Here is a 55801-nt window from a genome sequence, read left to right on the forward strand (position 1 = left end):
TAAATCGCTATGGATGGTGACCTTCCTACAGAGGACTTTCACCTCATTAGTTCATGCCCATGCTGGGCGTACACAAATCAATCAACTTCGCGCCTACGGCGCCGGACGCAGCAAAGCTGCGCCGGTTATTGAGGCGTTGGTATGACTCCCACTGTCAAGTTTAAACACAGTTGTACCTGCTTTTTCGTTCAAAGCCTTTTTGTCTAACTAAATAGAGTTAATGCATCGAATGAGGCCGGTAATTTCGTCGGTTTTCATGCTGGTATCCGTGGATTACTCATTCTTAAATGAGCAGCGCCTACCTTACTTATTCCGTCGTGGCACCGATCTTCAGTCTATGCTCGTGGATCAACTTGATTCCCCTCATGACTAACGTGGTTAAAAATTACACTATCCCGCCATTTACACGCAGCACTTGACCGTTTATCCATTCTCCGTCGCTACTGGCTAGGAAAGATACGGTTTTCGCAATATCATCAGGATCACCTAAGCGCTCCAATGGGGGCATCTTGGATAGTTTTTCAATTATATGAGAAGGTTTCCCTTCTAGGAAAAGGTCTGTCGCTGTTGGTCCAGGGGCGACGGCATTGACAGTTATTTTTCGACCGCGCAGCTCTTTCGATAATATGGCTGTAAGAGACTCTACAGCGGATTTTGTTGCGGCATAAACACCATAAGTTTCTAGTTTTAGGCCAACTACGCTGCTGGAAAGGTTAACAATTCGCCCACCTTCACGCAGTCGATTCGCGGCAAGCCGCAGTGTGTTGAATGTTCCTTTCAGATTGATCGCTATCTGCTTATCGAAGCTTGAGTCATCCATGTCAGCGATAGGTGATAACTGCATGATGCCAGCGTTGTTTATGAGTATGTCCACACCACCAAATAAGGCTGCAGCTTGATCAAAGAGTGCAGATGCTTCAGCAGTTACAGATACGTTAGCCCTGATAGCAACAGCTTGACCACCCTTACGCTCAATTTTAGAAACCACATGATTCGCTTCTATCTCATTGTTTATATAATTAACAACCACTCGGAATCCAGTAGTTGCAAGTGATGTTGCAATAGCAGCGCCAATACCTCGAGACGAACCAGTGACAACGGCGACTTTACTGGCTGATTGAATACTCATATATACACCTCATACTTGTTTTATTTGCGACAATGAAAACTATTGCATGTATCAGAAATATTCAGAAGATGCATAAATAAAATAATTGATATACGATATTCGAATGAGTGTATTCGATGATGTTTCACTATTACGTACTTTTGTTCTTGTGGTTGAGTGCGGTAGTTTGTCGGCTGCTGCACGTAGGCTGAAGACGACTCAACCTACGGTTAGTCGGCACCTCAGAGCACTGGAAAGTAAAGCGGGTACAACACTGCTCCAACGAGATACACGTCGAATGAGCCTGACTCAGGCAGGTCATCAAGTACTTGCTGATGCCAAATCTATAATTGGACTTGTCGAAGAATCAGACACTAGATTGCATGCAGAGCAGGCACAATTAAAAGGTCACATAAGCTTTTTTGCGACCATAGATTTTGGGCAGTCTGTTGTAAGTCGAATGATTACTAGTTTTATTGCAGAAAACCCTTGTATTACCATTGATCTGTCTTATTCAAATCGGCCGATTCGTATGATTGAGGAAGGTTATGATATCGGAATCATCGCGGGAAATATTACTGACGACAGTATCATCGCAAAACAGATAGGGAGTATCCAGCGGCTTATTGTTTGTTCTCCTAAGCTTTTGCAGGGTCGGGAGGTTAAATCACCTGCAGATATAGAATCATGGCCTTGGGTCACGTTAAAAGGGAGCCAATTCAGTAATACCAATAATATGGTGTTGTACGATAGAAAAGGCGAAAAACAGTCAATTTCGGTATCATCCGTACTTGCAACGGAAGGCGTTACGAGTATTCGGGAAGCTGTTCGAATGGGGTTGGGCATTGCGTTATTGCCAACTTGGTTGATCCAGGAAGATCTTATTTCTAAACGACTTATTTCTGTACTTCCCAGTTGGAGGCCTCAAGCTATTCCCGCCCATGTGGTCTATCCATCAACACGAAATTTACCCAGTCGTTTGCGTCATTTAATTAACTACTCTTCCGAATACATGGTGCCGATTTTGAGCTCAGACAGTTAAATAATTATATATTTTTGATCCAGTCATAATGTTGAGACTTATAGTAAGTCAAAGCATTCGGACGCAGTAAGGTTACGTTGGTGTTTAGGGGGAAGGTGACAGAGTGCCCCACGATTTGTAGATACTTTCGAGAGTTGTATGAATATTAATAAATTTTCTGAAATAACAGAGATGTCGCCTTATACGATTAGATATTACGAAAAAATTGGTTTGTTACGGGGTGTTTCTCGGAACGCTAGTGGCCATCGTTGGTTTACAGAAAAAGATATTATTTGGGTAAATTTCATTAAACGTCTTAAAGACACAGGCATGCCCCTTGAAGAGATTAAAAAATATGCCTCTTTAAGAGAGTTGGGTGCTCAAACAGTAAAAGAGCGGCAAGAGCTTCTAGAAAAACATCAAGAAAATCTAATAAAGCATATCAGGCAGCAAAATGAGCACCTGAAAGCATTGAACACGAAAATTGATTTATACAAAAGTGGTGAAGTAGGTTGACTTAGAGTTAACTCTAACTAGTAGAGTGTGCTCGTATTCATAAAAAGGAGCACACAAAATGGAAAATTCACGTTTTGACAAAGGGTTAGAGCTATTATCAGAAATTGATGGTGAAGCTGGGCAAAAAGTTATCGATAGTCTACAAGATATTTGTCCTGATTTGGGCAAATACACAATTGAATATCCGTTTGGAGATATTTATTCCCGTCCAGGGTTAGATTTGAGATCAAGAGAATTAGCTACTGTTTCAGCATTAACTGCAATGGGTAATTGCATGCAGCAACTAAAAGTTCATTTACATGCAGCTCTTAATGTCGGCTGTTCAGAGATAGAGCTGAAAGAAGTGATTATACAAATGTCAGTCTATGCAGGTTTCCCCGCAGCACTAAATGGTATGTTTGCATTCAAAGAAGTGCTCTCTGAACGACGGGGATAACACGGTGGGGTCAGGTCTTGCTTGTTGCAACAGTTGAGAGTTCTTTGAATATAAGATCTGACTCTATGGTTTTATATGTCTGTGAAGCAAGGCTATTTATTTTTAAAGAGGTGTTAGGTGAAAAAAATCATGCTAACTACAGTGCTATCGGTAGTCTTTCTATCTATTGGTTTTATCGGTGGTTGGTGGGCAAATTCGCCCAGCTTTGATTTATTATGTTCAAAGCCATATGTGCATACTCTGGGTAAAGCTATTGAGGCTCAAGGTATGAGTATAGATGCAGGCACAGAAATTGATTTAAGGTCTTGCGAATATGCTAATCGTTTTACTGTTAGTTTGACGTACGATAAAGGTACGCATAGAGAGCTATTTATTCCCAAAAATAGTGCGCCAACTATTGGCAATCATGGCGCAAGACAATATAGCATTTCAGATATTAAATAATTCACAATGCGTTAGCGCTTGCTTTGTTTATTTAGTAATAACAGCAGGAAAGTCTAGGGCTTAGGACATGTATAGCTACTGGGTTAGCTGCTCCAAATTTTTTGTACGTTATATATTTAATAAGGAACAATATGAGTAACGATATTACTAATAAAGTACGTTTTGTTATGGCGAAGCTATTTACATTCATTTTCTTGGGAATGGCTTTAGCAATGATTTTCTCGCTAGCGCAATCGGTGATTTCTAGCATTCTTATCGGTGAGGAGATAACTCAAATTTTCTTGAGCGGAATTAATACAGGGATTATTGCTTTAGCTGTTTTTGAGTTGGCGTTAGTAATAAATCGAGAATATTCAGAAGCGGAAGAAGATGGTGATGCAGTTGAAAGTTTAAGAAGAACGATTCCTAGGTTTATTGGTACCGTATGTATCGCATTATCTTTAGAGGGGTTGATTATGGTCATTAAATACAGTCAGTTAGATCTCGCTGGTAACTTGTATTACCCCGTAGCCATCATATCAAGTACGGCTCTGTTATTGGCATCACTCGGTGCTTTTCTATTTTTAACGCGTAAGCATGGATAACAGCGGCATTCTTTATTCCTTTTTCGGTTAAGCTAGGATAAACAGGTTTTAAAAATAGCTGCGTTCTCCAACGAATAAGCGGTTTTTTGTTGTCTGGTGGTAGAGTAAGTAAAGGTTAGACCGCTTGCCTTGAACGTCGTTTCTGGGCAGGCATTTTAGTGTAGGCGTTTTCCAATTGAGTGATATCATCACCCTGTTCCTATTATTTAACCCCAGTCTTGCTCGCATTTAAGAGTGCCTAGCCCACCTAAACGCGGTATATTTTTCTTACTTTTGAATAATTAGGATGCCCGTCATGTTTTTTGGTAAAAAAGAGAAAAAGCTTTTTACGTTAACGCGGACCGATCCTGATAATCCTTTGGCTTCATACTCGAAACATCCCTTTGAGTTAGAGGGCTGTGAATGGCCGTCGGTGGAGCATTACTATCAGGCGATGAAGTTTGGGGATGCGGAGTACCGTGAACAGATCCGCCTAGCGCCGACCCCAAAGGATGCGGCGAGCTTAGGTAAAAGTAAAAAACATCAAAAGCGCAAAGACTGGGATAAGGTTAAAGTGATCTTTATGACCCGCGGTACTTACATAAAGTGCCGTACCTATCCAGACATTGCTCAAACCTTGTTGGATACCGGTGAGATTGATATAGCGGATGTGAGCCAATATGACTATTTCTGGGGCAGTGGCCGTGATATGCGGGCGACGAATGCCTTTGGTCAGATGTTGATGGATATTAGAGAAAAGCTTCGAGCAGAGCTTAACTAGCTTTTCACCCTATTATTACGAGTGACAACCTAGATGAATCAACAACCTTATTACGTGGGTGCCCACGTGAGCGCGTCGGGCGGTGTACAGAATGCGCCGTTAAATGCTCAAAAACTAGGTGCTAATGCATTTGCTCTGTTTACTAAAAACCAACGTCGTTGGATGGCTAAGGAGCTTGAGCCGAAGACGATTGAAGCGTTTAAACAGCAGTGTAAAGCAGCGGGTTTTAAACCTGAACAGATCCTTCCACATGACTCCTATTTAATCAATTTAGGTCATCCAGAGGCGGAAGCTTTACAAAAGTCCCGTGAGGCTTTTCTGGATGAATTGAAACGTTGTGAACAACTGGGATTGGTTTATCTTAACTTCCATCCCGGTAGCCATCTTCGCACGATCTCTGAAGCTGAGTGTATAGCTAAAATCGCCGATTCAATTAATTGGGCATTGGCACAAAGCCACGGTGTTACGGCGGTTATCGAAAATACCGCAGGGCAGGGCAGTAACTTAGGCTATAGCTTCGAACAATTAGCTGCGATCATTGATCAGGTAGAGGATAAGTCTCGCGTGGGAGTCTGTATTGATACCTGCCATATGTTTGCTGCGGGCTACGATATTCGCTCCTTAGATAGCTGTGCTGATGTTTTTGAGCAGTTTGAAAAGATCGTTGGTTTTCAGTATTTAAAAGGGATGCATCTTAATGATTCGAAGGGGAAATTAGGCTCTCGTCTTGATCGCCATCATAGTCTTGGCCAAGGTGAAATTGGTTTAGATGTGTTTCGTTTTATTATGCAAGATGACCGTTTTCGCGGTATCCCATTAGTGTTAGAAACAATTGATGAAACGATCTGGCAAGATGAAATTCAACTTTTAAGGCAGTTTTCGATAGATACTTAGTGTAAAAGGAATTAAACATTTTCACTCAAATGTAATAAAGAGGGGGTAGCCTAGGCGCTTCATTTTTACTATGTGATTGACCTATGTTATGTGCAACTGATGAAGTCGGCGCAGATATGCGCCAGAAGTTGTTGTTAGAGATTTTGGAGACCGAGTCTTTATATCCACATTTTCAGCCTATAGTCGATTTAAAAAAGGGTGAAGTGATTGGGCATGAGGCTTTAATACGAGGCCCTTCCGGCAGTGCAATGGCTTCTCCTGGTGCTCTTTTCCAAACAGCGATTGAAAATAATTTATTACATACCTTAGAACTCTTGTCCCGTCGTTGCTCTTTAGAGCGTTTTGCCGAGCTAAAACCGGGCGGGAAGTTATTTCTGAATATAAGCGCTTCATTGTTGGGTACGCCAGAACATACGGAAGGTTTTACGTCGGAACTTTTGCAAAAGTTGGGTATATCTATCTCTGATATAGTGATCGAGCTGTCAGAACAACATCCGTTTGATAAACAAGGGCTGACACATAATGCGGTTGAGTACTACCGCAATATGGGGTTTCAAGTGGCTGTGGATGATTTAGGGACCGGCTACTCTGGCTTAAAACTCTGGTCCGAATTAAATCCTGAATATGTGAAGATTGATCGTCATTTTGTGTCCCATATTGATACTGATCCAGTGAAGCGGGAGTTTGTGCGGGCTATTTATAATATAAGTACTGCAACTGGCTGTAAGGTTATTGCCGAAGGGATAGAACGCAAGGAAGAGGTCGCAACCCTTATGGAATTAGGGATTAATATAGGCCAAGGTTTTTATCTGGGTTACCCCAGTCCAGAGCCTCAACCTACATGGAGTGCTGAAGGTATTAGCGATCCGATTTGTTGCGATGCTATGGTTAATATGGCTCAAGACGAAACAGCGATCTCTCTTTTACGTCAAACTCCAGCGGTGGCACCCGAAGATACAGTGCTATTTGTGAGTGAGCAATTTAGATTGCATCCAGAAGTCGGCGCGCTGCCTGTTATAAGGGATGGAACCCCTTTAGGTGTAGTGAAAAAATCCGACCTATTGGAGCTGTTTTCCACCCAGTATGGCCGTGCGTTATATGAGAAAAAGCCGGCCTCACGTATTTTGAGTGAAGATGTTCTGCTTGTTGATAGCCAATTAAGTTTAGTGGAAGTCTCGCGCTTAGTGACAGATCAGGAAAGTAGCGCTTTACAGCAAGATATTATTATTACTGAAAGTGATTGTTACTTAGGTATGGGCAATCTTCGTGATTTATTAAAACGTTTAACCGCTTTGAAGATCCAAAATGCTCAGTATGCGAACCCTTTAACTTTGCTACCTGGGAATGTGCCGATTAATAATGAGGTGGATTCTCTGTTAAAAAGCACCGCAGATTTTCATGTTGCTTATTTTGATCTCAATAACTTTAAACCCTTTAATGATTGCTATGGTTATTCAAAAGGTGATCAAGTGATCCGTTTTCTGGGTGATCTGCTTACCCGTTTTATTAATAGCGATAAGAATTTTATTGGTCATGTAGGTGGCGATGATTTTGTTGTGATTTTCCGCTCACCGGGTTGGCAATTAAGCTGTGAACGTATTATTCGGGAGTTTGATCAAGAGGTAAGAGGGTTTTATCTACCTAAAGATCTTCAGACGGAAGGGATCTGGTCCACTGATCGAAAAGGTGTGCGTTCTTTCTTTCCATTGTTGGGTTTAGCTATCGGAGTGGTGCATCCAGACCCTTACAAATGTGATAGTTATCATGAAGTTGCTGAGTTGGCGGCTATGGCTAAAAAAGAGGCGAAACGGGGAGTGGATAGTACTTTATTTGTTTCCCAACGCCGCTCTACCGGTGGCGATCTTAAAAAGTTACCAGTTGCAGCATGTAGTATCTAGATGCCTGCAATCTCGCGCATAGCGTGGTCGGTTGTAAAATAGATGTTTCCAGATGATAACAGTACCGACAGATACGCTTTCTAAAAATCCAATTAAGGCGATCAGTAGGGCGGGTGTAATCAACTGTTTCCATAACTCTATATCAATATGAATCGCTTGGAAGTGGGAGGCTGTGGAATCGTCCCTACGGTTTGCACCGCTGATGCTTGATCAAGGTGAAAATATCAAACGACAATTGAGCCCATCAGTAACGCAAACATGGGGCCTGCTTTACTGATTGGTTGGGCTAAGTCTTGGGGAATATTAAGTTTGATAAGTTGATCTCGGCATTGAGGTATTCAACTCCTCCTTGGGGAGCGATTTGGCTAACTGAGGTATTTACCATAAGTGAGGCTATAGCGACTGGCCCTACAGCAAGGGAGCGACTATTGCCTAAGAGCGAGTATATAAGCAGCGGTAGAATGCTGGCATTAAGGCCGTATCCAAGCGGAAGCCCAGCCAGAATAGCGTAAGCCATGGATTGGGGGATCAGCAGTATAGAAACGATAATACTGGCTATTAAATCGCTGATAAAGGTTTGGCGTTGATAGTTCTTTAACCAGCCCAAAATAGGGAATAGCTCGGCCCAGAATTGCATCTTATAATCTAAGTGACAACGGTTATAGCAATTATATCAATATAGGTATAAGTATATATCAAGTGGTTATATGGATTGATCTAGCTATGAGGCTAGTGATTGCTATAGTTGATTTTTCTATTAGTCATGACAGGGATTAAGATATGTCTAAACATTCCGTACCGGATGGTTGGCAATCCACCTATAACCAACAAGATTTCCGCATTGATAAGCAAGAATCACTTTACGATGGTTTTTTTAAAATGCTGAAGCTTCATCTAACCCATAAAACATTTGCTGGTGATTCGATTAGTATCCAACGGGAGTTGTTTTATCGTGACGATGCTGTTTGTGTTTTACTTTATGATGCGAATGAACAGGTGGTCGTATTAGTTGAGCAGTTTCGAGTAGGGGTCTTTGATAATCCAGAAGGGCCTTGGCTTTTAGAGCTGGTGGCAGGGATTGTTGAACAGGGTGAAAGCGCCGAAGATGTAGCGCGGCGTGAGTCTGAGGAGGAGGCCGGAGCTCAGTTGGGAGAGGTTGTGAGTATTAGCCGTTTTGTCCCAAGCTCTGGGGGTACGCGTGAGTATATTGATCTGCTTTGTGCTAGTGTGGATTCGAGGGATGTAGAAGGAATCCATGGTCTTCCTCATGAAGGTGAAGATATCAAGGTACATAAGATCCCGGTTGATAAAGCGTTTGAATTAGTGAAGAGTGGTAAGATTAATAACGCACCGGCAATGATCGCGTTACAGTGGTTACAGTTAAATAAAGCTGATGTCGATAAACGCTGGTCTAGCTAAACAAGTGATCTTATAGTCCAGTTGCCGTTGTGAACATTCTAATAAGACAGTTGAGATGTATGAAACGTAAATATATTCCAGATCTAACAAGGCAGATGTCACAATGTGAAGCTAACTATGCGCGCATTATGAAACTTCTGCCTGATCTGGATAGTTGTGATGAGCGGGAGTTCCAGGTCAGCTGGCCGGAGCATTGCGCTTACCTGCGTCTCAGAGTGGATGAGCGTTTTAAATATACGTCTACAGTTCTGGTTAGCCACCGTTATGAAACCAGTTCTCCATGGTTAGAGTCCCCAGGGTTGGTGGTGCGCCTTTATCATGATGCCTCAATGGCAGAAGTAATCTGTATGCAGCGTCGTAAACAGTTAGAGGGCGTTTATCCCTATCCTAATCGTAATATGCACCTGCCCGATGAAAAACTTCAGCTCAATGAATATCTAGGCGAGTGGTTAAACGAGTGCCTAAGCTATGGTCACTCTATGGAGACAGTGTACAGTGGCTAGTGATCGTTCCATTAGGTTACTGCAAGTAACTGATATGCATCTACAACAGGAGCCCTCTTGTTTAATGCGGGGCGCTAATGTAGAAGCTAGGTTTCAACAGGTTATCCATCAAATAGAGCAAGAAAGTGCAGATTTCCTCCTATTAACAGGGGATCTAACTCATCATGCTCCAGCCGCTTATGATCGTTTATCGTCATGTTTACAGGGTTTGCCTTTCCCTGCCCATTGGATTCCCGGTAATCACGATTTATTAGATGAAATGGTCCGTTTTTCTGATCTTGGTTACAACCAGAAAGTGATTGTGCGTGGTGATTGGCGCATTATTCTACTCGATAGTACATCGCAGCCTGATGGCCGAGGCGGGGGTGCACTCAGTCCAGAGGAACTCGATTTCTTAAATACCCAGCTTGCAATACTGACCGAGCAACAGCATGTTTTACTGGTGTTACATCACCATCCTGTAACGGTGCAAAGTGAGTGGATGGATAGAATTGGTTTGGCAAATCACAAGGCGTTCTGGGCTTTGCTTGATACTTATTCACAAGTCAAAGGGGTTGTTTTTGGCCATGTACATCAAGAGTTTCAGCAACATCGGGGCAATGTGAAGTTATTGGCTTGCCCTGCTACTGCGCCACAATTCAAACCATTCTCTGCATCTGCAATTACAGAAGATGACCCCCGTTTTATGGGGCCTGCTTACCGTCGTATCCAGCTTTATGATGATGGTAAGATTCAATCAGAAGTGGTTCGGTTAATATCCTAATTTAGATGGGTATTGCACCAACCTTCCCCCTCCGGTAAGTTCTTGTTCAGAGGACGAAAATGAATAAACCAATCTTTATTTACGTACATGGTTTTAATAGCTCGCCAAAGTCGATGAAAGCGCAGTTGTTTTTGCAGTATATGCAAAATAAGGGCTGTGCTGATCAGGTGCTTGTGCCAACCTTATCGCACTGGCCTGCTGAGGCTATGGAGACGTTGAAATCCCTAGTAGAGCAGCATCAGCAGCGTCTGGTTATATTATTGGGCAGTTCATTGGGCGGATACTACAGCACATGGTTAACTGAGCATTATGCTCATGTTCGTACTGTGCTAATTAACCCCTCCATTAGACCGTTTGAGCTGCTACCCCAGTATTTAGGGGCGAATGAAAACCTTTATAGTGGCGAAAAGTATGAGCTGACAGAGCAGCATTTAGAGCAATTGTTAGCGATTAACTGTGAACAGGTTAAGAAACCTGATTCATATCTATTGCTTGTTCAGACCGGGGATGAAACATTAGATTATCGCGAAGCTGTGGATAAGTTCTCTGAAACACCGCAGTTTGTACAAGCGGGTGGTTGCCACGGTTTTGAACAGTTTGAAAGCATGATCCCTAGTATTTTAGCTTTTGCTAAAGGAAGGATCGAGTTGCCAGACCTTAAGTTAGTATGAATTTAATCATCGTGAGTAAAGCTTAGTTTTGGTTATATGAGCTTTAGAGTGATACATAGCAAGCATAGCAACAGGAAATACGATTGATGTCCAAGCAATATGATGCTGGTTCCATTGAGGTTTTAAGTGGGTTAGATCCGGTAAGACGTCGTCCAGGGATGTATACCGAGACAGATCGTCCTAACCATCTAGCGCAAGAAGTCATCGATAACTCGGTGGATGAGGCGTTGGCTGGCCATGCCAAGCAGATCGATGTCGTTCTCAATAAGGACAACTCGTTAAGTGTGACTGATGATGGTCGTGGTATGCCTGTCGATATTCACCCGGAAGAGGGGGTGAGTGGTGTGGAGCTGATTCTTTGTAAACTCCATGCGGGGGGTAAATTCAACAACGATAACTACAACTATTCCGGTGGTCTTCATGGGGTAGGTGTTTCAGTTGTTAATGCCCTGTCAAAATTGCTAGAAGTGCAGGTGCGTCGTGATGGGCAGGTCTATCGCATTGGTTTTGCTGACGGTGAAAAAGTATCAGATCTTGAGATCATTGATACCTGTGGTAAACGTAATACCGGTACAACCGTTCGTTTTCTAGCGGATCCTCAGTATTTTGATTCACCTAAATATAGCATTACCCGTTTAAAGCATAATTTACGCGCTAAAGCGGTACTTTGTCCCGGCTTAAAAGTAACCTTTACTGATTTGACTGGCGCTAAGCGCGAGAAAGAGGAGTGGTATTACGAAGATGGTTTGATCGATTACCTAAAAGGTACCACGCAAGTTTTTGAATCTTTGCCTGTCGAACCGTTTTCTGGATCGCTACAAGGTGAAGAAGACGCTGTGGAATGGGCTGTGCAGTGGCTACCTGAAGGTGGCGAAATGACCTGCGAAAGCTATGTGAACCTCATACCTACGGCTCAAGGTGGTACTCATGTTAATGGGCTTCGTACCGGCTTGTTGGAGGCGATGCGCGAGTTCTGTGAGTTCCGTAGCTTACTGCCACGGGGCGTTAAGCTCACCGCTGATGATGTCTGGGATAAGTGCTGTTATGTGCTATCTGCGAAAATGCAGGATCCGCAGTTCGCAGGGCAAACAAAAGAGCGTCTTTCTACCCGTCAAATTGCTGCTTTTATCTCGGGCGCGATTAAAGATGCGTTCTCTTTGTGGCTTAATCGCCATGTAGAGGAGGGCGAGCAGCTAGCTGAAGTTATCATCGCCAATGCGCAAAAACGAATGCGCTCTAATAAAAAAGTTATCCGTAAAAAGGTTACCCAAGGACCCGCACTGCCCGGTAAATTAGCGGATTGTTCGGGTGCGGATACTATGCAGTCGGAGCTATTTCTCGTGGAGGGTGATTCTGCGGGCGGTTCTGCAAAGCAAGCCCGTGAACGTGAGTTTCAGGCTATTATGCCCTTGCGTGGTAAGATTCTTAACTCGTGGGAAGTTGATCCCAGCGAAGTCCTTGGTTCCCAAGAAATTCACGACATATCGGTTGCTATTGGTGTTGAGCCCGGCTCGGATAATTTAGAAGGGCTACGCTACGGTAAAGTCTGTATTTTAGCCGATGCCGACTCTGATGGTTTGCATATCGCGACACTTCTCTGTGCGCTTTTTGTTAGGCATTTTAAGCATCTTGTTAGTGAAGGGCATGTCTTTGTGGCCATGCCGCCGCTCTACCGTATTGATGTGGCGAAAGAGGTTTATTACGCGCTAGATGATGCGGAACGTGATGGCATTATGGAGCGTATTCGTGCCGAACGTAAAAACGCTAAAATCGGGGTGCAGCGTTTCAAAGGTCTAGGTGAGATGAACCCCTTACAATTGCGTGAGACCACTATGTCACCAGATACCCGCCGTTTAGTTCAATTGACGGTTGCCCCAGGTGATGGCACCAACGAGATGATGGATATGTTGCTGGCTAAGAAGCGTTCAAGTGATCGTAAAGAGTGGCTGCAGAGTAAAGGTAACTTGGCGGATATTTAAGCCTAAAAATTTAGGTTTAATAGTGACTGTCAGTGGGGTGATTTAAAACAGTGGTGTTTCAGTTTTAAGCCCTCACTCATTAATGAAACAGATATTGATAAGCGGTAACACGTAGATATGACGGTAAAAACAACGTTCGAAGATGGTCATGAGCGCTTAGCACTTAGAGATTTTACGGAGAAAGCGTATTTGGATTACTCCATGTACGTTATCCTTGATCGTGCTTTGCCTCATATTGGTGACGGCATGAAACCGGTACAGCGCCGAATAGTTTATGCAATGTCGGAGCTGGGTTTAAAAGCGACGGCGAAGTATAAAAAATCTGCCCGTACAGTGGGTGACGTGCTTGGTAAATTCCATCCCCATGGTGACTCTGCTTGTTATGAGGCGATGGTTTTGATGGCGCAGCCGTTTAGTTACCGCTATCCCTTAGTTGATGGTCAGGGGAACTGGGGCTCACAGGATGATCCTAAATCATTCGCGGCCATGCGTTATACCGAATCACGTTTGTCTCCTTATTCGGAAGTTCTCTTGGCTGAAGTGGCACAAGGAACAGTGGAGTGGGCGCCTAACTTCGATGGCACAATGCAGGAGCCAATGATTCTACCGGCCCGTCTACCTAATGTGCTGCTTAATGGTACAACAGGTATTGCTGTTGGTATGGCGACCGATATTCTTCCCCATAACTTAAATGAAGTGACCCGTGCGTGTATTCATCTGCTAGATAATCCTCGTGCAGACCTTGATGAGCTTTGTGAGTTTGTTCCCGGCCCTGATATGCCAACGGATGCTGAAATTATCACCTCGCGCCGCGATCTTCGACAGATCTATGAGACTGGCCGTGGTTCTGTACGTATGCGTGCAGTTTATATGAAGGAGCAGGGTGAAATTGTTATTACCGCACTGCCTCATCAGGTATCTGGTGCTAAAGTACTGGAGCAGATCGCGGCTCAGATGCAGCAGAAAAAACTGCCGATGGTGAGTGATCTACGGGATGAGTCAGATCATGAAAACCCGACTCGGTTAGTGATTATTCCTCGTTCTAATCGTGTTGATATAGAACAGCTGATGGCGCATTTATTTGCCTCCACTGATTTAGAACGCACCTATCGCGTTAATATGAATATGATCGGTGTTGATGGTAACCCTCAAGTTAAGAATTTGCGCCAGATTTTGGTCGAGTGGTTGGAATGGCGAACAACAATAGTACGTAAGCGCTTACAATATCGTTTGGAAAAAGTTCTTGATAGGTTGCATATTCTTGAAGGTTTAATGGTCGCTTACCTCAATATCGATGAGGTTATTGCCATTATTCGTCATGAAGATAACCCTAAGGCCGAGCTTGTGAAGCGCTTTGGCTTAACAGAGATTCAAGCCGATGCGATTCTTGACTTAAAACTGCGCCATTTAGCAAAACTAGAAGAGTTTAAAATTCAGTCTGAGCAAAATGAGCTGGATGAAGAGCGTAAGAAGTTAGAAGCGATACTGGGTTCTGACAGTAAAATGCGTAAGTTAATCAAGCAGGAACTAAAAGAAGCGGCTGAGGTTTATGGTGATGATCGTCGCTCGCCAATTGTTGAACGGGAAGAAGCGCAAGCGTTCAGTGAGAAAGATCTATTAACTTCAGATCCTGTTACTGTGGTGATATCTAAACAAGGCTGGGTGCGTGCTGCGAAAGGTCATGATATTGATGGTGCGGGTTTAAATTATAAGTCAGGTGACGCTTTTAAACTTGAATGTAAAGGTCGAACGAATCAGCCAACGATTCTTTTTGATACAACGGGGCGAAGTTTTACGATTGATACACATAACCTACCCTCTGCGCGAGGGCAAGGAGAGCCTATTACTGGCCGTATTACCTTGCCGAAGGGCTCTACGGTTGATGCGGCAATCGCGGGTAAAGACAGCGATAAGGTCTTAATGGCTTCGGATGCAGGTTATGGCTTTATTACTAAGATTAGTGACCTCACCAGTAAAACCAAAAATGGTAAAGCGGCATTGACGCTGCCTAAAAATGCTCAGATCTTAGCACCCGCACTTGTGAGTGATACTTCAAATCTATTGGCTGCAGTAACCAATGAGGGACGTCTCTTGGTCTTCCCTGTGGCAGAGTTACCGGAGTTGGTGAAAGGTAAAGGGAATAAGGTTATCAATATACCTTCTGCTCGTGCAGCAAGTAGAGAGGAGCTGGTGGTAGCTATTGCTATTTTATCGGCAGATGACACCTTATTGGTTCATGCAGGTCGACAGCATCTGAAATTGAAACCTTCAGATATAGAACATTATCGTGGTGAACGTGGTCGACGGGGCAATAAGCTCCCGCGTGGTTATCAACGGGTGGATAGCTTGGATGTGGAGCGTTCACAGACGGAAGCGGTAGAAGGTGAGGAATAGTAACAATTGATGAAGCTGCTTATTTGCTGTTGGTTGGTTCTTGTTGCGAATAGTGCAATGGCCATGAATTTTTATATGGTTATAGTTGACTCGCTAAATGTACGACAAGGTCCAGATTTTACATGGGATGTGATTACCAAAGCAGAAAGAAATCAGCTTGTGCTTGAAACCCAGCGCGACGGTGTGTGGTCAGAAATTTTTTATCTCGATCCTAATAAGCAAAAAGTAAAAGGTTGGGTGCATAACAACTATATTAAGCCTCAAACATTGACCCCTAATGAGGGTGGCAATTCTAAGTTTAATATTAAGGTTTCGGCAGAACAGCCGGTTTGTGATGGTCAGTCTATGATTACAGGGGAATCTCTCTGCTATTTGGATGTAAACTTTAGTGTACGCAGTAGAGCGGCGTCTGAGGGGAGTATTCTCGTTAGTTGTTGGGCTGATTTTGTGGCCTCTGGTCAGGAGCATATACAGCCCGTTCAAGCGAAGGTTAGCCAAAACTATGTTTTGCAAAATGGTAGGGTTGCGGACACTGTGCGTTTAAGAGCAGGGCTTAAGCAGCAATTGGGTTCGAAGGGATTGAATGTGGCTTATTATAATTGCACGGTTAATTAGCCTGTAGGCAAGGGAACCAGTACAGGCTGCTTTAACTGTAGCGCCGGTTAGTAGCACCGGCGCTCGTTGATTAATTAATCAGGTACATTACTGATAGCAGGAACAACTGCTGATGGTAGGTCTGAAAGTGCTGCCAGTGCTGCTTCTTGGATTTGAGCCGCTGGAACATCCTTTCCTGTTACTTTTGAAGGTAGGGCTCTTGTCGCCGTTGCTGATGCGACGACTGTAGGGTTATAGCCTAATGTGAATGCAGCACGAGCGGTTGAATTCACGCACATGTGAGACATAAATCCGACCAATATCAGATTTTTAACCCCAGTCTTTTCAAGTAATTCATTGAGCTCTGTTTGTGCAAATGAATTAGGGTAGTTTTTGGTGATTACTGCTTCACCCTCTATAGGCGCTACGACTTCAGTAATTTGACCAATATGTTCGTTTACATCGTAAGGTGTTCCAGGGCCTGCATCGTGTCTAATGTGGAAGATAGGTCGGCCCGCTTTACGGAAACGCTCTAGAAGCTTTCTACATTCTACTAAGGCTTCTTCTACACCTTCCAGTTTCATTATCCCTTCGCAATAGGTGTTTTGCGCATCAATAATAATCAAAGCGGATTCTTGTACTGAGCTTGCTTCATGTCCTAGACCAGCAAGGTCGCGAATGGTGCTTAAGCTTGTCATATAAAATACCTTATGAATTGTTATGGCTGATTTAGTTTTATGTATGGAATAATCATTGGTTTATCGCTGTCTATTATTCGATGATTTTAAATCATATACTGGGGGCATAATTGGCATAAAAGAGGTTGTATATGACAATAAAGCAGATTGAAATAGGCATAGTGCATTATCCTGGTGCTTTATTGTCGGCGGTTCAAGGTATCGCTGAGCAGTTCTATCTAGCCAATCAGATCTGTCAGCAGCATGACTTGGGTGAAGTGTTTAGTACTTCAATTTGCGTGAGTCAGCAGCTTGATGATGCTGATCATCATGGGGCATTTAAACCGCTTAATATTATTGTTTTACCGCCTTGTTTAGATGACAGTTACTATCTTAAGCCACAGCCATCTTTACTGGCTTGGTTAAAGCAGCAGCATAAAAATGGGGCAATAATTTGTTCGGTGTGTGCAGGGGCTTTTGTCTTAGCTGAAACGGGCTTATTGGATGGCCGTAAAGTGACGACTCATTGGGCTTTAGCGGATGATTTTGCTAAGCGCTTTCCTAACGTTATGCTTGAGACGAACAAGCTACTAATAAACGATACCGATATTATTACAGCGGGTGGTTTGATGAGCTGGATCGATTTGGGACTGGAGTTGGTTGCCCAATTCACAAACTCAAAAGTGATGCGCCAGTTAGGAAAGTTTCTGATCGTTGATACGGGACCGCGAGAGCAAAGTTATTATCAGAGCTTTTCGCCAAAATTAGATCATGGTGATGAGGCTATTATTAAAGCTCAACATCAGTTGCAGCGTAATTTTAAAAATACGATTGTTATTCAGCAGCTTGCGGAGCATTCCCATTTAACTGGGCGGACATTTTTACGGCGTTTTGTCAAAGCTACGGGACTGAAACCTACTCAATATTTGCAGCGTCTTCGTATTCAAAAAGCGTGTGAAATTATTGAGACAAGCACTACCTCTTTTGAGAACGTTGCAGCAGAAGTCGGTTATGAAGATTTAAGCGCTTTTAGGAAAACCTTTACTAAAATTACCGGCCAGACACCTAAAGAGTTTAAGAAGCGCTTTGTAAAATAACGCGTTTTTCAGTAGTTATCAGGGCTTCTTGAAGATTTTTGTTAGCAGGTGGTTTGCTTGTTTTTGCAAGAGCGCCTGATGCTTTGGTGTGACTTTAAGCAGCAGTACTTTATCTTCATCTTCTCGGCGAATATCCGCTTGTTCCAGCAAAGCACGTTTTAGTAAAGGTGCTTCAGTTAGCGCTGTATGGCTAATTAGTTCGTTGCTGTTTGTAGTGCGGGTGAGGAAGTGAGCTTCCTCTTTGACTAAGGAGTGCTTGTCATAATGCCCACGTGATAGGGACATTTGTAAGCTTAGGACAGGCTGAAAGCCTTTAATTCTTGCTTGGTTGAAGCCTTTATATAAGAGACTAAAAAGTATGGCCGCGCATAGTGCGTTTATGCCATGGCTATCGTTACTGTCTCGTAATTCAAAACGTAGCAGTATATCGTTATTTTCTAGTTGTTCGGACTCGCCGTTATAAATTCGCGCGACCTGTTTAGCTAAATGAAGGTAGACATTGAGCAAGGTCGCTTTTTCATCAGGATGCATGTTATCTGAACTGGCCGTATTGCTATCTATGTAAAACAGGTAAATGGCATCTTGTGGTGCTAGAAATAACTCTAATTCGTCTTCAAATGAGTAGAGTCCAAGCTGTACCTCTTTTCGTTCGCGCATTTCATCCGGCATTGTTTCTTTAAAGAGCGGATTTTTAGTTTTTGTCGGGCTTTCGTCAGTATTATCCTGTTTTTCATCTATAAGCTCCTCTTCAATTGAGAACTCATCTGGGCTTGCAGTAGCTTGAGCGTGCTCTAAATCTTGCGGATGATGTTCGAATTTTGGCATCTGCGGAGCATTGCTATGTTCTGGTTTGAGTAGATCAACAAGAGATTCAGTGTGTAGTTGATCATCTTGTGTGGCATCGTTTTGAAAGTCCGTTTCCGTTTCTCGCAGAGGGTAGTCGTTAGCAGTGGTTTGAGGAGTGGTATCTATTTCATCCACTGCTGATCCTGTGTCGCTGTTTGTCGATATGGATGTTTCTGTATTGGAGAGGGAGCTGTCTTCTATCGCACTAATATCGCTATGGCGCCCTTCATTTTGTATAGCTAAAGATTCGGAGAATGTAAGGCCGGATAAACGATCAGGAGCGGGGTCGTCCGGTGTTTGCTCCTCTTGTTCATCGGTTGTTGGGTAGTGTCCAAAGTACCAAATAACGAGTAATGACAAGAGAGCTATTGCACAAGCTAGAAAGAGTAGAGGCCAGAACTGACTGCGTAGAGCTTGTTTGAGTGGCTCGGGGGTTAGCCATAACGTAACTGTGGCAATGATTTTCTCTTGCTGTATAAGCCGCTGTTGTAATTTTATGTCATTTGCTTCGCCAGACCTGGCGATAATTACGCCGGATTGATCCGCTACCTGTAAGCCTTTGATATAGGGAATCTGCTGCAGTTCATTTAAAAGATAATTAAGGCTGACGCGATCATTTGAGAGAAGTAGCGGGCGAATTAAAATATCGCTTTGCTGAGCAAGTGCCTTGCCTAAATGTTGAGTCTCACTCTCAGCTTGCCTCGCAGTGGAAAACTGCATGAAAAGGATACCAAGGCTTAACCCTGAAAATAGAATTAAGCCGACAATAACCAGAAGGTTTTGTCTTGAACGGTTGTTTTTGAATCGGCTTAATGTCACAGGGCAAAATTAGCTCAAAATGGATCGAAAGTCAGATAATAACAGTTCATAACGGCGAGTGTGAATATCAATTGCATTCTGACCATGACCCCGCGTTGTCAGGCAGGTATAATAATGGGCTTAATGATAGGAAGGACGGCGATGAACGTACAAGAATATATGATCGAATTAGGCGAGAACGCACGTGATGCGGCTCGTTTAGTAGCAAAAGCAGATACTAACCTGAAAAATCAGGCTCTGTTGGCCATGGCTGATGCAATCGATAGTAGCCGACCGGAACTACATGCAGCGAACGCTTTAGACCTAGACGGTGGTCGTAAAAACGGTTTAGATTCAGCGATGTTAGACCGTTTGGAGCTAACTGATGCTCGAATCGATACAATGATCGAAGGTCTTCGCCAAGTAGCGACCTTAGCTGATCCTGTTGGCGCGATTAATGATCTTAAATACCTGCCAAGTGGTATTCAGGTGGGTAAGATGCGTGTGCCTCTCGGTGTCATTGGTATTATTTATGAGTCTCGCCCTAATGTAACGGTTGAAGCGGCGAGCCTTTGTCTTAAATCCGGTAATGCGACCATTTTACGTGGTGGCTCGGAAGCGATTCATTCTAATCAGGCGGTTGCTAACTGTATTAAAGCGGGGCTGAAATCTGCGGGCTTACCTGAACATGCGGTACAGGTTGTGGAGACCACAGATCGTGAAGCGGTAGGGCAGATGATTACTATGCCTGAATATATAGATGTTATTGTGCCACGTGGCGGTAAAGGCCTTATCGAACGGGTGAGTCGCGATGCTAAAGTTCCAGTGATCAAGCATCTTGATGGCATCTGCCATGTTTATATTGACGATCAGGCCGATGCGGGTAAAGCGGTTAATATTGCGTTAAATGCGAAAACTCACCGCTATGGCACCTGTAATACGATGGAAACGCTGTTAGTGAATAGCTCAATTGCTGAGGAAGTTCTGTCAGAGCTGTCTGAACGTTATCAGGCTGCGGGTGTCGAATTGAGGGGCTGTGAGCGGACCCGTAAGCTGCTTCCGCATATTAAATTAGCGACAGAAGAGGATTGGAGTACTGAGTACCTTGCTCCTGTTTTGTCGATTAAATTGGTTGATAATATGGATGAAGCTATTCTCCATATTAATCGTTATGGGTCGCATCATACGGATTCAATCGTGACTGAAAACTACACTAAATCACGGGCATTCCTACGTGAAGTGGATTCCAGTTCGGTGATGGTGAATGCATCAACGCGCTTTGCGGATGGGTTTGAATATGGTTTAGGGGCTGAAATCGGTATCTCTACTGATAAGATCCATGCCCGTGGTCCTGTTGGTCTTAATGGTTTGACCTCAGAAAAATATGTTGTTCTGGGTGATGGTCATATCAGGCAGTAATGATCATATGAGCGTTAATGCTTACGTGTTTATGGGTGGGACTTTTGATCCTATCCATAACGGCCACTTAAGAACGGCTTTAGAACTTCAACAATGGATGGGAGTAGAGAAGGTATGTTTAATTCCTTCTAGAGATCCTGTTCATCGTAAAACGCCAGGTAGAACCGCAGAGCAGCGGCTGGAAATGGTTGAGTTAGCAGTCGCTGATGAGCCTGCTTTAGCAGTGGATAAGCGAGAAGTACTATCTACTCAGCCATCTTACTCATTGCACACATTGGAATCTTTGCGTCGTGAACTAGGCGAGAGTGCTTCTATCTGTATGATTATGGGTATGGATGCTTATCAGACATTGCCTCATTGGCATGAATGGCAGCGTTTTACGGATTTTGCACATTTGCTGGTGGTAAAACGGCCCGGCTATAGCTTGCCTCAATGTGAGGTGCTGAATAAATTTACAGAAAAACACCAAACGACAAGTTTACAGCAAGTGTTATCGACCCCTGCTGGTTGTGTGCTTTTTCATGAGCTGACACCTATAGGGGTTTCAGCGACTCAGATTCGCCAAACTATAGCGCAAGGGCACTCCCCGCGTTATCTGTTTCCAGATCAAGTTTGGCAATATATCCAAGACAACCGTCTTTACGGTTTAACTAATTGAAGCGAAATAATGCAAACTGAAAAAGTAATTGAGATTGTTCATAACGCCCTTGAAGATATGAAAGCAAAAGAGATCGTGGATCTTGATGTGCGAGGCCGCTCAACCGTAACTGATTATATGGTTATAGCCAGTGGTACGTCGAAGCGCCATGTGGGAGCTATTGCCGAAGAGGTAGGTATCCAAATTAAAGCTGCAGGTCTTCTACCTTTAGGTTCAGAAGGGCAAGGTGTTAGTGATTGGATACTGGTCGACTTAGGCGACGTGGTTGTACATATCATGATGCCGGATGCGCGTGAGTTTTATGATTTAGAACGCCTCTGGGGCGTTGATAAAGACGCATAAAACTTTTTATGAAAATTCGGATCATAGCTATTGGTGGGAAGATGCCTTCGTGGGTTAATGAAGGCTATCGTGAGTATGAAAAGCGTCTACCGAATGACTTTCAATTAGAGATGATTGAATTGCCTTTAGGTCATCGCGGTAAAAGTAGCGATATAGCTAAAGCAAAAAAGCAGGAGGGTGACCAAATGCTTGCTGCTATCCCTAAAGGGGATCGAGTTATTGCGTTAGAAGTGCTTGGCAAAAACTGGTCAACGGAGCAACTCGCCACTCAAGTGGAAGATTGGCGTATGGACGGGCGTAATATTAGCTTGTTGATTGGTGGCCCCGATGGTTTAGATAGCCGTTGTTCTGCTATGGCGGATCAAAAGTGGTCCCTTTCTGCATTAACTCTACCCCATCCGTTGGTTCGTGTGATGTTGGCTGAGCAACTTTATCGTGCTTGGACTGTCATTCAAGGACACCCCTACCATAAATAATGGTTAATTTACTTATAGAGAAGAAGCGCTGACGTATATGGGAGCAGAACGCTTAAAAGATCATTCAAAAGAGAGTCGTACATTTAAAGTGCGTGCCGTCTTGGCCTTTTTTGTCGTGGTAGTGATGCTGTGTATACTTGTTGGCCGACTCTATTACCTTCAGGTTGTAGAGCATGATCGCTACGCCGCCATGTCGGAAGCTAATCGTGTTCAATTGCAGCCCGTGCCGCCGACACGAGGGCTTATTTACGACCGTAATGGTGTACTGCTCGCAGATAATAGGCCTAGTTACAGCGTAACGATCCTAAAAGAAGAGGTGAACGACCTTGATGCCACGCTGGTGGCCTTACGTTCCCTGATTCCTATTACAGATCGTGAAGTTGAAAGCTTTAAAAAACGCTTGTATCAACGGCGCCGCCCCTTTGAGTCAATACCTGTACGTTTCCGTCTCACGGAAGATGAAATTGCCAAAATCTCGGTAAACTATCATCGTTTGCCGGGTGTGAGGGTCGAGGCTGAATTAATACGTTATTATCCTTACGGGAAGTCGCTGGTTCATGCGATGGGCTATGTGGGGCGAATCAATGAGAAAGAACTCGGCCGTGTTGATTCTACTAATTACGCTGCAACCCATTACATAGGTAAACTGGGTATTGAGAAGTTTTATGAAGACAAACTTCACGGTGAAGTGGGCTTTCAAAAGGTAGAAACTAATGCCCGTGGCCGCGTTATGCGAGTATTAGAGCGGCGTGATCCCCGCCCAGGCAGTGATATCGTTTTGCACTTGGATTTGCGCCTACAACAAATCACAGAAAAACTGATAGAAGGACGGCGTGCATCTATTGTTGCGATCGATCCGAAAACCGGCGGTATATTAGCCTTAGTCTCTACGCCCGCTTATGACCCTAATATGTTTGTTACGGGGATCTCGTCGAAAGACTATAAAGCACTGAGGGAATCCCCTGACCTGCCTCTGTTTAATCGCGCTATTCGTGGACGTTACCCTCCCGGTTCTACAATTAAGCCGATGATTGCTTTGTCTGCCATTGATAGTGGTGTTGTAACACCTAATTACACTATTTTTGATCCGGGTTGGTATTCGTTAACCCACGGCGGTCGTAAATATCGAGATTGGAAAAAAGTGGGCCATGGTCGTGTAAATATGTATGAGGCGATTGCCCAGTCTTGTGATACTTGGTTTTACGATGTATCTCATAAAATGGGGGTCGACCCCATGTCAAAATATTTGGGTATGTTTGGTTTTGGTCAGGTGACAAGTTTGGATTTACCTGAAGCGCTAGGGGCGATTTTACCCTCAAAAGAGTGGAAAAAAAGAGCACGTAAAACGCCATGGTACACAGGTGATTCCCTTAATATGAGTATTGGACAGGGGTTCTTTGTTGCGACACCTTTGCAGTTGGCTACATCGATGGCTGTGATTGCCAATCGAGGTGAGTGGGTTGCGCCTCGTTTGCTTAAGGGAACGAAAAAGATCAATGATGCAGGAGCGGAGGTGTTAGAGTCTGCTGATTTCTCTGATGGCAAACCAACACCCGCTGATGTTGTATTAAATGATGAGCAACATTGGAATGATATTATCAAAGGTATGCGTGATGTAATGCACGCTAAAAATGGTACTGCACGTCGTTCTGGGGCTAATTCTAGCTATGAAATCGCAGGTAAAACGGGTACGGCACAAGTGGTCGGCATTAAACAAGACGCAGTCTATGATGCTGATAAATTAGCAGAAATTCATCGCGATCATGCTTTGTTTACTGCTTTTGCACCAGTTGATGATCCAAAAATCGCGATTGCTGTGATTGTCGAAAATGGCGGGGGAGGTTCCAGTACTGCAGCACCTATAGCACGTAAGGTACTTGATGCATATCTCCTTGGTATAGATCCGTTTGCGGAGGCTGAGGATGATAAATAATCGTGAATTTGAGCGCTATATGCCTGAAGCGCATGATCATTTGCGCCAAAGGCCCAGTCTTTGGAGTTACACGCGCTTAGATGGTTGGCTGTTGTTACTGCTATTTTTGTTGTGTGGATTTGGCTTATTTATTCTATATAGCGCTTCAGGCCAAGATATAGGGTATGTCACGCGCCAAGCGATACGTATGGGTGCGGGTTTTGTTGTGATGGTTTTTTTAGCCCAGTTAACGCCACGTTTTTTTGGTCGCTGGGCTCTTTGGCTCTATGTCATAGGCGTACTATTACTGGTGTGCGTAATGTTGTTTGGGGTTGGCGCTAAAGGTGCCCAACGCTGGATCGCTTTACCTGGGTTCAGGTTTCAGCCTGCTGAAATTATGAAATTGATTTTGCCTTTAACTGTGGCCTATTACTTGGCCCATCGCTCACTTCCGCCTAGCTTTAGGCATATATTTATTTGTTTAGCGCTGATTGCTGTACCGACTGTGTTTATTATGAAACAGCCTGACTTAGGGACATCACTACTGATTGCGGCATCAGGGGTGTTTGTGCTTTTACTATCGGGTATTTTGTGGCGATATATTTTTATAGCTGTAGGTATTGGATCAGCGGCATTGCCTGGGTTGTGGGCTGTGATGAAAGATTATCAGAGGCAACGTGTTCTTACCTTTCTTGATCCGGAGAGCGACCCACTCGGTTCAGGTTGGAATATTATTCAATCAAAAACGGCTATAGGTTCAGGGGGAATAGATGGTAAAGGTTGGCTGAGTGGCACCCAATCCCAGTTAGATTTTTTACCTGAATCCCATACGGATTTTATTATTGCGGTGGTCGCTGAGGAACTTGGCTTCATTGGTGTACTCATACTGTTAACTTTGTATGTGTTGATCATTGCTAGAGGGTTAGTGATAGCCGCTAGGGCGCCGGATAGTTTCGGACGTTTGTTAGCTGGCAGTTTAACCTTAACGTTCTTTGTATATGTTTTTGTAAATATAGGTATGGTGAGCGGTTTGTTGCCGGTTGTGGGCGTACCACTTCCTATGGTTAGCTATGGAGGAACATCTATTGTTACGCTTATGGCTGGATTTGGAATGATCATGTCGGTTTATAGCTATAGGACCATGCTTTTAAAGTAAGGATTAGCAAGCGGTGTAGTTTAGGTTATATAAACCTGTGTTAGATCAAGTAGTTGGATTGTGGTCTATTTATGGATTTTTTATTGGGAGTTTAGAGTGAATCAGTCTTTGTTATTTACGGTTGTTTTGGCGGCCAGTCTGTCTCTTAGTGGTTGTGCAACGTCAGTGGAGCAATCTGCTGCTACTCAAGATGAAAGTTCGCCGAAAAGTGAGGTTGAAAAACAGACTGTAACTCCAGATAAGGACGTTGTCGTAACGCCGGTAACGCCAAGTAAGAAAGTCGTTGCAACCCCAGAAAAACCGGTTAAAGAGTCTGTAGAGAAGATTACTGAGCCTTTGTTGTCGGGTTCTTATGCTGATTACCCTCAGGCTCAAGCATTTATCGATGAGATGAAAACAGAAGGTTTTAGTGAAGCTTATTTAAAAGGTGTTTTGGGCGAAGCGAAAAGGCAGCAATCCATTTTAAAGGCGATCTCTCGTCCGGCAGAAAAAAGCTTAAATTGGGGTGAGTACCGTAAGATCTTCATACAACCAAAACGTATAAAACAGGGCGTTCAGTTTTGGCAAGAAAACCAGGCAGCGTTAGCCTTAGCTGAAAAAACCTATGGAGTTCCCGCTGAGGTTATTGTTTCTATTATTGGTGTAGAAACCCGTTACGGCCGAATTATGGGTAGTTATCGAGTGTTAGATGCGGTGGCGACCCTAGGTTTTGATTATCCAAGACGTAGTGCGTTTTTTCTGGGGCAGTTGAAAGAGTATCTGCGTTTAGTGCGTGAAGAAAAAACTGATGTTACCGCTCATAAAGGTTCTTATGCGGGAGCGATGGGGTATGGGCAGTTTATTCCATCCAGTTACCGTAGCTTTGCTATAGATTTTGATAATGATGGCCATCGTGATATCTGGAAAAATAAAACAGATGCTATAGGTAGTGTGGCTAACTATTTTGCTGAACATGGTTGGAAAAAAGGTGAGCCAGTCATTAGTGCTGTTTCTTTTAGCCAAACGGCGGATGAGGCATGGTTTAGTAAAGGCCGGAAAGGATTAATCCCTGAGTTGACGATTGCTGATTGGCAGCAAAGAGGGGTAGAGCCTGAGTTGACGTTGTCGCCTGAAGGTAAAGCTATTCTAATGAGATTAGAGATAGGTGAAGATGCTCAATATTGGTTAGGTTTACATAACTTTTATGTGATCACTCGCTATAATCACAGCAAGCTTTATGCAATGGCTGTTTATCGTTTAAGTGAGCAGATTAAAATGGCTTATGCGCAGTCGCTTTCAGAAAAAACTGTAACGCAAAATAAAAAGTAGAGTGAAGTATGTATAACAAGCTCTTTATTTTCAGTTTTATTGTGTTACTCGCGGGCTGTTCCTCTACGAGTGAAAATAGTGGCCGCTATTCCATGAAGCACGATAAAGCGCCAGATGCACCTGTTGATGTTTCGCATGTGAAGGATGCCGTGCCTCAGGTAGAGCCTAAAAGCAGAGGCGGAAATAAAAGCCCGTATACTGTGTTAGGTAAGCAATATTATGTGATGCCGAACGCTAATGGTTATACCGCTACTGGAACAGCATCTTGGTACGGACGTAAATTTCATGGTCATCAAACCTCTAATGGTGAGGTTTATGATATGTATAAAATGTCTGCTGCACATAAAAGTTTGCCTCTACCAACTTACTTACGGGTAACTAATTTAGCTAATGGTCGCCAAGTTATTGTGAGGGTGAATGATCGAGGCCCGTTTCATGGTAATCGTTTGATCGATCTTTCTTATGCGGCTGCTTCCAAGCTGGATATGCTCAGTAAAGGCACCGCTCATGTGAAAATTGAAGCCCTTGATCCGCGCGCTTGGCAAAACTCAGAGAACCTTATATCTTCGCCGGTTGTGAATCATCAAGTTTCTGTGGCGGGGAGATATTTACAGGTAGGTGCGTATTCAAGCCGCGCATCTGCTGAGTATGTTGAAAGTCAGTTAAGACCTATTTTGACCGATCTCGCGGTGATTATTCGTCCACTGACTAATCAGCAGGGAACTGTTTTACATAGAGTCCAAATAGGCCCGCTGAAAAGTACGACCTCTTTGGCAGATTTAACTCAGAAGGTAGAACAAATGGGCTATGCAACTCCGCACTTGGTAGACTTCCCTTAATAGCTTAAGTAGAGTTACCTACGGCGTTAAGTGGACTTAAAGTAACTATGAAAATTAAGTGTGTTATCGCTACTATATTGCAGTATCAGTAGTGGCCTCACTTAGATTTCTTTAATGATTGTTTTGGATGAACATGTTTAATAAGGTTTGGTTTAAAAAGGTGTTTTTAAATAAAGTTTCAAAAGTATTTAGTCTGCTATTTTTGACTATTGCGGTTGTCAATTTTTCATCTGCCGCAAGTTTGATTCCAGCAGAACCTCAGATCGCAGCGACTGCGTACCTTGTTATCGATGCCGATACAGGCAAAATAATTGCCGCTAAAAATGAAAATGAGCGATTTGCCCCAGCCAGCTTGACGAAAATGATGACCGCTTACATCCTCGAATACGAATTGAGTAAAGGGAATGTAAGTACGGATGATCTAGTATTAATCAGTGAAAAGGCGTGGCGTACCCAAGGCTCGCGTATGTTTATTCGTGAAGGTACGCAAGTCCGTTTAGGTGATCTGATGAAAGGGATCGTTATTCAATCGGGTAACGATGCATCGGTTGCGGTAGCTGAACATATCGCGGGTAGTGAAGCCGCTTTTGCTGATTTGATGAATCAGCATGCAAAACTATTAGGTATGAAGAATACAAACTTCATGAATGCCACCGGCCTTCCTGCTGAGACACACGAGTCCTCAGCTTTTGATTTGGCCTTATTAGCTAAAGCGATAATCCAAGATTTCCCTGAGCATTATGGGATCTATTCGGAAAAATATTTTACATATAACAAAATTCGCCAACCTAACCGTAATAAGCTTTTATGGCGCGATAAAACAGTCGATGGGTTAAAAACTGGCCATACAGATGCTGCTGGTTACTGTCTAGTTGCTTCAGCTAAGCGTGATGGCATGCGTTTGATTTCGGTAGTACTCGGCACTAGTGATGAAGAGGCCCGTGCCCGTGAGAGCCAGAAGCTGCTTTCTTATGCTTTCCGTTATTATAGAACTCATCAGCTTTATGAAAGTAATGTTGTCTTGAATACTGCTAAAGTTTGGTCAGGCACTCAAGATCAATTACGTATCGGAATTTCTGATTCACTATCGGTAACTATCCCACGCGGTCAAGCGGATAAGCTGCAAGCGATAATGGATGTGGATAGGGTTATCACTGCACCTATAATGAAAGGTCAGGAGTTAGGTAAAGTGCGTGTAACCTTAGATGGGGATTTAGTAACGGAAGTGCCTTTAGTTGCAATGGATGCAATTCCTGAAGCGGGCCTATTAAAACGTATTTGGCACGCGATACTTTTATTCTTTACTAGTCTAATTGGGTAACTGTTTTTAGCGCTAGTCCTTTAATAATTGCATGGATGCCCGCATCTATATTAAATACTGAAGAGCTGAATGTAGCTTTGGTTCAGTTTTTAATATTGATGCGGGTGTTTGCGTTTAGGTTATATGAATACAGTTTATCTCAATGGTGAGTTTTTGCCGGCAGAGGAAGCCAAGGTTTCGGTATTCGATCGTGGTTTTCTGTTTGGTGATAGTGTTTATGAGGTGATCCCTTTTTATCAAGGGGTTGGTTTTCGTTTGCAAGCGCATCTTGATCGTTTAAATCACAGTTTAAGAGCGGTGCGCATTAAAAATGAGCAGCACTGGGAAGAAATTTTAGAGTCCCTTGTTGCGCGTAATGGCGGCGGTAATCTATCTGTTTATCTGCAAGTCACGCGCGGTAGTGCAGGTAAACGAAGCCACGCTTACGATGATTCACTAGAGCCAACAGTATTTGCGTGCTGCACACCTATAAAAGATGTCTGGAAAGCGGGTGTTGATAGTGTTGTCCCGCTAAAAGCTATAGTGACGGAAGATTTACGTTGGCATCGCTGTGATATTAAATCGACCTGCTTACTGCCTAATATTTTAGTGTTGCAGCAAGCGAAAGATGAAGGGGCTCAAGAGGCGCTGTTCTCACGTAATGATAAACTGACAGAAGGTTCTGCTTGTAACCTATTTTTGGTTAAACGCGGAGTTATTTATACACCTAAGCGTAGTTCTGAGATCTTAGGGGGTATTACGCGTGAGCTAATTCTTGAATTGGCAGACAAGCATGCTATTCAGTTTCAAGAAGTGGATATTGATTATCAGCAGTTACTGGTTGCTGATGAAGTTTGGGTTTCTAGCTCGACGCGCGGGATTGTGCCAGTGATAGAAGTCGATGGGCATAAGATCGGAAAGGGGCAGTCTGGGCCTGTATGGCACAAAATGTTTGAGCTTTTCGCAGATTTCCAACGTAAGTTAATGACGGGACTGTGATAGTTAGTGATTAGTGGTATGAATAGATGACAGATAAGCAGCAAGAAAGACCTAAAATTGAGTTTCCATGTCCTAACTACCCTATCAAAGTGGTAGGCAGAAATGACGATGACTTTCGTGACGTTGTGATCGAGATTGTTCGGGTACATGTGCCTGATTTTGATTTCACCTCGGTTACGCTTCAGGATAGTCGGAATGGTACCTTTCAGTCGGTACGGTTTACTATCACAGCTCAAGGTGTAGAACAGCTTGCTGCACTACATGAAGCATTAATTGCTTCAGAGCGCGTGAAGATGGTGATTTGATGCTTTCAGATCAGCTAATTGTACGAGATTTAGGTTTACTGCCTTATGAGCCCACTTGGCAGCAGATGCAATCCTTCACTAACGAACGTGGTGAAGATGTAGTTGATGAGATCTGGTCCTTGCAGCACGAACCTGTGTTTACGCAGGGGCAAGCGGGCAAAAAAGAGCATTTGTTAAACACAGGTGATATTCCTGTAGTACAAGTGGATCGAGGTGGGCAGGTGACGTACCACGGTCCTGGGCAGGCTATAATCTACCTAATGCTGAATCTTAAGCGTAAAAAGTTAGGTGTGCGTGAGCTTGTTTCTATAATGGAAGAGGCAGTTGTTGATACGCTTAACGAGTTTAATATCCATGCTTACCCAAAACCTGATGCACCTGGGGTCTATGTTGAGGGTAATAAGATCGCCTCTTTAGGTTTGAGAGTTAGACGGGGCTGTTCTTTCCATGGATTAGCACTAAATCTCGCGATGGACTTAGAACCTTTTTTAAGAATAAACCCATGCGGCTATGCGGGCATGGAGATGACACAGTTAGGTATGTTGGTAGAAGACCTTGATCAGGCTGATGCTACTCAGCATTTACTTAACCATTTGATTAGTAAACTCGGGTATGCAGAAGTGACCCGAAAAACCACTCTGGATTGAGTCTAAATGTCTGAACATAATAAAGCTACGGCGAAAAAACGAGTAGAGCAGGGCGTTAAATTACGTGGTGCTGATAAAGTTGATCGTATTCCAGTAAAGGTGATCCCAACTGAGAAAAGCGACATGCTACGTAAGCCAGAATGGTTGCGTGTCAGGATGGGTTCAAATGCTGAAGTACAACGGATTAAAGATAAGCTGAGAAAGCATAAGTTGGCTTCAGTTTGTGAAGAGGCAAGTTGTCCTAACCTAGGTGAGTGCTTTAGTCACGGTACCGCGACCTTTATGATCATGGGAGATATCTGTACCCGTCGTTGTCCATTTTGCGATGTGGCCCATGGCCGTCCAAATGAGCTTGATAGAAATGAGCCTAAAGAGTTAGCGGATGCTATCGCTGATATGGGGCTTCGTTATGTAGTCGTAACCTCAGTGGATCGTGATGATCTACGTGATGGTGGTGCTCAGCATTTTGCAGATTGCGTACGTGAGACCCGTGGACAAGTACCGAGTATTGAGATGGAGATCTTAGTACCTGATTTTCGTGGCCGTATGGATATAGCGATTGATATTCTTACCGAAACGCCACCCGATGTTCTTAATCATAATATGGAAACGGTGCCGCGCCTTTACAAAGCGGTACGCCCAGGATCTGATTATGAGTGGTCTTTACGTCTGCTGAAAAAATATAAAGCCAAAAATCCAAACGTTCGAACTAAGTCAGGGTTAATGGTGGGTATTGGTGAAACCAATGAAGAGATTATTCAAGTAATGAAAGATCTTCGTGCCCATGATGTAGACATGCTGACTATAGGGCAATATCTACAGCCGAGTGGTAATCATCTTAAGTTGGAGCGTTATGTAACGCCCGCGGAATTTGATGAGTTTGCTCGGATTGCAAAAGAACTCGGTTTTACCCACGCCGCTTGTGGCCCGCTAGTGCGCTCCTCATATCATGCAGACTTACAGGCTAAAGGTGAGAAAGTTAGTTAAAAGCAAGTAAATAGGGCTCTCTTTATCGGTATGCCCTGCATAAAGACCGTCTCCCACATAGGTGCCTTATGTGGGAGGCTTCCTTCCTCTTTTGTTTGAATCTTACATGATTAAGTAATGCTTAGTCTTTCATATCAATGAAATCGTATTATTCTGCGTTGTTGATCGCTTCTATATTGTTTTTTACTCTACTAACAATTAAATTAGAAATATCTAATTTAATTGTTATGGAGCAGTTCAATGAGTACAAAAACAATCACTGTTATGGCTAGTATGGGCTCAGGTTGTGCAATAACTGCGGATATTCGAGAGCATCATGTAGTGATTGATCAGCCAACGGCTAATGGTGGTGGTAATCAAGGGCCAACACCTTTAGAGTATTTTTTGTTCTCATTAGCGGGTTGTATCGGCAGTATTGGGCATATTGCTGCGGGTCAGCAGAAGATTGATCTTAGAGCCATGAATATTAAAGTTGAAGCTGACCTTAATTCAATGGGCTTACTGGGAAAACCTACTGAGGATCGTACTGGATTTCAGCAGATTCGCGTTGAGGCTACCATTGATGCTGATCTAACTGACGCTGAGAAGTTGGTGTTTTTAAATGAGGTTTGTGAGCGTTGCCCATTACATGACAACATAAAACTGGCGACTGATGTTGTGCACTGTCTTGTTTAAGTGCAAGTTTCATCGCTAAGGCCAGAGAGCTGGGTGTTTTCATCTAGCTCTTTATCGAATCGACCTAACTGTTTACAGACAATGTCAGTAAAACCCTCCATTATTCCTATTGTGTGAATTTATCTATTTTAAATAAATAGGGGTCTTTAAGATGTGGCGTAACACAATGTTTACAACGCCTGTTATTAGCTCGTTTTTACGATTTTTTTCTCTAGTTTTGCTTAAGGTATGTGGCTGGAAGGTGGAAGGCTCTTTTCCAAAAGATATGAGGCAGTGCGTATTAATTGCTGCGCCACATACGACTAATTGGGATATGCCGTTTTCATTGATGATCGCTTTTGCATTGAGGATGCCGCTGCATTGGGTTGGTAAATCAAGTATTTTTAAATTTCCATTTGGTTTTTTGATGCGTTGGATGGGAGGAATACCGGTCGACCGTGTGAAAAAAAATAATATGGTTGATGCGACCGTTGATAAATTTAAAACTTATCCCGATCTGAAAATTATGATGGCCCCTGAAGGAACTCGATCTCAAGTAACCCATTGGAAATCAGGTTTTTATCATATAGCGGATGGCGCAGGGGTGCCTATTGTTTTGGGCTTTATAGATTATAAAAATAAACGAGGAGGGATTTTAGGCGTATTTCATACACAGGGTAATTATGAAGATGATTTAAAATTGATCCAAAAATACTATCAGCCTTATATGTGATAAAAACATTATCTATTAAGATGTCTTTCAATAAGGTTTACCGTGTACTCAGATACAGCCTCAGCTTGATTGTCCGATAGCTGGGTGAATGTGATCATGTCGTGTTTAGACGAAGCCTTGTTGAACTTGATCATCAACATGACTTTATAAGGTTTTAAGTTTTTTTCCCCAGCATAGCGTTCCATATTGGCGCCAGGACCTTTCTGCTCGTGACAGTTTTTGCAGTAATAGTTATAGAGTTCCTCTCCCGACTGCATGTTTTCAGGGGTTATTTCCCCATCGCAGCCACTCAGTAAAATGGCCGTTAGGATCAGTGTAGATGCCCGTTGAGATAAGTGCATAGGTAATTATACGCCTTGTGACTTTATAGTTATCATAGTTAATTTTGTCAGGTTGAGCTAATAGATCAAGGATATAAACTGCAAGCGGTGAATGCTATCCGGCTGTTTTACACTAGGTTTTAATATGTGCGGGCATTGAGAAGGGTTAATGGTTGCCCTGCTAACGTAAGCGAGATGGAGGTGAGAAGTAGCCAAGCATCACCCGATGCAAGCCCTTTAACTATTTTATCAACTTCGGCACCTTGCTGTAGAGCTAAGTTTATCTGTTCAGCTGAAATGCGCTGAGCTGTTTTACGGACAAGAGGTTTACGTTTCCCCCATATTCTTTCCCGTTGGCATACGGCATCGAACGATTGACCATTCTGTTGAGCTTGTTGGATAGCAGATAAGCTCCGTAGCTCTTTTGAAAGTGCCCATAGAGCAACCGGTGGCTCTGTACCATCCTGTTTAAGTGCCTGAAGTATCTTACAGCAACGAGCGGCCTGTCCATTTAACGCAGCATCGATCAGACCATAAATATCATATCGTGAACTATCAGATACTGAGTCGATAACATCGTCAGCGGTAACAACTTGATTAGGGAAGAGTAAGCTTAGTTTATTGATCTCTTGTTTTGCTGCAAGCAAATTGCCTTCAATACGATCGCATAAGAGTTGTATTGCTTCTTCATTCAGTTGTAGGTCGATCTGTGCAGCGCGTTGCCTAATCCAATTAGGTAGTTGTTCTGTTTCTACAGGCCAGATCTCTATGATAATTCCGCATTTATCAATGGCTTTGAACCATGCGCTCTTTTTGGCACTGCCATCGAGCTTATTTGCGGTGATTAAAAGGATATTGTCTGGTGCGGGATTATTAAGATAGCTTTGTAGTAGCTCACTGGATTTTTTATTCAGCTTTTGACTACCTAAGCGGAGCTCAATAATTTTCTTTTCAGCGAATAGCGATAAAGCGTTGGCGCATTCGAGAAGGTATTCCCAGTTAAAACTACCATCTACATGGAGTACTTCACGTTCATTAAAGCCTTGTTGCTGTATGCGGCTACGGAGCAAATCTGAGCTTTCTTCTAAAATAAGCGGCTCATCGCCGGTAATAAAATATACCGGCGCTAGGCCTTTTTTTAGCTGAGCTTCTAGCTGCTCCGGACGTAGCTTCATTCTGACTTATTATTACTGGCTAGATAGCGGCGTAATATAGTTTGTGCAATAGAGTCGTATAACTCGCCACGTAGAAGCTCCTCTTGCTCTGAACTTGCTGCCGCAGCGTCTGTGTCATAAGTGTAGATTCGTTCGCGCTGAATTTTGATGCTTTGTGTAAGAGGTTGTCCTTGCTTATCGGTTATAAGCATAGTCACCTCTGCAGAGATCTCATATTCATCTACATCAGCACTGCTGCTTATGGTCGCTGCACGGCGTTTATAGCGAAAGTTTGAAAGACGAATCTGATAGTTCGCATTATCAATCTCACTGATGCCATTAAACTTCATGTTTTGTCGCAAGCTACGGAGTAACTGATTATTAGTGTTACCTGGTATCAGTGTTACGAGTTTCTTATCTTCGGATACGTCTTGTATTCCTCTAAGTTGAAAGCCGCAGGCAGATATAAGGCTGAATAGGGTTAGTATCAACACGAACTGCCCTATTAATGTTTTCCACTGTCTAATCATGTTTACTCCTTAACCAGCGATTTCGCTTTAACCTACAACAATGTTAACTAAGCGGCCAGGTACAACAATTTTTTTACGGATTGTTTTATCCGCCATGTGCTTTTGTACGTTTTCATCGGCTAAGGCGGTATGAAGAATCATATCTTCATCTGCATCAGCAGCAACGTTGATTTTGGCTCTTACCTTACCGTTGACTTGGATAACGAGTTGCACTGTATCTTGGATAAGCGCTGATTCGTCTACTGTTGGCCATGGGGCGGTAAGTACTTCAGAGTGACCTAACTCTTGCCACAGTTGATGACTAATATGAGGCACTATAGGTGATAGCAGTAAGACAGCAGCTTCAAGCGCTTCTTGCATAACTGCGCGGCCTTGTTCGCTAATATCGACGAATTTAGCGACTGTGTTAGACAGCTCCATAACCGCAGCAATTGCAGTGTTGAAGGTTTGGCGACGCTCCATATCATCACTTACTTTTTGAATAGTAGAATGAACTTTACGGCGTAGTTCTTTCTGCACATCAGTCAAACTGTCTTTGTCGATCGCAGCCGATGAGCCACCTACGTTTAGGTGATCATGGACTTGCTTCCAAAGACGCTTAAGGAAACGGTGAGCACCTTCTACACCGGTATCTGACCATTCTAAAGATTGCTCAGGTGGTGCAGCAAACATCATAAATAAACGCACAGTATCTGCGCCGTATTTATCGATCATGATCTGTGGATCGATGCCGTTATTCTTTGATTTTGACATTTTCGACATGCCGTCGTGCTTAAGGCTTTGGCCTGTAGTGCGGTGGGTTGCACTGATTACACGGCTTTTTTCATCAGTCTGAATATCGACTTCGTTGGGCGCGATCCAAACTTGCCCGCCTTTATCGTCTTCGTAGTAGAAGCTATCAGCGAGCACCATGCCTTGGCAAAGAAGACGTTTAAATGGCTCGTCACTGTCTACAAGTCCTTCATCACGCATTAACTTATGGAAGAAGCGTGAGTAGAGAAGGTGAAGAATGGCGTGTTCGATACCGCCGATATATTGATCGACAGGCAGCCAATAATTCGCTTTTTCTGGTTCAAGCATAGCATTGCCACTGCTACGTGAAGCATAGCGCGCGTAATACCATGATGATTCCATAAAGGTATCAAAGGTATCGGTTTCTCGTTCTGCGGGACCGCCACATTTAGGGCAGGTGGTATTAATGAAACTTTCCATTTTTTTGATTGGAGAGCCGCTACCATCAAACTCAACATCAGTAGGAAGAACAACGGGTAGTTGATCTTCCGGTACAGGAAGTGCTCCGCAGCTTGGGCAATTGATTACAGGAATTGGTGCGCCCCAATAACGTTGGCGGGATACGCCCCAGTCACGTAAACGGAAATTAACAGTGACTTTGCCTTTACCTTTAGCTTCTAGATCAGCCGCAATCGCTTTAAAGGCAACATCAAATTCTAAATCATCATAGTTGCCAGAGTTAACTAAGGCGCCTTTTTCTGTATAGGCTTCAAGGCTTAGGTCAACGGCAGAGTCGTCCAGTGGACGGATAACCTGTTTGATCTCTAGACCATATTTGGTTGCGAACTCCCAATCACGCTGGTCGTGGCCAGGTACAGACATCACTGCGCCTGAGCCATAATCCATCAATACAAAGTTAGCCGTCCAAACAGGTACTTCTTTACCGGTAAGAGGGTGTATAGCGTTAATGCCTAGCGCCATACCTTTCTTTTCCATGGTTGCCATATCAGCTTCGGCAACTTTAATGTTTTTGCACTCATCAATAAATGTAGCGAGCTCTGCGTTGTTTGCAGCTGCTTGTTGGGCAAGCGGGTGTTGTGCTGCAACAGCAACGTAGGTAACGCCCATTAGCGTGTCTGGTCGTGTTGTGAATACTTCTAGTGGACCATAATTAGCAACATCAAAGGTAAGTTCAACCCCTTCAGAGCGACCGATCCAGTTTTTCTGCATCGTACGAACTTGCTCTGGCCACTCATCAAGTTTGTCTAAGTCTGACAGTAACTGATCTGCGTAGTCAGTAATTTTAAGGAACCACTGCGGGATTTTTTTGCGTTCGACTAATGCGCCAGAACGCCAGCCGCGACCATCAATAACCTGCTCGTTGGCTAGAACCGTCTGGTCAACCGGGTCCCAGTTTACTTCTGCTTCTTTTTTATAAACTAGGCCTTTATCCATCAACTTAGTAAAGAACCACTGTTCCCAACGGTAGTATTCTGGATGACAAGTAGCGAGTTCGCGGTTCCAGTCATAACCAAAACCCATAAGTTGCAGTTGGTTACGCATGTAATCAATGTTTTCGTAGGTCCATTTAGCCGGTGCTACGTTGTTTTTCATTGCCGCGTTTTCTGCAGGCAAACCAAATGCATCCCAACCCATAGGTTGCAGAACATTCTTACCTTGCATACGCTGGTAACGGGAAACTACATCTCCGATTGTGTAGTTACGAACATGCCCCATATGGAGTCGACCGCTAGGGTACGGAAACATGGATAGGCAGTAGAATTTTTCTTTCTGCAGATCCTCTTCGCACTTAAAGCTATCGTTATCTTTCCAATGTTGCTGGACCTGTGGCTCAATCTTTTGTGGGCGGTATTGTTCGTTCATGTTCGTAAATCGTGATGCCTTTGATAGAAAAACCGGCATCTTTTGATGCCGGTTAATAAAAGTTTGCTTATTGGGGTATAGCATACAATATATACAGGTAAGCAAACAGAGTTTCCGCTCATAACGAGGTGGTTTTATGTCGCAAAATAATGATAAGCAAAATAAATTAGCTTCTGAGGACTACGATAGGGTCTTGTTACGTCTTACTAAAGACCTAGAGAATTCAAAAGCGGGTTCTTGGGATCTTTTGCAAGAGAAAATCCATGATGCTGTAGAGCTTGAATTGGCAGCAGAGGAGATGACTCGCGATGAGCTTGATTTGCTGAAAGCCTATTTAGCTAGAGATCTAAAACAGCTAGGTTATTACGCGAATGAAACAGGTGAAGGTTTAGCTGCATGGCTAGGTTTTGATCTTAATATACTAGAACAGACATTGATTGAGCAGTTGAGATTAATTGCAGATCAAACACGTATAGGGCAAGAGGCGCTTCGAGAGCGTTTAGATCATACTGATCAGCAATATATGGTGGGAGAGTTGGCGACAGTAGGCACCCTTGAATGTCTGAATTGTGGGACTCAATTTAATCTGTATAAAACTGAAAAACTCAAACCTTGTTCTGAGTGTGAGCAAGGTTATTTCAAGCGCGTGTCAGCGCCTTGGCCTCACAACTAAGCTTTAAATGGGCTTATCTAAAATTGGGATAGCGCTTAGCGTTATCTTGATTTTTGCGTTTCCCCATAGATAGAACAGTTAAGCCAAGTGCTAGTAGTAACACTGGCAGTGATCCGTAGCGCTGAAAAGGGGTTTCTCCTTCCATTCCGTATGCTGTCCCTCGTAAAACCGCTGCCTGAAATTGTGGTAGCTGATCTACTATGCCGCCTTCCGCATCAATTAGCGCAGTAATACCGTTATTGGTTCCACGTATGACCCAGCGACCATTTTCTACTGCTCTCACCCGTGCTATTTGTAGATGCTGTGCGGGCGCAATGGATCTCCCAAACCAAGTGTCATTGGAGACGGTTAGTATAATATCTGCGTGTTTTGATGCATCTCGTACCAGTTCTGGATAGGCGATCTCATAACAAATGGCAGCACTGAGTTTTACTTGCTCAACCGTTAATAAAGGCTGCTGCGCATTAGGAAGTGAAAAGCTAGACATGGGAAGATTAAAAAAATCAAAAAGTCCTCGAATATAGTTTTCCATAGGTACGTATTCGCCAAAAGGAACAAGGCGCTGTTTATGGTAAATACCGCTGCCGCTCGTCAGTACGGCTAAGCTGTTGTGGATAAGGTAGCCTTTAGGGTGGTTCTTATCGGGTATAGCGCTAGGCAGGCCACTGATTAATGTAGTGTCTTTTGTATCTAAATCATTGAGTAGCTCAGCCAGAGGTGTTGCTGCATATCTGAACAGCGAAGGGATGGCTGTTTCTGGCCAGAGCACTAGCTGTGCATCTAAATGGTCTCTTGTGAGCGTTTCATATTTAGTGAATATATCTTCACGGTAGTTTGCATCCCACTTCACCGCCTGCGCAATATTAGGCTGAACTATGGCCACGGTAAGAGTTTTTTCGTTAGGTGTTGTCCATTGCAGTGGTAATAGATAGCTACCGATTAGAGGTAGGGGAGCAATTAGCAGCGGGAGCAGTTTTCGTGATCTTAACAGTTCTGCGATAGCTAATGCTGTGATTAATATAGCGGCGCTGGCTAACCATACTCCGCCTAAAGAAAGGGTGTTCTGGTAGGGGGTATCTAAGGATGCGTTACCTAAATATAACCAAGGGAATCCGGTAAATAACCAGCTTCTTAGCCATTCAAAGAGTAGCCATAGGCCAATAAAACTGGCGGATAAGAATTTAGCAGAAAAGAGTTTTTTCCAGAGATAAAGCTGCATGCTAAAAAGCAGCGCGAGAGCTGCGACAAAGAGCGTGGTTAAGCCGATCGCTATAGGTAAAGGGGTTTGGCTATGTTCTGAAATACTGACAAAAACCCATGATACACCACTGCCAAAAAAGCCCAATCCGAAGGACCAGCCAAGCAGTGCACTTTGCTTATTGTTTTTTTTGTAGCTTGAAAGGTAAAGAATCGCCGGTGGAATAAGCGCTAAATAGGGAATGTTGAAGGGGGCTAGGCTAGGGGCAATCAATGCCCCTGCAATTAAACATATAATAAATTGCAGAGGCATAGTGTTTACTCTTCTCTTGAAACCTGTAGTAATCGAATTCGGCGGGTGTCAGCGGATAAAATCTTAAAGTAGAAACCGTCTATTTGGACGGACTCGTCTTTTTTCGGTAGGTGACCAAAATGCTGAGTGACGATGCCGCCTAAGGTGTCGAATTCTTCATCCGAAAAGGATGTAGAGAAGTACTCATTAAAGTCATCAATGGGAGTGAGCGCTTTGACAATGAATGCATTATCGTCGAACGGTTTGATATTACCGTCATCTTCTTCACTATCATGTTCATCTTCAATTTCACCGACGATCTGTTCAAGTACATCTTCGATCGTAATTAACCCTGATACGCCGCCGTATTCATCCATAACTACCGCCATATGATTGCGAGTTACACGGAACTCTTTCAGCAAGACATTTAGGCGTTTTGATTCGGGTATAAAGGTAACATTACGTAGCTTACTTTTTAGATCAAATTGTTCTAGGTTGCCTTTTAGTATCAGTGGTAATAGATCTTTGGCGAGTAAGATACCTTGTACTTCATCCGGTCTTTCACCAATCACGGGAAAACGTGAATGGGCACTGGATATGATGATAGGTAGAAATTCTTTCGGTGTTTGATCCGCTTCAACGACAACCATTTGGGAGCGTGGAATCATAACATCGCGCACTTGCATGTCAGCGACTTGCATCGCGCCTTCCATGATGGTGAGCGCTTCGCTGTCTAATAAGTTGTCATCGGAGGCCTGACGTAAATCGGTTAACAGGTCTTCTCGGCTTTTGGGTTCATCGCTAAACGCTTGGGTGAGTTTGTCGAACCAGCCTTTGTTTTGTCCCGATTGATCTTCGCTCATGATGTGTATATTCGTCCTTAGTTGCTGTTCTCTTGGTACGGGTCAGCAATATTTATGCTGGCAAGAATTTCTTTTTCAAGGTCTTCCATCTCTTTAGCCTCAGCATCATTTATATGATCGAAACCTATAAGATGCAAGCAGCCGTGTACAACCATATGCGCCCAATGATCGTATAGTGCTTTATTCTGAGCATCGGCTTCTGTTTTTACAATATCAGCGCAGATAATTAAGTCACCCAATAAATGCAAAGGGATACCGTCAGGTACATCGAACGGAAAAGAGAGAACATTCGTTGGTTTATCTTGGTTGCGGAACGTACGATTTAGGGTTCGGCTTTCCTCTGGAGATACAATGCGTATGCAAACTTCCCCCTCATCTCGTTGCTTAGATAACGCTGTTTCAACCCATTGGGTAAGTTGAGCTTCAGTTGGCAGGTCGCCTTCAATTTCGTACTGTATATCACAATCAAAGCTCATGGTTTTTGTTCCTGGGTATTATTTTGTTGTTTTTCAAAACGATCGTAAGCACGGACTATATGTTGAACGAGTGGGTGGCGAACAACGTCCTTTGCTGTGAATTGGGTAAAACCAATATCCTTTACGCCATCCAGCACCTGCATGGCATGTATTAGACCTGACCGTGTGCCTTTAGGTAAGTCTACTTGGGTAATGTCACCGGTAATAACCGCTGTTGTACCAAACCCAATTCGAGTGAGGAACATCTTCATCTGTTCTCGGGTAGTGTTTTGGCTCTCATCAAGAATAACAAATGAATTGTTCAGCGTGCGGCCACGCATAAAGGCAAGAGGCGCGACTTCAATCACATTGCGCTCGATTAGCTTGCCGACCCGTTCAAATCCTAACATCTCATAAAGTGCATCGTAGAGAGGGCGTAGGTAAGGGTCGACTTTTTGGCTAAGATCACCCGGAAGAAACCCTAATTTTTCTCCGGCTTCAACCGCGGGACGGACTAAGAGAATACGGTCCACTTCTTCGCGTTCTAGTGCATCAACGGCGCAAGCTACCGCTAAGTAAGTCTTACCCGTACCTGCCGGGCCAATACCAAAATTGATATCATGCTGTAAAATAGAGCGCACATAGTCTTGTTGGTTGTCTCCGCGAGGGCGAATCAGCACTTTTTTAGTACGGATACTGATATCAGTATCGGTTACCGCAGGGGTGCTAGTTGTCTGATTTATACCGCTTTGCTGAATCAAAAGGTGAATTTGATCAGGTGATAAACGTTTATCTTGAGTCGCCTCTTTATAAAGGCTTTCCAACATGTCAGACACTGTTTTGATAATGTCGATATCACCCAGTAGTTGGAAATGATTGCCGTGGTTACGGATCTCAATACCTAAGCGTTTTTCTAAGAGCTTTATGTGTTCATTAAACGGGCCGCAGAGGTTAGCTAAAAAAGCAGCATTTTCTGGTTCAAGTGTCAGTTTTATTGATTGTGCAGTGCTCAACAGCTTAGCCCGCCTTTTGTGGGAAGTTATCGTCTAGTTCTGAGCATAATAGCTCACCAACCAATGAGTTGGCGTATGCTTCTGCGATATTTACATCGGCAAAGTGACCGATTAGATCTGGATTGTCGCAGCGGAAGTTTACTACGCGGTTATTTTCTGTTCTGCCGGACAGTAACCCAGGATCTTTTTTAGAGTAGTCGTTGACGAGAATGCGTTGTGTAGTACCAACCATTTTACGGCTGATCTGCTGGGCGTTTTGAACAATACGTGTTTGTAATATCTTTAGTCGCTGTTTTTTCGTTTCATCATCAATATTATCTGGCAGGTCTGACGCTGGCGTGCCTGGGCGGCGGCTATAGATAAAGCTATAGCTGTTATCAAAGCCTATATCTTCGATCAATTTCATTGTTGCTTCGAAATCGGCATCAGATTCATTTGGGAAGCCAATAATAAAGTCTGATGATATTTCAATATCAGGACGTACTTTGCGGATGCTACGGATTTTAGATTTATATTCTAGGGCGGTGTGGCCTCGTTTCATCGCCATTAAAATCTTATCTGAGCCGCTTTGTACGGGTAGATGAAGAAAACTTACCAGTTCAGGCACCTCGGCATAGGCCTCGACAAGACTATCTGTAAACTCGACGGGGTGGCTGGTAGTGAAACGAATACGATCAATACCATCGATTGCGGCAACACAACGAATTAGCTCCGCTAAATCTGCTGTATCTCCGTCATGGGTTTCGCCGCGATAAGCATTTACGTTTTGGCCAAGTAAATTGACTTCGCGTACACCTTGCTCCGCTAGCTCGACACACTCTGTAATGACATCATCTAGAGGACGACTAACTTCTTCGCCGCGGGTGTATGGGACTACGCAGAACGTACAATATTTTGAACAGCCTTCCATAACGGAAACAAAGGCTTCAGCCCCTTCTACTTTAGGTGCCGGAAGGTGGTCGAATTTTTCGATCTCCGGGAAGGAAACGTCAACAATACCCACGCCACCGGCATCTGATTCATTAATCATTTCCGGTAAGCGGTGTAGGGTTTGCGGGCCAAAAATCATATCTACATAGGGGGCGCGTTTGAGGATGTTATTACCCTCTTGGCTAGCCACACAGCCACCAATACCGATTTTTATATCAGGATTTTTGGCTTTAAGCTTGCGCCAGCGTCCTAATTGATGGAACACTTTCTCTTGTGCTTTTTCACGAATAGAACAGGTGTTAAGCAACAGCACATCTGCCTCATTAGCATTTTCTGTTAACTCGAGTTCGTGACTTTCTCCCAGAAGGTCAGCCATACGCGCAGAGTCGTATTCGTTCATCTGACAACCGTGAGTCTTAATAAATAGCTTCTTCGCCATTGTTCACCTGTATCTTGCGTGTATCGTTGGATCGTCAATAAAGTGACAAGCCTATCAAAGGACCGGGCATTATACTGAAGCGACTAGATAATGAACAGGTTGAAGAGTGGTTGAGGTTAGGCTTTTTTTATCCAGTTGTTTTAGCTTCTGCTATAGCGGAGTTTGTCTTGAAAAAGAGGATCCTGCCCTTACTTAAGGAGGCAGTTAGTTATTTTATAGACTCGATTTTTGATAAAAATATAGCAAAAGGTAGGCTATGGCTAAGAGTGATCGTCTTTATCGTGTTATTTTTGTAAATGAAGATCAGGTGTTTGAGATTTATGCGGAACATGTCTATCAAAGTGATATGTGGGGGTTTTTAGAGGTCGAAGGTTTTGTGTTTGGCAATCGCTCTGAATTAGTCGTTGATCCTAGCGAGGAGAAACTAAAGGCAAAGTTTAGCGGTGTTAAACGCTCTTTCATTCCACTCAATGGAATTATTCGAATCGACGAAGTTGAGCAAGAAGGTGTGGCAAAAATTACTGAAGCTAAAGGCGTTGTGGCAGCATTTCCTATGCCGCAAGCACCGAAAAGGTAAGGATGATTTAATATCCACAACTTAGCACTTCATGGTGATATTTATCGCCTTATTACTAAAGGTTTATATTATGTCTTACGGCGATTCTGATCGTTATCAACTTCCTGATTCACATGACCAGCAGGTCAAATCTTTTATGCGTTGGTTGCTGTTAGGTGTCGCCCTTTTTATAAGTTTAGTCGTGGCTGTTATTTGGTTTGCTGACCGTTTATTGATCCATGTGCCATTAAGTGCTGAAGCGCGTTTTGTTAAACCTTATGAATCCCTATTTGAAAAGTACAATATCCTTGAGCCGGAGCAGCAGCGTGTAGAGCGATATTTACAAAATATTGTGGATGATCTCACCGCCAAAAGTGAGTTTGATGAGCCTGTTCGCATAAAGGTGCATTACCTCGACACGTCAGAGATCAACGCGTTTGCAACCTTAGGGGGTAATATTTTTGTTTTACGTGGATTGGTGGAGGCGATGCCTAATGAGAATGCACTTGCAATGGTGCTGGCCCATGAGATCGCACATGTAAAACATAGAGACCCTATTGTGAGCGTGAGTCGCGGCCTTGCTTTACAGGTGGCTTATAGTTTTTTGCTGGTGATCCTGGTACCGTTTTTAATACAGGTTCGGAGTTGGGAATGCTGGTGTTTAGTCGAGGACAGGAGGAAAGTGCTGATTTAGCCGCGTTAGATACATTGCAGCGCCATTATGGGCATGTGGCGGGTGCGACGACGTTTTTCACTATTATGCAGGAACAATATGCAGCGAAAGATGAAACTGAAAAGCTGCCGACATGGTTGCTGAGTCACCCAAAACTGCAGTACCGGATTGATGCGATCAATGCAAGGATTGATATGAACAATTGGTACAAAGGCCAAGTAGTACCGAAGCAGTAAATTTGTAATTGAAAGGAAGGTGGCGTTACGTGCTGTATAAGACACGTAGCGCCGAGTTGTATTAGGCTGGCTTGATCGTATGACCGTTTTTGTCTTTGAAAGATCCAACAGCGATCATAATGAAGTCTACAAGTGACCAGATGCCTAAACCACCTAATGTCAGCAGCATAAGTATGCCTGTACCAATTTTTCCTACATAAAAGCGATGAACGCCTAATACGCCTAAAAAGAAGCAAAGTAATAGAGTAGGAACAAAGCCTTTTTCGCTAACGATAACTTCAGGTGCTGCATTTACTGTTGTTGGTTCAGTCATTTTTCTTATCCTTAAAATGGGGTTTTTAGCTTTTGGCCGGGGTAGCAAACGTACTTTCCTTGGCCGTCTTTAAATGATCCTGTTAGGAGCATTATGGTAATAATAAATGTGTGGATGCTATCTATAGCAAAGAAAGCGCCAGCCCAGAGCAGTTCACCGTTGGCGTAAAAATAGATGGTCAATGCAAAGAGACTAAAATCGATGATGCCTTCAATATATCGGCCAAGATAGAAGTGATGTATACCCATAACACCAAAAATTGCGGAGAGAGAAACAGCAATAGCGTAACTTTTTGGTGAGGCTTGAGAGGAGGGCTGCATTCGCGTTTCCTTTGATATCCATATACGCGACGTTCGTATAAGTGCTTTCGATGCTATTAAACATCACTGTTGTCGTCAAGTTAAGATGTTGATTTTTTACATTTTATATAACTAAATCAACTTGTTGTAAGGTTCCAGTATCACCGCTCTCTGTTAAAAATAGTCCTGTTGCGCGTACTTTACCTGCTATTTCGTCACTATTAGGCCCTGCATTAAGATCCCAATCAGTATCGGTGTAACCTAAATAGAGTGCGCCTACATCTTTTTCTGCCAAGGTAAACAAACTGCTACTACCATCATCATGTTGAACCCAGATACGTAATTTATCCCAAGCGTCATCATTTTCATCAATAAAACCATTGTGATCATCATCGTAAGCGGCAAGTTCTTTGAAACCGTTGCCACTGGATGCACCAAATAACTCACTGCCATCATCAATTTGGCCATTCTCATTATGATCAAGAGCGATGTAGCCACTCTGTTCAGATAGTTGGTGAATTACTTCTTGATCACCATCCATATCTATATCAAAACTAATTTTATTGGCGGTTAGTTCTGCTGATTGACCCGAAAAGTTGATTACTAATGGATCTTTTAGCGCCGCGCCCATACGTATATGTAGGCTTTCGCTTTCACTGGCTGAGCGGCTTAGGTTGAGTTGTAGGTCTAGATCAATAACCTTACCATCAGCTGTTCTTACTTGCCCTTTAGCTTGGAATTGAAGTTGCTCTTGGTGTTCTGTTGTTTCCGTATAGCGGTAATCTAAACCATATTCTACTGCGCCTACCTCAGTCGCGAGCGATATTGCGGAAGATGTTGAACTATTCTCGGGCTGGTTTCCTGTGCTCCTGCTAGTGGTGTTGGATAGGTCGAGCACGCCGCTATGGAAGGTTTTTCCTGTCAGATGTTCATAAATTTTTTTTAACAGCTCTATCTTCATTTTATCTTCAGGCGTGAGCTCAAAGAGACTCGTGTTATCTCTTCCTGTGATATTAGTTAGTAGCTGGTCTAGGGTGTATTTTCCAACGCTCTCGCGTGCTGCGTCCTGCCTCAGGTCTGAATAGGTGGGTGTTTCTGTGATCTGGTTTGTTATTGTTTCTGTTCTTGTTTGTTCTGTATGCGTACCTGCGATGAGATTGTTTTTACTGAAGTTGTTTCCAGCAAGCACGTAACCTTCAGTGAGTTGTTCGCTGATATGAGTGTATGTTTGGCTGTTACTTTGTGTATCAAATGAGATATCTGAGGCAGAAATACGCATAAAATCACCTTTTGCACTTAGATAAGTTGTTATCGGCAGCGTTCTTTATTTCAGAAGATCTATTTTTCAATCAAGGCGGTTTTGTTATTTAGGGCTAAGGCTTTAATAAAGTTTTTGAGCCTTTGCCTGGGATTTCGCGGGCTAATCTAGGTAGCAGGTAACCTGGGAGTATATTTTGCAGTTTTTCAAATAGTGCAAGCGCTTCCGTATCGCTGATATTGAAATGTGCAGCTCCCTGAACGGGATCTAAGGTAAAAAGGTAATAAGGTAAAATACCATAGTGGAAAAGGGTTTCGCTGAGCTCTTGTAGTGTATCAACGCTGTCATTGACGCCTTTTAATAGTACCGCTTGGTTAAGTACTGTTACTTGAGCATTTTTTAGTGCAGTGACTATCTTAACTGTCTGCTCGTCTAGTTCATTCGGATGGTTTGCGTGTAAAACCATCACAGTATCAAAACGACACTCTTTCAAAATTGTGGTCAGCGATGTTGTTACTCTTTGGGGGATAACAATAGGGAGGCGAGTGTGAATACGCAGCCGTTTTAAGTGCGGGATCTGCTCAAGCTCTTTAATCATGCGGGCTAAGCGCTCATCGCTAGTGGCTAGCGGATCACCACCTGAAAAAATAACTTCACTAATACTCGGATCGGCTGTCAAATAAGTCAGTATCTCTTGCCATTGTTCAGGGCCTAAACGGTTTTCCTGATAAGGAAAGTGCCGACGGAAACAGTAACGGCAGTTGATTGCGCAAGCGCCGCTGAGAATGAGCAGCACGCGGCCTTTATATTTATGAATTAAACCATCACGGTGATTAGCGCTCATCTCCGCTAAGGGATCAATTACGTAACCTGGAATAGCGTCTAATTCGGCATCTAAAGGTAGAATCTGTCGTAGTAATGGATCCTGTGGATCGCCTTTTTTTATCTTAGCCAAGTAAGGTTCGGGTACTTTAAGGGGAAATTCATTCGCACCAGCGATGGCCCCATCAAGGTAACTTTCAGAAAGCCCCAGCCTCTTTAATAATGCTTTAGGGCTGTTAATGGTATGGCTTAATAGGTGCTGCCACGGAGTGTTTTCGCCAATCTGAATCGCAGTTTCACTGATTTTGGTCGTTTTTGGGACAGAATTCATAGTGTTTTTCGGCAGAATGGCAGCTGGAAGTTGCTCGCATTCTCCTTTCTAGTAGAATGTCTGTCAATTTTACTGCTGACAGCGATGTTGTTAGTTGAATAGCAAATTATAAGAGATGCGTAGGACATTATGGCGAATTTTTCTTCTAACCAGTTCAAGAACGGTATGAAAGTAATGATCGATGGTGATCCATGTTCAATGGTTGACGTTGAATTTGTGAAGCCGGGTAAAGGACAAGCATTTACACGTGTTAAGTTGCGTAACTTAATGTCGGGGCGTATTTGGGAGCGTACTTTCAAATCGGGTGAAAGTGTTGAAGCAGCAGATGTTATGGATACGACTATGGAGTATTCATACTATGATGGTGAACTTTGGTACTTTATGGATCCGAATACTTTTGAACAGGTAGGTGCGGATGAAAACGCTGTGTCTGATGCTAAGCCTTGGCTAAAAGAGCAAGATTCTGTAACGGTTACACTCTTTAATGGTAATCCTATAGCCGTAACACCGCCTAATTTTGTTGAATTAGAGGTCGTTGAGACAGATCCGGGCCTTAAAGGTGATACGGCGCAAGGCGGATCTAAACCTGCAACGTTAACCACCGGTGCTGTTGTGCGTGTGCCGTTGTTTATCAATCAAGGCGAAGTGTTGAAGATTGATACACGCACAGGTGAATATGTTTCTCGTGCGTAATTGATTTTATCGTCAATAAAAACGGCAGCTTAGGCTGCCGTTTTTATTGGTGCCAGATTTTATGGTTTATTTTTGTGTAGTGATTAAGTGAGAGAGTATGAGTGAGTGGCGGCCATCAGCAACAATTGAAAACTTGCGTCATCGAGCGCAGCTTTTTAACCATATTCGCGAATTTTTTAAGCAGTTGGATGTGCTAGAAGTTGATACGCCAGTTATGTCGCAGTGTGCCGTAAGTGACCCTTTTATCGATAGCTTTGAACTCAATTATTGCCCTGTTGTTGGTATTACTGAGCAAACTCATTATCTTCAAACATCACCTGAATATGCAATGAAACGTCTATTGGCCGCGGGTAGTGGCGCTATTTATCAAATGAGTAAGGTGTTTCGCAATGGTGAATATGGAAGCCGCCATAACCCTGAGTTTACTATGTTGGAGTGGTATCAGCCTGGCTATGATGATCATCAGTTAATGGATGAAGTAGAAGCATTAGTGTTACCTATTTTGGGCTTGAACAGTATAGAGAGAATTACCTACTCAGATCTTTTTATGCGTTACTTAGGTTTTCGCCCAGAGCAGGTGGGTGTTGATCGTTTGGTGGCTGAAACCAAAAAACATGTGGATATAACACTGCAAGATGATGACCCGGATACGTGGCTAAACCTTTTGATCTCTCATGTAATCGAGCCTCAGCTAAAAACGGTCGCTGCGATTTTCGTCACTGAATACCCCGCCTCTCAAGCTGCGCTTGCTAAGGTAAGGAAAAATAGCGTGGGTGAATGGGTTGCGGCACGGTTTGAGTTGTTTGTGAACGGTGTTGAATTGGCTAATGGCTATCATGAGCTGACCGATCCACAAGAACAACAGAAGCGTTTGCAGATTGATCAAACACACCGAGAGCGCTTGCAGCTTCCGCAGCGCCCCTTAGATTATCGCTTAGTCGAGGCGCTGGAAGCAGGCTTGCCCGATTGTGCTGGAGTTGCCTTAGGTGTTGATCGCTTATTAATGCTTGCATTAAACGCGGATTCTATTGCTGAAGTCATCCCTTTTGATTATTCAAAAGCTTAGTGGTTTCGATGACGAATAAGGGTGACCCACTTAACGGGTGTAACTTTCCCCTATGTTATTCGCTTTAAGCAGGTAGCTCATTAAGTAAGGCCGTTTTAATGCGGTGCACGGCTTCTTCTAATGTGCTTCTTGGGCAGCCAAAATTTAAACGCATATAGCTTTCGTCACCAAAATCACGGCCTGGGGACATGCCAACCCCTGCGTGTTCAAAGAAATGTGCTGGGTTAGTTAGCTTGGCACCGGATACATCGATCCATGCAAGATAGGTTGCTTCGATAGGGAGTAATTTAAGCCCTGGGATCGAGTTGATCTCCTTTTGTAGGTAATCACGGTTTCTGCGTAAGTAGTCGAGCTGTTTTTTGTTCCATTCATCCCCATCTTTATAAGCGGCCATTGTCGCGGTATAGCCAAGTAGATTTACATCAGGGACTATGCCTTTACGTACGTTTATAAACTGCTGGCGTAGTTTTTTATCTTTTATAATGGCAAAAGAGCAGCCAAGCCCTGCGATATTATAGGTTTTACTAGGCGCCATGAGGGTAATGGTACGCTGGGCGATCTCTTCATTTAGTGAGGCGAGAGGGGTATGTTTTAATCCCGTTTCTAAAATAAGGTCGCAATGGATTTCATCGGAGCAGACATAAAGGTCATGTTTAACAATAAGGCTGGCAAGTGCTTCGAGTTCCTCTTGTCTATAAACCGTTCCCCCTGGATTATGAGGGTTACAAAAGAGAAGTAAACGAGTGCGATCAGTTAAGCTCTTTTCTAATGCGTCTAAGTCAAGGATAAAGCGTTGATTCACTTTTTTTAGTGGGACTGTGCATACCTCTCTATTGGATAGTCGCGGCGATGAAATAAACGGCGGGTAAATAGGTTTTGGTGAGATGACGCTGTCACCACTTTTACCAACCGCACGACAGGCAAGGTTTAGTCCACAGACAAGTCCGGGTAACCAGGTGATTGAGTCTGCATCTATTTCCCAATGATATAAGCTTTGCATACGCTGTATGACTAGCTGGTTTAATTCGCTAGGAACGACGGTATAACCAAACACGCCATGATCTATACGTTCCTTCAGTGCGTTGATTACGCATGGGGGGGACATGAAGTCAGTATCGGCAACCCACATCGGTAAAATGTCGCTATCACCGTACTTTTCCCACTTTTGGCTGGCGGTTCCTTTTCGGTTTATTGGGCGATCGAATTCTTTATCCATGATGATCTTCTTTTGTTGTATTAAGAGATAAACATTGGTTGCAAAACATAGCTTCGGCGCTATAGTGGGTGGTCACTGGATAACCACGCATATTCCTACTTTTATAGCTAAGTAATAGGCTATAGAAAGAGTATTACAACGCAGATTACTATTTTCATAAGATAGCCAGTTTTAGCTATTAAAAACTATTTATTGAAACTTAGAGTATAGTTCTCTAGTGCCCTTTTTTGTCCAGTTATTGTAAAGAATTTAGAGAGTAGCGCTCAATCATTGTATTGAACGCTGGTGAGTTGTTTTGGAGCGCCCCTGATGAATAATGATAATCGTGTAATTATATTTGATACAACCTTACGTGATGGTGAGCAAAGCCCTGGCGCATCCATGACTCGCGATGAAAAACTGCGTATTGCCATGCAGTTAGAGAAGATGCGTGTAGATGTTATTGAGGCGGGCTTTGCTATTGCTAGTCAAGGGGATTTTGAATCGGTTAAATCGATTGCTGATGCGGTTACTGAGAGCCGTATCTGTTCGTTGTCGCGTGCTTTAGACGCAGATATTGATCGTGCCGGTGAAGCGCTACAAAATGCGGCGATGGGGCGTATTCATACATTCATCGCAACTTCGCCTATTCATATGAAGTACAAGCTTCAGATGCAGCCTGATCAAGTGGTAGAACAAGCAGTTAAAGCGGTTACTCGTGCACGTAATTTGATTGACGATGTTGAGTTCTCATTAGAAGATGCCAGCCGTTCTGAGCTTGATTTTATGTGTCGAATCATTGAAAAGGTGATTGATGCGGGTGCTCGCACTATTAATATTCCCGATACGGTAGGTTATGCCGTTCCGGGTGAGTTTGCGAATACGATAGGACAGCTTATTCAGCGTATTCCCAATGCCGATAAAGCGGTGTTCTCTGTGCATTGCCACAATGATTTAGGCCTAGCGGTAGCGAACTCTCTTGCTGCGGTGGGAGCTGGTGCACGTCAGGTTGAATGTACGATTAATGGTTTAGGTGAGCGGGCAGGTAATGCTTCGCTTGAAGAGATCGTTATGGCGATTCGGACACGTAAAGATTCTTTGGGTGTTTCGACTAATATAGATACCACTCAGATTGTTCCAGCTTCTCGCTTAGTTTCTAGTGTTACTGGTTTTCCTGTGCAGCCAAATAAGGCAATTGTGGGGGCTAACGCGTTTGCCCATGAATCAGGTATTCATCAGGATGGTGTACTTAAACACCGTGAAACTTATGAGATTATGACAGCCCAAGATGTGGGCTGGAATACTAACCGCATGGTGTTGGGTAAGCACTCTGGGCGTGCTGCATTCCGTAGTCGTTTAGAGGAGTTAGGTACATCGCTGTCCTCTGACCTTGAATTGAATAATGCCTTTTCGCGTTTTAAAGAGCTTGCCGATAAAAAGCATGAGATCTTTGATGAGGATCTGGTTGCTCTAGTGAGTGATACACGTGCAGCAGCAAGCAGCGAGCAATTCAAACTAAGCAGTTTGTCGGTGGTATCACAAACAGGTGAAACGCCAACAGCGACTATAGTGATACAAATAAGTGATCAAGAGAAAACAGCAGAAGCTGAAGGGAGCGGGCCAGTGGATGCGACGTTTAAAGCGATCGAATCTATTGCTAACTCAGGTGCTAGTTTACAGATCTATTCGGTGAATGCGGTTACCGAAGGTACGGACTCTCAAGGTGAAGTCACTGTTCGTCTTGAAAAAGGTGGACGTATCGTTAATGGTTTAGGCGCAGATACTGATATTATTATCGCTTCAGCTAAGGCGTATATTCATGCGCTGAACATGCTTGAAGCAAACGTTCAGAAAGCGCATCCCCAAGTATAACAAACAGTGAAGGTTTAGATCGCCAATATGGAGCAAGAGCAGCTTCGTCATCAATATTTAGAGGCCCTAGGGGTCTCTAGTTGGCTGCCTTGTGCTGTATTACCTAATGCTGCGGCTTCGGCGGAGTGGGTATCTGACTTTAGATATCCAGCGCCGGATATTCCTTTTAAGTCTGATCGGGTCGCAAGTGCTCGTTCGGCTTTGGGGCAGCAGGGGGCGTCTAACGGTAGTTCTTCATCTCAAACTCAAACCCGTGGTTCTAGTCCCGCATCGGTGGCAACTGCTCAGCAGGGGATGTCACAAGCTAGAGCTGCCTTAGGCCTAACGGTTGTTGAGCCTGCTGAGAAAGCAGTAGCTCCTTCTCCTCCTTCTGTTCAGGCACCTTCGCTATCACCATCAACCTCTTCGTTAGCTACTGTTGAGGTGGGAGAGAGTGAGGATGATGCCTCTAGTGTTCAGGTAAATACTGATCTTGAGCCGCCACGATTTAAGTTAGCGTATTTCAGGGTTGGAGAGTTATTAGTGATTGATAGTGTACCTCCCCAAGGAGGGCATTTTGGGGATAATTATCAAGCATTAGCCGTAGCGATTGCGGCTGCTCTTGGTTTTAAAGGTGAACAAGGGCCAGCTTTTATGCTGCCTTGGCCTATGTTTGCAAGTAAAACCTTAGATCAAGGCTATAAACAGGCCGCTATTGCGGTACAGCATAAGTTAAGTAAAGAGTTGCAGGCGCATCCTGTTAAAGCGGTTTTATTGTTTGGAGAGATCGCCGTTCAGATGGTAATGGAGCGTCAAGAGTCACTGGAACAGTTGAAAGGTATCTGTTTTGAGGTACGGGCGGGTATTAAAGCTATAGCGAGTCATAGTTTGACCGAAGCGATGCAGTTACCTGGCATTAAAAAACAGGTTTGGACCGATCTGCAGCCGTTATTAGCAAAGCTTCCATAACATAATGACGATTATTCAACCGCTTACGGCCGCCAATTTATCGGCACTTATCCAATTGGAAAACGAGTGTTTTGTCGGGGGCTGGTCTCAAACGCAACTTATCAGACAGTTGGAACATCCGCGTGGGATCTCTTTGGGGATATTTGCACCCGATCTTGTCGGGTTTGTTTTGTTGAGTACCATACTGGATGAGGCTGAGTTATTGCAGATAGCGGTTGATTCTAATCATCGCGGTCAAGGCTTAGGCCAGCAGTTGTTAGCCGCTTGTGCGCCCTTACTTGAAGAGCAGCAGATAAAGCGTTTGATGTTAGAAGTTAGAGAGTCAAACCTTGCTGCGCGATCGTTGTATAATGATTTTGGATTTGTTGAAGATGGTCGGCGCAAAGGTTACTACGCTTCCTTAGAGTCTCCGACGGTTCGAGAAGATGCGATCCTGCTTAGTTTAATGTTGTAACAATCTTAAGCACACTTATATGAAGATATATTATGAGTTTCACTAATGGATTAATAACGGCTCCTTGGTTATTTTTAGGGGGAGCGATTTATCTTTTGGCTTTAGGGTTTGCTTTACGCAATACCCCTTGGCGTGTCTTCCTAGATAATAAAACCTTACAGCATATGCTGGGTGGAGCAACCGTTTTATTGGTGGTTCTCTGGTCGATGAGAGCTGGGATTTCACCGGGGTTAGGGATTCACTTTTTAGGCGTGACGATGATGACACTGATTTTTGGTTGGGATCTGGCGATCTTATCAGGGACTGTGGCTTTGTTAAGTATGGGGATCATCGGTAGAGAAAGCTGGGATAGTTTGTTTTTAAGTGGCGTGTGTTCCATTCTTTTCCCTGTGGCTATTACCTGTTTCGTTCATAGGTTTGTGGATAAAAAACTAAGTAAGAACTTTTTTGTCTTTCTTTTTCTTTGTGGCTTTTTCGGAGCCGGTTTATCTTCCGCTGGAGCAGGGTTGCTTGCGAGCTCGGTGTTAGTTTTAGATGGTGTGTACAGTCTGGAAAAGGTTTTCTTAGAGTATCTGCGTTATTTGCCGCTTATTATGTTTCCTGAGGGGCTGATGAATGGGATTATTTTGACCGGGATGTTGGTTTTTCATCCTGATTGGGTGAGAGGCTTTGATGCTAAAGCTTATATTGATGATCAATAAGGTTTGCTTAGTGATTAACGTTTAACGGGACGTTTAGCTAATTTCCGTTGTAAGGTTCTACGGTGCATCCCTAGCGCGCGTGCCGTGGCTGATATATTGCCTTCATGTTCGTTAAGTACTTTCTGAATATGTTCCCATTCCAAGCGATTAACTGACATGGGTTGTTCAAGAACTTCACGCTCAGCATCGGCTTCCACTTGATCTAAGGCGGCTAAGATTTGTTCAGCGTCAGCTGGCTTGGGTAAGTACTGTGTTGCTCCCAGTTTAATCGCTTCTACTGCGGTCGCTATGCTGGCGTAGCCAGTTAGCATTAGAATCCGCATCTCTGTATTTTTTTCTTTCAGGTGAGGAATAATACTTAAACCTGAACTGCCCTCCATTTTTAGGTCGACAGTTGCTAAGTCCGGTATCCAGTTCTCAATCAGCAGTGCTGCATCTTCTGCACTTCGTGCGACTTGAACATCAAATCCTCGGCGAGTCATAGCTCGGGATAGAACTCGAGTAAATGCTGGGTCGTCATCGACAATAAGGAAGTGCTTAGTCATGTTTTTTCCTTATTGGGAGAGTCACTTCTGTTAATGTCCCCCCTTCGGAATGGTTATATAAACGAACATCACCATCATAACGGGCTAGCGTTGTAGCGGTTAAGAATAGGCCAATGCCTAAACCTTTACCTTTAGTGGTAATAAACGGTTTGCCTAAATTATCACTTTGCTCAAGGCTAATACCGGGTCCCCAATCATGAATACGGAAGTAGGTTTGTTG

At 43.6% G+C, this 55801-nt stretch carries 62 protein-coding genes (1 of these 62 cut by a window edge); 42 read left to right on the forward strand and 20 right to left on the reverse strand.

The window, feature by feature from the left end; translation table 11 throughout:
• Positions 1 to 229: 229 nt before the first annotated feature.
• A complete protein-coding gene (locus tag A3774_RS16610; RefSeq protein WP_156473683.1) occupies positions 230 to 373 on the forward strand; it encodes a hypothetical protein in 144 nt (47 codons plus the stop codon).
• A 12-nt stretch (positions 374 to 385) separates the two neighbouring features.
• On the opposite strand, the gene A3774_RS08110 is transcribed toward A3774_RS16610, so the two are convergent.
• The gene (locus A3774_RS08110) at positions 386 to 1129 is read right to left on the reverse strand and encodes an SDR family oxidoreductase (protein ID WP_067865982.1); all 744 of its coding nucleotides are present in this window, start codon (positions 1127 to 1129) and stop codon (positions 386 to 388) included.
• A gap of 103 nt (positions 1130 to 1232) precedes the next feature.
• Here A3774_RS08110 and A3774_RS08115 point away from each other — a divergent pair, with 103 nt between their 5' ends.
• From A3774_RS08115 to A3774_RS08150, 8 genes are all read left to right on the forward strand, one after another.
• The gene (locus A3774_RS08115) at positions 1233 to 2150 is read left to right on the forward strand and encodes a LysR family transcriptional regulator (protein WP_067865986.1); all 918 of its coding nucleotides are present in this window, start codon (positions 1233 to 1235) and stop codon (positions 2148 to 2150) included.
• 138 nt (positions 2151 to 2288) lie between these two features.
• A complete protein-coding gene (locus A3774_RS08120) occupies positions 2289 to 2645 on the forward strand; it encodes a MerR family transcriptional regulator (protein WP_067865990.1) in 357 nt (118 codons plus the stop codon).
• A gap of 58 nt (positions 2646 to 2703) precedes the next feature.
• The gene (locus tag A3774_RS08125) at positions 2704 to 3081 is read left to right on the forward strand and encodes a carboxymuconolactone decarboxylase family protein (RefSeq protein ID WP_067865993.1); all 378 of its coding nucleotides are present in this window, start codon (positions 2704 to 2706) and stop codon (positions 3079 to 3081) included.
• Between the two features lie 117 nt (positions 3082 to 3198).
• Positions 3199 to 3525 carry a hypothetical protein gene (locus tag A3774_RS08130; protein WP_156473684.1) on the forward strand — a complete coding sequence of 109 codons (327 nt, stop codon included), beginning with the start codon at positions 3199 to 3201 and terminating at the stop codon, positions 3523 to 3525.
• A gap of 131 nt (positions 3526 to 3656) precedes the next feature.
• Positions 3657 to 4109, forward strand: a complete 453-nt coding sequence (locus A3774_RS08135) for a hypothetical protein (RefSeq protein ID WP_067865999.1) — start codon at positions 3657 to 3659, stop codon at positions 4107 to 4109.
• A gap of 295 nt (positions 4110 to 4404) precedes the next feature.
• A complete protein-coding gene (locus A3774_RS08140; RefSeq protein WP_067866002.1) occupies positions 4405 to 4869 on the forward strand; it encodes an NADAR family protein in 465 nt (154 codons plus the stop codon).
• Between the two features lie 33 nt (positions 4870 to 4902).
• Complete coding sequence (nfo, locus tag A3774_RS08145; RefSeq protein WP_067866005.1) at positions 4903 to 5763, forward strand: deoxyribonuclease IV; 861 nt, start codon at positions 4903 to 4905, stop codon at positions 5761 to 5763.
• Positions 5764 to 5846: 83 nt separating this feature from the next.
• A complete protein-coding gene (locus tag A3774_RS08150; RefSeq protein ID WP_067866008.1) occupies positions 5847 to 7661 on the forward strand; it encodes a GGDEF domain-containing protein in 1815 nt (604 codons plus the stop codon).
• Between the two features lie 286 nt (positions 7662 to 7947).
• Here the strand turns inward: A3774_RS08150 and A3774_RS08155 are convergent, their stop codons facing one another.
• The gene (locus tag A3774_RS08155) at positions 7948 to 8298 is read right to left on the reverse strand and encodes a SulP family inorganic anion transporter (protein WP_067866012.1); all 351 of its coding nucleotides are present in this window, start codon (positions 8296 to 8298) and stop codon (positions 7948 to 7950) included.
• 143 nt (positions 8299 to 8441) lie between these two features.
• Here A3774_RS08155 and A3774_RS08160 point away from each other — a divergent pair, with 143 nt between their 5' ends.
• The 7 genes from A3774_RS08160 (at position 8442) to A3774_RS08190 (ending at position 16005) form a co-directional block, all read left to right on the forward strand.
• A complete protein-coding gene (locus A3774_RS08160; RefSeq protein WP_067866015.1) occupies positions 8442 to 9080 on the forward strand; it encodes an NUDIX domain-containing protein in 639 nt (212 codons plus the stop codon).
• Positions 9081 to 9139: 59 nt separating this feature from the next.
• On the forward strand, positions 9140 to 9583 hold the full coding sequence (locus A3774_RS08165; protein ID WP_067866017.1) for a DUF1249 domain-containing protein: 444 nt from the start codon (positions 9140 to 9142) through the stop codon (positions 9581 to 9583).
• Positions 9576 to 10346 (forward strand): metallophosphoesterase, encoded by a 771-nt coding sequence (locus A3774_RS08170; protein WP_067866020.1) that lies wholly within the window; start codon positions 9576 to 9578, stop codon positions 10344 to 10346. Before A3774_RS08165 ends, A3774_RS08170 begins: the two co-directional genes overlap by 8 nt.
• 59 nt (positions 10347 to 10405) lie before the next feature.
• The gene (locus A3774_RS08175) at positions 10406 to 11017 is read left to right on the forward strand and encodes a YqiA/YcfP family alpha/beta fold hydrolase (RefSeq protein ID WP_067866023.1); all 612 of its coding nucleotides are present in this window, start codon (positions 10406 to 10408) and stop codon (positions 11015 to 11017) included.
• A gap of 86 nt (positions 11018 to 11103) precedes the next feature.
• Positions 11104 to 12996 carry a DNA topoisomerase IV subunit B gene (gene parE, locus A3774_RS08180; protein ID WP_067866026.1) on the forward strand — a complete coding sequence of 631 codons (1893 nt, stop codon included), beginning with the start codon at positions 11104 to 11106 and terminating at the stop codon, positions 12994 to 12996.
• A gap of 117 nt (positions 12997 to 13113) precedes the next feature.
• Complete coding sequence (parC, locus tag A3774_RS08185; RefSeq protein WP_067866029.1) at positions 13114 to 15390, forward strand: DNA topoisomerase IV subunit A; 2277 nt, start codon at positions 13114 to 13116, stop codon at positions 15388 to 15390.
• 9 nt (positions 15391 to 15399) lie between these two features.
• Positions 15400 to 16005, forward strand: a complete 606-nt coding sequence (locus A3774_RS08190) for an SH3 domain-containing protein (protein ID WP_067866032.1) — start codon at positions 15400 to 15402, stop codon at positions 16003 to 16005.
• Between the two features lie 74 nt (positions 16006 to 16079).
• Here A3774_RS08190 and A3774_RS08195 read toward each other — a convergent pair whose 3' ends face one another.
• A complete protein-coding gene (locus A3774_RS08195; RefSeq protein ID WP_067866034.1) occupies positions 16080 to 16682 on the reverse strand; it encodes a cysteine hydrolase family protein in 603 nt (200 codons plus the stop codon).
• Positions 16683 to 16813: 131 nt separating this feature from the next.
• Here A3774_RS08195 and A3774_RS08200 point away from each other — a divergent pair, with 131 nt between their 5' ends.
• Positions 16814 to 17758 (forward strand): GlxA family transcriptional regulator, encoded by a 945-nt coding sequence (locus A3774_RS08200; protein WP_067866038.1) that lies wholly within the window; start codon positions 16814 to 16816, stop codon positions 17756 to 17758.
• An 18-nt stretch (positions 17759 to 17776) separates the two neighbouring features.
• Here the strand turns inward: A3774_RS08200 and A3774_RS08205 are convergent, their stop codons facing one another.
• Positions 17777 to 19324: a hypothetical protein gene (locus A3774_RS08205; RefSeq protein ID WP_067866042.1), complete on the reverse strand. Its 1548-nt coding sequence runs from the start codon at positions 19322 to 19324 to the stop codon at positions 17777 to 17779.
• A gap of 240 nt (positions 19325 to 19564) precedes the next feature.
• Between A3774_RS08205 and A3774_RS08210 the strand changes: the two genes are divergently transcribed.
• The 15 genes from A3774_RS08210 (at position 19565) to A3774_RS08280 (ending at position 33137) form a co-directional block, all read left to right on the forward strand.
• Entirely contained in the window at positions 19565 to 20821 is a 1257-nt protein-coding gene (locus tag A3774_RS08210) for a glutamate-5-semialdehyde dehydrogenase (RefSeq protein ID WP_067866045.1), read from the forward strand.
• A gap of 7 nt (positions 20822 to 20828) precedes the next feature.
• A complete protein-coding gene (nadD, locus tag A3774_RS08215) occupies positions 20829 to 21479 on the forward strand; it encodes a nicotinate-nucleotide adenylyltransferase (protein WP_067866250.1) in 651 nt (216 codons plus the stop codon).
• Between the two features lie 9 nt (positions 21480 to 21488).
• Positions 21489 to 21821: a ribosome silencing factor gene (gene rsfS / locus A3774_RS08220; RefSeq protein WP_067866048.1), complete on the forward strand. Its 333-nt coding sequence runs from the start codon at positions 21489 to 21491 to the stop codon at positions 21819 to 21821.
• Positions 21822 to 21829: 8 nt separating this feature from the next.
• Positions 21830 to 22297 carry a 23S rRNA (pseudouridine(1915)-N(3))-methyltransferase RlmH gene (gene rlmH / locus A3774_RS08225; protein ID WP_067866052.1) on the forward strand — a complete coding sequence of 156 codons (468 nt, stop codon included), beginning with the start codon at positions 21830 to 21832 and terminating at the stop codon, positions 22295 to 22297.
• Between the two features lie 37 nt (positions 22298 to 22334).
• Entirely contained in the window at positions 22335 to 24230 is a 1896-nt protein-coding gene (gene mrdA / locus A3774_RS08230; protein ID WP_067866055.1) for a penicillin-binding protein 2, read from the forward strand.
• The gene (rodA, locus tag A3774_RS08235; protein WP_456264838.1) at positions 24223 to 25365 is read left to right on the forward strand and encodes a rod shape-determining protein RodA; all 1143 of its coding nucleotides are present in this window, start codon (positions 24223 to 24225) and stop codon (positions 25363 to 25365) included. Before mrdA ends, rodA begins: the two co-directional genes overlap by 8 nt.
• Before the next feature lie 96 nt (positions 25366 to 25461).
• Positions 25462 to 26673 (forward strand): lytic murein transglycosylase B, encoded by a 1212-nt coding sequence (mltB, locus tag A3774_RS08240; RefSeq protein ID WP_067866059.1) that lies wholly within the window; start codon positions 25462 to 25464, stop codon positions 26671 to 26673.
• A gap of 8 nt (positions 26674 to 26681) precedes the next feature.
• Entirely contained in the window at positions 26682 to 27512 is an 831-nt protein-coding gene (locus A3774_RS08245) for a septal ring lytic transglycosylase RlpA family protein (protein ID WP_067866062.1), read from the forward strand.
• Between the two features lie 133 nt (positions 27513 to 27645).
• A complete protein-coding gene (locus tag A3774_RS08250) occupies positions 27646 to 28833 on the forward strand; it encodes a D-alanyl-D-alanine carboxypeptidase family protein (protein ID WP_067866064.1) in 1188 nt (395 codons plus the stop codon).
• Between the two features lie 123 nt (positions 28834 to 28956).
• Positions 28957 to 29811 carry a D-amino acid aminotransferase gene (locus A3774_RS08255; RefSeq protein WP_067866067.1) on the forward strand — a complete coding sequence of 285 codons (855 nt, stop codon included), beginning with the start codon at positions 28957 to 28959 and terminating at the stop codon, positions 29809 to 29811.
• Between the two features lie 26 nt (positions 29812 to 29837).
• A complete protein-coding gene (locus A3774_RS08260) occupies positions 29838 to 30116 on the forward strand; it encodes a YbeD family protein (protein ID WP_067866070.1) in 279 nt (92 codons plus the stop codon).
• The gene (lipB, locus tag A3774_RS08265) at positions 30116 to 30763 is read left to right on the forward strand and encodes a lipoyl(octanoyl) transferase LipB (protein ID WP_067866073.1); all 648 of its coding nucleotides are present in this window, start codon (positions 30116 to 30118) and stop codon (positions 30761 to 30763) included. The genes A3774_RS08260 and lipB overlap by 1 nt, the downstream gene beginning before the upstream one ends.
• A gap of 6 nt (positions 30764 to 30769) precedes the next feature.
• Positions 30770 to 31750: a lipoyl synthase gene (lipA, locus tag A3774_RS08270; protein ID WP_067866075.1), complete on the forward strand. Its 981-nt coding sequence runs from the start codon at positions 30770 to 30772 to the stop codon at positions 31748 to 31750.
• A gap of 240 nt (positions 31751 to 31990) precedes the next feature.
• Entirely contained in the window at positions 31991 to 32425 is a 435-nt protein-coding gene (locus tag A3774_RS08275) for an OsmC family protein (protein ID WP_067866078.1), read from the forward strand.
• 151 nt (positions 32426 to 32576) lie between these two features.
• On the forward strand, positions 32577 to 33137 hold the full coding sequence (locus A3774_RS08280) for a lysophospholipid acyltransferase family protein (protein WP_067866081.1): 561 nt from the start codon (positions 32577 to 32579) through the stop codon (positions 33135 to 33137).
• Between the two features lie 8 nt (positions 33138 to 33145).
• On the opposite strand, the gene A3774_RS08285 is transcribed toward A3774_RS08280, so the two are convergent.
• From A3774_RS08285 to leuS, 4 genes are all read right to left on the reverse strand, one after another.
• A complete protein-coding gene (locus A3774_RS08285; protein ID WP_067866084.1) occupies positions 33146 to 33478 on the reverse strand; it encodes a c-type cytochrome in 333 nt (110 codons plus the stop codon).
• Between the two features lie 119 nt (positions 33479 to 33597).
• Positions 33598 to 34632 carry a DNA polymerase III subunit delta gene (gene holA, locus A3774_RS08290; protein ID WP_067866088.1) on the reverse strand — a complete coding sequence of 345 codons (1035 nt, stop codon included), beginning with the start codon at positions 34630 to 34632 and terminating at the stop codon, positions 33598 to 33600.
• A complete protein-coding gene (locus A3774_RS08295; protein ID WP_067866091.1) occupies positions 34629 to 35141 on the reverse strand; it encodes an LPS-assembly lipoprotein LptE in 513 nt (170 codons plus the stop codon). The genes holA and A3774_RS08295 overlap by 4 nt, the downstream gene beginning before the upstream one ends.
• Before the next feature lie 27 nt (positions 35142 to 35168).
• Complete coding sequence (gene leuS, locus A3774_RS08300) at positions 35169 to 37757, reverse strand: leucine--tRNA ligase (RefSeq protein WP_067866094.1); 2589 nt, start codon at positions 37755 to 37757, stop codon at positions 35169 to 35171.
• A 136-nt stretch (positions 37758 to 37893) separates the two neighbouring features.
• Between leuS and A3774_RS08305 the strand changes: the two genes are divergently transcribed.
• Entirely contained in the window at positions 37894 to 38430 is a 537-nt protein-coding gene (locus A3774_RS08305) for a zinc ribbon-containing protein (RefSeq protein WP_067866097.1), read from the forward strand.
• A gap of 13 nt (positions 38431 to 38443) precedes the next feature.
• On the opposite strand, the gene lnt is transcribed toward A3774_RS08305, so the two are convergent.
• Genes lnt through miaB form a run of 5 tightly spaced genes read right to left on the reverse strand, consistent with a single transcriptional unit; the run spans position 38444 to position 43619 of the window.
• On the reverse strand, positions 38444 to 39940 hold the full coding sequence (gene lnt, locus A3774_RS08310) for an apolipoprotein N-acyltransferase (protein ID WP_067866101.1): 1497 nt from the start codon (positions 39938 to 39940) through the stop codon (positions 38444 to 38446).
• A gap of 5 nt (positions 39941 to 39945) precedes the next feature.
• On the reverse strand, positions 39946 to 40782 hold the full coding sequence (locus tag A3774_RS08315) for an HlyC/CorC family transporter (RefSeq protein WP_067866103.1): 837 nt from the start codon (positions 40780 to 40782) through the stop codon (positions 39946 to 39948).
• Positions 40783 to 40799: 17 nt separating this feature from the next.
• Positions 40800 to 41258, reverse strand: coding sequence for an rRNA maturation RNase YbeY (gene ybeY / locus A3774_RS08320; protein ID WP_067866105.1), 459 nt, complete (start codon positions 41256 to 41258; stop codon positions 40800 to 40802).
• Entirely contained in the window at positions 41255 to 42250 is a 996-nt protein-coding gene (locus A3774_RS08325; RefSeq protein ID WP_067866107.1) for a PhoH family protein, read from the reverse strand. Before A3774_RS08325 ends, ybeY begins: the two co-directional genes overlap by 4 nt.
• 4 nt (positions 42251 to 42254) lie before the next feature.
• Positions 42255 to 43619, reverse strand: a complete 1365-nt coding sequence (gene miaB / locus A3774_RS08330) for a tRNA (N6-isopentenyl adenosine(37)-C2)-methylthiotransferase MiaB (RefSeq protein ID WP_067866109.1) — start codon at positions 43617 to 43619, stop codon at positions 42255 to 42257.
• A gap of 256 nt (positions 43620 to 43875) precedes the next feature.
• On the opposite strand from miaB, the gene A3774_RS08335 reads away from it, so the two are divergent.
• From A3774_RS08335 to A3774_RS17175, 3 genes are all read left to right on the forward strand, one after another.
• Complete coding sequence (locus tag A3774_RS08335) at positions 43876 to 44196, forward strand: DUF1820 family protein (RefSeq protein ID WP_067866111.1); 321 nt, start codon at positions 43876 to 43878, stop codon at positions 44194 to 44196.
• Between the two features lie 70 nt (positions 44197 to 44266).
• On the forward strand, positions 44267 to 44869 hold the full coding sequence (locus A3774_RS17170) for a M48 family metallopeptidase (RefSeq protein WP_082792395.1): 603 nt from the start codon (positions 44267 to 44269) through the stop codon (positions 44867 to 44869).
• Entirely contained in the window at positions 44827 to 45084 is a 258-nt protein-coding gene (locus tag A3774_RS17175) for a M48 family metalloprotease (RefSeq protein WP_067866115.1), read from the forward strand. The genes A3774_RS17170 and A3774_RS17175 overlap by 43 nt, the downstream gene beginning before the upstream one ends.
• A 61-nt stretch (positions 45085 to 45145) precedes the next feature.
• Here A3774_RS17175 and A3774_RS08350 read toward each other — a convergent pair whose 3' ends face one another.
• The 4 genes from A3774_RS08350 to epmB all read right to left on the reverse strand — a co-directional run bounded on the left by A3774_RS08350 (position 45146) and on the right by epmB (position 48107).
• The gene (locus A3774_RS08350; protein ID WP_067866118.1) at positions 45146 to 45397 is read right to left on the reverse strand and encodes an NINE protein; all 252 of its coding nucleotides are present in this window, start codon (positions 45395 to 45397) and stop codon (positions 45146 to 45148) included.
• An 11-nt stretch (positions 45398 to 45408) separates the two neighbouring features.
• Positions 45409 to 45717 carry an NINE protein gene (locus A3774_RS08355; protein ID WP_067866120.1) on the reverse strand — a complete coding sequence of 103 codons (309 nt, stop codon included), beginning with the start codon at positions 45715 to 45717 and terminating at the stop codon, positions 45409 to 45411.
• A 103-nt stretch (positions 45718 to 45820) separates the two neighbouring features.
• Positions 45821 to 46975: a hypothetical protein gene (locus tag A3774_RS08360; protein WP_067866122.1), complete on the reverse strand. Its 1155-nt coding sequence runs from the start codon at positions 46973 to 46975 to the stop codon at positions 45821 to 45823.
• Positions 46976 to 47069: 94 nt separating this feature from the next.
• Entirely contained in the window at positions 47070 to 48107 is a 1038-nt protein-coding gene (epmB, locus tag A3774_RS08365) for an EF-P beta-lysylation protein EpmB (RefSeq protein WP_082792393.1), read from the reverse strand.
• A 129-nt stretch (positions 48108 to 48236) separates the two neighbouring features.
• On the opposite strand from epmB, the gene efp reads away from it, so the two are divergent.
• Positions 48237 to 48800, forward strand: coding sequence for an elongation factor P (gene efp / locus A3774_RS08370; RefSeq protein ID WP_067866124.1), 564 nt, complete (start codon positions 48237 to 48239; stop codon positions 48798 to 48800).
• Positions 48801 to 48897: 97 nt separating this feature from the next.
• Positions 48898 to 49866 carry an EF-P lysine aminoacylase EpmA gene (gene epmA / locus A3774_RS08375; protein ID WP_067866127.1) on the forward strand — a complete coding sequence of 323 codons (969 nt, stop codon included), beginning with the start codon at positions 48898 to 48900 and terminating at the stop codon, positions 49864 to 49866.
• 64 nt (positions 49867 to 49930) lie between these two features.
• Here the strand turns inward: epmA and A3774_RS08380 are convergent, their stop codons facing one another.
• The gene (locus A3774_RS08380) at positions 49931 to 51082 is read right to left on the reverse strand and encodes a MalY/PatB family protein (protein WP_082792394.1); all 1152 of its coding nucleotides are present in this window, start codon (positions 51080 to 51082) and stop codon (positions 49931 to 49933) included.
• Positions 51083 to 51391: 309 nt separating this feature from the next.
• Here A3774_RS08380 and A3774_RS08385 point away from each other — a divergent pair, with 309 nt between their 5' ends.
• From A3774_RS08385 to A3774_RS08400, 4 genes are read left to right on the forward strand one after another with little or no spacing between them, the layout of a single operon-like run.
• Entirely contained in the window at positions 51392 to 52933 is a 1542-nt protein-coding gene (locus A3774_RS08385; RefSeq protein ID WP_067866131.1) for a 2-isopropylmalate synthase, read from the forward strand.
• Positions 52934 to 52960: 27 nt separating this feature from the next.
• Positions 52961 to 53881: a uracil-DNA glycosylase family protein gene (locus tag A3774_RS08390; protein ID WP_067866132.1), complete on the forward strand. Its 921-nt coding sequence runs from the start codon at positions 52961 to 52963 to the stop codon at positions 53879 to 53881.
• A 4-nt stretch (positions 53882 to 53885) separates the two neighbouring features.
• Positions 53886 to 54335: a ribosomal protein S18-alanine N-acetyltransferase gene (gene rimI / locus A3774_RS08395; protein ID WP_067866134.1), complete on the forward strand. Its 450-nt coding sequence runs from the start codon at positions 53886 to 53888 to the stop codon at positions 54333 to 54335.
• Between the two features lie 32 nt (positions 54336 to 54367).
• A complete protein-coding gene (locus A3774_RS08400) occupies positions 54368 to 55036 on the forward strand; it encodes an energy-coupling factor ABC transporter permease (RefSeq protein WP_067866137.1) in 669 nt (222 codons plus the stop codon).
• Positions 55037 to 55050: 14 nt separating this feature from the next.
• Here A3774_RS08400 and A3774_RS08405 read toward each other — a convergent pair whose 3' ends face one another.
• Positions 55051 to 55581: a response regulator transcription factor gene (locus A3774_RS08405; protein ID WP_067866140.1), complete on the reverse strand. Its 531-nt coding sequence runs from the start codon at positions 55579 to 55581 to the stop codon at positions 55051 to 55053.
• On the reverse strand, positions 55574 to 55801 hold the end of the coding sequence (locus A3774_RS08410) for an ATP-binding protein (protein ID WP_067866142.1). 1026 nt of this gene lie beyond the right edge of the window; only the last 228 of its 1254 coding nucleotides appear in the window; its start codon lies off the right edge, out of view; it ends in the stop codon at positions 55574 to 55576. The genes A3774_RS08405 and A3774_RS08410 overlap by 8 nt, the downstream gene beginning before the upstream one ends.

The sequence above is a fragment of the Neptuniibacter marinus genome (assembly GCF_001597725.1).
GTDB classification, from domain to species: Bacteria; Pseudomonadota; Gammaproteobacteria; order Pseudomonadales; family Balneatricaceae; genus Neptuniibacter; species Neptuniibacter marinus.

Bases quoted from the DNA above. Each gene is read 5' to 3' on its own strand.
- A3774_RS16610 (WP_156473683.1), top strand. From the start codon at position 230: ATGAGGCCGGTAATTTCGTCGGTTTTCATGCTGGTATCCGTGGATTAC.
- A3774_RS08110 (WP_067865982.1), bottom strand. From the start codon at position 1,129: ATGAGTATTCAATCAGCCAGTAAAGTCGCCGTTGTCACTGGTTCGTCT.
- A3774_RS08115 (WP_067865986.1), top strand. From the start codon at position 1,233: ATGAGTGTATTCGATGATGTTTCACTATTACGTACTTTTGTTCTTGTG.
- A3774_RS08120 (WP_067865990.1), top strand. From the start codon at position 2,289: ATGAATATTAATAAATTTTCTGAAATAACAGAGATGTCGCCTTATACG.
- A3774_RS08125 (WP_067865993.1), top strand. From the start codon at position 2,704: ATGGAAAATTCACGTTTTGACAAAGGGTTAGAGCTATTATCAGAAATT.
- A3774_RS08135 (WP_067865999.1), top strand. From the start codon at position 3,657: ATGAGTAACGATATTACTAATAAAGTACGTTTTGTTATGGCGAAGCTA.
- A3774_RS08140 (WP_067866002.1), top strand. From the start codon at position 4,405: ATGTTTTTTGGTAAAAAAGAGAAAAAGCTTTTTACGTTAACGCGGACC.
- nfo (WP_067866005.1), top strand. From the start codon at position 4,903: ATGAATCAACAACCTTATTACGTGGGTGCCCACGTGAGCGCGTCGGGC.
- A3774_RS08150 (WP_067866008.1), top strand. From the start codon at position 5,847: ATGTTATGTGCAACTGATGAAGTCGGCGCAGATATGCGCCAGAAGTTG.
- A3774_RS08155 (WP_067866012.1), bottom strand. From the start codon at position 8,298: ATGCAATTCTGGGCCGAGCTATTCCCTATTTTGGGCTGGTTAAAGAAC.
- A3774_RS08160 (WP_067866015.1), top strand. From the start codon at position 8,442: ATGTCTAAACATTCCGTACCGGATGGTTGGCAATCCACCTATAACCAA.
- A3774_RS08165 (WP_067866017.1), top strand. From the start codon at position 9,140: ATGAAACGTAAATATATTCCAGATCTAACAAGGCAGATGTCACAATGT.
- A3774_RS08175 (WP_067866023.1), top strand. From the start codon at position 10,406: ATGAATAAACCAATCTTTATTTACGTACATGGTTTTAATAGCTCGCCA.
- parE (WP_067866026.1), top strand. From the start codon at position 11,104: ATGTCCAAGCAATATGATGCTGGTTCCATTGAGGTTTTAAGTGGGTTA.
- parC (WP_067866029.1), top strand. From the start codon at position 13,114: ATGACGGTAAAAACAACGTTCGAAGATGGTCATGAGCGCTTAGCACTT.
- A3774_RS08190 (WP_067866032.1), top strand. From the start codon at position 15,400: ATGAAGCTGCTTATTTGCTGTTGGTTGGTTCTTGTTGCGAATAGTGCA.
- A3774_RS08195 (WP_067866034.1), bottom strand. From the start codon at position 16,682: ATGACAAGCTTAAGCACCATTCGCGACCTTGCTGGTCTAGGACATGAA.
- A3774_RS08200 (WP_067866038.1), top strand. From the start codon at position 16,814: ATGACAATAAAGCAGATTGAAATAGGCATAGTGCATTATCCTGGTGCT.
- A3774_RS08205 (WP_067866042.1), bottom strand. From the start codon at position 19,324: ATGCAGTTTTCCACTGCGAGGCAAGCTGAGAGTGAGACTCAACATTTA.
- A3774_RS08210 (WP_067866045.1), top strand. From the start codon at position 19,565: ATGAACGTACAAGAATATATGATCGAATTAGGCGAGAACGCACGTGAT.
- nadD (WP_067866250.1), top strand. From the start codon at position 20,829: ATGAGCGTTAATGCTTACGTGTTTATGGGTGGGACTTTTGATCCTATC.
- rsfS (WP_067866048.1), top strand. From the start codon at position 21,489: ATGCAAACTGAAAAAGTAATTGAGATTGTTCATAACGCCCTTGAAGAT.
- rlmH (WP_067866052.1), top strand. From the start codon at position 21,830: ATGAAAATTCGGATCATAGCTATTGGTGGGAAGATGCCTTCGTGGGTT.
- mrdA (WP_067866055.1), top strand. From the start codon at position 22,335: ATGGGAGCAGAACGCTTAAAAGATCATTCAAAAGAGAGTCGTACATTT.
- A3774_RS08245 (WP_067866062.1), top strand. From the start codon at position 26,682: ATGTATAACAAGCTCTTTATTTTCAGTTTTATTGTGTTACTCGCGGGC.
- A3774_RS08250 (WP_067866064.1), top strand. From the start codon at position 27,646: ATGTTTAATAAGGTTTGGTTTAAAAAGGTGTTTTTAAATAAAGTTTCA.
- A3774_RS08255 (WP_067866067.1), top strand. From the start codon at position 28,957: ATGAATACAGTTTATCTCAATGGTGAGTTTTTGCCGGCAGAGGAAGCC.
- A3774_RS08260 (WP_067866070.1), top strand. From the start codon at position 29,838: ATGACAGATAAGCAGCAAGAAAGACCTAAAATTGAGTTTCCATGTCCT.
- lipB (WP_067866073.1), top strand. From the start codon at position 30,116: ATGCTTTCAGATCAGCTAATTGTACGAGATTTAGGTTTACTGCCTTAT.
- lipA (WP_067866075.1), top strand. From the start codon at position 30,770: ATGTCTGAACATAATAAAGCTACGGCGAAAAAACGAGTAGAGCAGGGC.
- A3774_RS08275 (WP_067866078.1), top strand. From the start codon at position 31,991: ATGAGTACAAAAACAATCACTGTTATGGCTAGTATGGGCTCAGGTTGT.
- A3774_RS08280 (WP_067866081.1), top strand. From the start codon at position 32,577: ATGTGGCGTAACACAATGTTTACAACGCCTGTTATTAGCTCGTTTTTA.
- A3774_RS08285 (WP_067866084.1), bottom strand. From the start codon at position 33,478: ATGCACTTATCTCAACGGGCATCTACACTGATCCTAACGGCCATTTTA.
- holA (WP_067866088.1), bottom strand. From the start codon at position 34,632: ATGAAGCTACGTCCGGAGCAGCTAGAAGCTCAGCTAAAAAAAGGCCTA.
- A3774_RS08295 (WP_067866091.1), bottom strand. From the start codon at position 35,141: ATGATTAGACAGTGGAAAACATTAATAGGGCAGTTCGTGTTGATACTA.
- leuS (WP_067866094.1), bottom strand. From the start codon at position 37,757: ATGAACGAACAATACCGCCCACAAAAGATTGAGCCACAGGTCCAGCAA.
- A3774_RS08305 (WP_067866097.1), top strand. From the start codon at position 37,894: ATGTCGCAAAATAATGATAAGCAAAATAAATTAGCTTCTGAGGACTAC.
- lnt (WP_067866101.1), bottom strand. From the start codon at position 39,940: ATGCCTCTGCAATTTATTATATGTTTAATTGCAGGGGCATTGATTGCC.
- A3774_RS08315 (WP_067866103.1), bottom strand. From the start codon at position 40,782: ATGAGCGAAGATCAATCGGGACAAAACAAAGGCTGGTTCGACAAACTC.
- ybeY (WP_067866105.1), bottom strand. From the start codon at position 41,258: ATGAGCTTTGATTGTGATATACAGTACGAAATTGAAGGCGACCTGCCA.
- miaB (WP_067866109.1), bottom strand. From the start codon at position 43,619: ATGGCGAAGAAGCTATTTATTAAGACTCACGGTTGTCAGATGAACGAA.
- A3774_RS08335 (WP_067866111.1), top strand. From the start codon at position 43,876: ATGGCTAAGAGTGATCGTCTTTATCGTGTTATTTTTGTAAATGAAGAT.
- A3774_RS17170 (WP_082792395.1), top strand. From the start codon at position 44,267: ATGTCTTACGGCGATTCTGATCGTTATCAACTTCCTGATTCACATGAC.
- A3774_RS17175 (WP_067866115.1), top strand. From the start codon at position 44,827: ATGCTGGTGTTTAGTCGAGGACAGGAGGAAAGTGCTGATTTAGCCGCG.
- A3774_RS08350 (WP_067866118.1), bottom strand. From the start codon at position 45,397: ATGACTGAACCAACAACAGTAAATGCAGCACCTGAAGTTATCGTTAGC.
- A3774_RS08355 (WP_067866120.1), bottom strand. From the start codon at position 45,717: ATGCAGCCCTCCTCTCAAGCCTCACCAAAAAGTTACGCTATTGCTGTT.
- A3774_RS08360 (WP_067866122.1), bottom strand. From the start codon at position 46,975: ATGCGTATTTCTGCCTCAGATATCTCATTTGATACACAAAGTAACAGC.
- epmB (WP_082792393.1), bottom strand. From the start codon at position 48,107: ATGAATTCTGTCCCAAAAACGACCAAAATCAGTGAAACTGCGATTCAG.
- efp (WP_067866124.1), top strand. From the start codon at position 48,237: ATGGCGAATTTTTCTTCTAACCAGTTCAAGAACGGTATGAAAGTAATG.
- epmA (WP_067866127.1), top strand. From the start codon at position 48,898: ATGAGTGAGTGGCGGCCATCAGCAACAATTGAAAACTTGCGTCATCGA.
- A3774_RS08380 (WP_082792394.1), bottom strand. From the start codon at position 51,082: ATGGATAAAGAATTCGATCGCCCAATAAACCGAAAAGGAACCGCCAGC.
- A3774_RS08385 (WP_067866131.1), top strand. From the start codon at position 51,392: ATGAATAATGATAATCGTGTAATTATATTTGATACAACCTTACGTGAT.
- A3774_RS08390 (WP_067866132.1), top strand. From the start codon at position 52,961: ATGGAGCAAGAGCAGCTTCGTCATCAATATTTAGAGGCCCTAGGGGTC.
- rimI (WP_067866134.1), top strand. From the start codon at position 53,886: ATGACGATTATTCAACCGCTTACGGCCGCCAATTTATCGGCACTTATC.
- A3774_RS08400 (WP_067866137.1), top strand. From the start codon at position 54,368: ATGAGTTTCACTAATGGATTAATAACGGCTCCTTGGTTATTTTTAGGG.
- A3774_RS08405 (WP_067866140.1), bottom strand. From the start codon at position 55,581: ATGACTAAGCACTTCCTTATTGTCGATGACGACCCAGCATTTACTCGA.